The organism is Klebsiella sp. JB_Kp031 (genome assembly GCF_040064295.1).
GTDB classification, from domain to species: Bacteria; Pseudomonadota; Gammaproteobacteria; order Enterobacterales; family Enterobacteriaceae; genus Klebsiella; species Klebsiella quasipneumoniae.
In genome coordinates, this window is record NZ_JBEAJW010000002.1 from 395,569 (window position 1) to 449,176 (window position 53,608).

Annotated in this window: 51 protein-coding genes and 1 pseudogene (1 of these 52 cut by a window edge); 18 read left to right on the forward strand and 34 right to left on the reverse strand. The window is 60.4% G+C overall.

What is annotated here, in order from left to right; translation table 11 throughout:
- Window positions 1-497, reverse strand: the 5' end (the start) of a protein-coding gene (locus ABLV64_RS03930; protein ID WP_032455948.1) for a CorA family divalent cation transporter. Its footprint begins 532 nt before the window's first position; the window shows 497 of its 1,029 coding nt (coding positions 1-497); it begins with the start codon at window positions 495-497; its stop codon lies off the left edge, out of view.
- 308 nt (window positions 498-805) lie between these two features.
- Here ABLV64_RS03930 and ydfZ point away from each other — a divergent pair, with 308 nt between their 5' ends.
- Window positions 806-1,009 carry a putative selenium delivery protein YdfZ gene (gene ydfZ / locus ABLV64_RS03935; protein WP_004151566.1) on the forward strand — a complete coding sequence of 68 codons (204 nt, stop codon included), beginning with the start codon at window positions 806-808 and terminating at the stop codon, window positions 1,007-1,009.
- A gap of 70 nt (window positions 1,010-1,079) precedes the next feature.
- Here ydfZ and ABLV64_RS03940 read toward each other — a convergent pair whose 3' ends face one another.
- A complete protein-coding gene (locus ABLV64_RS03940; RefSeq protein WP_075201775.1) occupies window positions 1,080-1,559 on the reverse strand; it encodes a hypothetical protein in 480 nt (159 codons plus the stop codon).
- 239 nt (window positions 1,560-1,798) lie between these two features.
- On the opposite strand from ABLV64_RS03940, the gene ABLV64_RS03945 reads away from it, so the two are divergent.
- From ABLV64_RS03945 to ABLV64_RS03960, 4 genes are all read left to right on the forward strand, one after another.
- Window positions 1,799-2,152 (forward strand): DUF1304 domain-containing protein, encoded by a 354-nt coding sequence (locus ABLV64_RS03945; protein WP_017898710.1) that lies wholly within the window; start codon window positions 1,799-1,801, stop codon window positions 2,150-2,152.
- Between the two features lie 103 nt (window positions 2,153-2,255).
- The gene (gene yedE, locus ABLV64_RS03950) at window positions 2,256-3,467 is read left to right on the forward strand and encodes a selenium metabolism membrane protein YedE/FdhT (protein ID WP_004204094.1); all 1,212 of its coding nucleotides are present in this window, start codon (window positions 2,256-2,258) and stop codon (window positions 3,465-3,467) included.
- On the forward strand, window positions 3,464-3,697 hold the full coding sequence (yedF, locus tag ABLV64_RS03955; RefSeq protein ID WP_004204092.1) for a sulfurtransferase-like selenium metabolism protein YedF: 234 nt from the start codon (window positions 3,464-3,466) through the stop codon (window positions 3,695-3,697). Before yedE ends, yedF begins: the two co-directional genes overlap by 4 nt.
- Window positions 3,698-3,942: 245 nt before the next feature.
- Entirely contained in the window at window positions 3,943-4,335 is a 393-nt protein-coding gene (locus ABLV64_RS03960; protein WP_004204091.1) for a DUF1398 domain-containing protein, read from the forward strand.
- Between the two features lie 39 nt (window positions 4,336-4,374).
- On the opposite strand, the gene ABLV64_RS03965 is transcribed toward ABLV64_RS03960, so the two are convergent.
- Window positions 4,375-4,533 carry a YqaE/Pmp3 family membrane protein gene (locus ABLV64_RS03965; protein WP_002903230.1) on the reverse strand — a complete coding sequence of 53 codons (159 nt, stop codon included), beginning with the start codon at window positions 4,531-4,533 and terminating at the stop codon, window positions 4,375-4,377.
- Between the two features lie 282 nt (window positions 4,534-4,815).
- Here ABLV64_RS03965 and gap point away from each other — a divergent pair, with 282 nt between their 5' ends.
- Window positions 4,816-5,814: a type I glyceraldehyde-3-phosphate dehydrogenase gene (gene gap, locus ABLV64_RS03970; RefSeq protein ID WP_023318131.1), complete on the forward strand. Its 999-nt coding sequence runs from the start codon at window positions 4,816-4,818 to the stop codon at window positions 5,812-5,814.
- Window positions 5,815-5,862: 48 nt separating this feature from the next.
- On the opposite strand, the gene aldA is transcribed toward gap, so the two are convergent.
- Window positions 5,863-7,302: an aldehyde dehydrogenase gene (gene aldA, locus ABLV64_RS03975; protein WP_004204088.1), complete on the reverse strand. Its 1,440-nt coding sequence runs from the start codon at window positions 7,300-7,302 to the stop codon at window positions 5,863-5,865.
- Here aldA and ABLV64_RS03980 point away from each other — a divergent pair.
- Window positions 7,301-7,438, forward strand: a complete 138-nt coding sequence (locus ABLV64_RS03980) for a hypothetical protein (protein WP_053087912.1) — start codon at window positions 7,301-7,303, stop codon at window positions 7,436-7,438. The two genes, aldA and ABLV64_RS03980, sit on opposite strands and share 2 nt — an antisense overlap.
- A gap of 61 nt (window positions 7,439-7,499) precedes the next feature.
- Here ABLV64_RS03980 and ABLV64_RS03985 read toward each other — a convergent pair whose 3' ends face one another.
- On the reverse strand, window positions 7,500-8,300 hold the full coding sequence (locus ABLV64_RS03985) for a YdcF family protein (RefSeq protein WP_004204086.1): 801 nt from the start codon (window positions 8,298-8,300) through the stop codon (window positions 7,500-7,502).
- A gap of 381 nt (window positions 8,301-8,681) precedes the next feature.
- Here ABLV64_RS03985 and ABLV64_RS03990 point away from each other — a divergent pair, with 381 nt between their 5' ends.
- The gene (locus ABLV64_RS03990; RefSeq protein WP_004204084.1) at window positions 8,682-10,007 is read left to right on the forward strand and encodes an MFS transporter; all 1,326 of its coding nucleotides are present in this window, start codon (window positions 8,682-8,684) and stop codon (window positions 10,005-10,007) included.
- A 220-nt stretch (window positions 10,008-10,227) separates the two neighbouring features.
- Here the strand turns inward: ABLV64_RS03990 and ABLV64_RS03995 are convergent, their stop codons facing one another.
- The 6 genes from ABLV64_RS03995 to ABLV64_RS04020 are packed head-to-tail and all read right to left on the reverse strand — an operon-like array spanning window position 10,228 to window position 17,739.
- Window positions 10,228-11,658 (reverse strand): amino acid permease, encoded by a 1,431-nt coding sequence (locus ABLV64_RS03995; RefSeq protein WP_004204083.1) that lies wholly within the window; start codon window positions 11,656-11,658, stop codon window positions 10,228-10,230.
- A gap of 9 nt (window positions 11,659-11,667) precedes the next feature.
- Window positions 11,668-12,663 (reverse strand): succinylglutamate desuccinylase, encoded by a 996-nt coding sequence (astE, locus tag ABLV64_RS04000; protein WP_348842963.1) that lies wholly within the window; start codon window positions 12,661-12,663, stop codon window positions 11,668-11,670.
- Between the two features lie 10 nt (window positions 12,664-12,673).
- On the reverse strand, window positions 12,674-14,014 hold the full coding sequence (gene astB, locus ABLV64_RS04005; protein ID WP_004204080.1) for an N-succinylarginine dihydrolase: 1,341 nt from the start codon (window positions 14,012-14,014) through the stop codon (window positions 12,674-12,676).
- A 21-nt stretch (window positions 14,015-14,035) separates the two neighbouring features.
- The gene (gene astD / locus ABLV64_RS04010; RefSeq protein WP_048324033.1) at window positions 14,036-15,502 is read right to left on the reverse strand and encodes a succinylglutamate-semialdehyde dehydrogenase; all 1,467 of its coding nucleotides are present in this window, start codon (window positions 15,500-15,502) and stop codon (window positions 14,036-14,038) included.
- Complete coding sequence (gene astA / locus ABLV64_RS04015) at window positions 15,493-16,515, reverse strand: arginine N-succinyltransferase (protein WP_163619118.1); 1,023 nt, start codon at window positions 16,513-16,515, stop codon at window positions 15,493-15,495. Before astA ends, astD begins: the two co-directional genes overlap by 10 nt.
- Before the next feature lie 18 nt (window positions 16,516-16,533).
- Window positions 16,534-17,739, reverse strand: coding sequence for a bifunctional succinylornithine transaminase/acetylornithine transaminase (locus ABLV64_RS04020; protein ID WP_348842964.1), 1,206 nt, complete (start codon window positions 17,737-17,739; stop codon window positions 16,534-16,536).
- Window positions 17,740-17,908: 169 nt separating this feature from the next.
- On the opposite strand from ABLV64_RS04020, the pseudogene ABLV64_RS04025 reads away from it, so the two are divergent.
- Both ABLV64_RS04025 and ABLV64_RS04030 read left to right on the forward strand, forming a co-directional pair.
- Window positions 17,909-18,055 (forward strand): annotated as a pseudogene (locus ABLV64_RS04025) (hypothetical protein).
- A gap of 212 nt (window positions 18,056-18,267) precedes the next feature.
- On the forward strand, window positions 18,268-19,542 hold the full coding sequence (locus ABLV64_RS04030; RefSeq protein WP_004204074.1) for a Glu/Leu/Phe/Val dehydrogenase: 1,275 nt from the start codon (window positions 18,268-18,270) through the stop codon (window positions 19,540-19,542).
- A gap of 62 nt (window positions 19,543-19,604) precedes the next feature.
- On the opposite strand, the gene ABLV64_RS04035 is transcribed toward ABLV64_RS04030, so the two are convergent.
- Genes ABLV64_RS04035 through ABLV64_RS04065 form a run of 7 tightly spaced genes read right to left on the reverse strand, consistent with a single transcriptional unit; the run spans window position 19,605 to window position 27,087 of the window.
- Window positions 19,605-20,258, reverse strand: a complete 654-nt coding sequence (locus ABLV64_RS04035; RefSeq protein WP_348842965.1) for an HAD-IB family hydrolase — start codon at window positions 20,256-20,258, stop codon at window positions 19,605-19,607.
- Window positions 20,239-21,024 carry an AfsA-related hotdog domain-containing protein gene (locus ABLV64_RS04040; protein WP_004204071.1) on the reverse strand — a complete coding sequence of 262 codons (786 nt, stop codon included), beginning with the start codon at window positions 21,022-21,024 and terminating at the stop codon, window positions 20,239-20,241. Before ABLV64_RS04040 ends, ABLV64_RS04035 begins: the two co-directional genes overlap by 20 nt.
- Window positions 21,025-21,037: 13 nt before the next feature.
- Window positions 21,038-22,243 (reverse strand): acetyl-CoA C-acyltransferase, encoded by a 1,206-nt coding sequence (locus tag ABLV64_RS04045; protein WP_043522959.1) that lies wholly within the window; start codon window positions 22,241-22,243, stop codon window positions 21,038-21,040.
- 2 nt (window positions 22,244-22,245) lie between these two features.
- A complete protein-coding gene (locus ABLV64_RS04050; RefSeq protein WP_348842966.1) occupies window positions 22,246-23,730 on the reverse strand; it encodes an FAD-dependent monooxygenase in 1,485 nt (494 codons plus the stop codon).
- A 60-nt stretch (window positions 23,731-23,790) separates the two neighbouring features.
- A complete protein-coding gene (locus tag ABLV64_RS04055; protein WP_023289473.1) occupies window positions 23,791-24,855 on the reverse strand; it encodes an aldo/keto reductase in 1,065 nt (354 codons plus the stop codon).
- Window positions 24,852-26,039 carry an MFS transporter gene (locus ABLV64_RS04060; RefSeq protein ID WP_348842967.1) on the reverse strand — a complete coding sequence of 396 codons (1,188 nt, stop codon included), beginning with the start codon at window positions 26,037-26,039 and terminating at the stop codon, window positions 24,852-24,854. The genes ABLV64_RS04055 and ABLV64_RS04060 overlap by 4 nt, the downstream gene beginning before the upstream one ends.
- 49 nt (window positions 26,040-26,088) lie before the next feature.
- Window positions 26,089-27,087 carry an aldo/keto reductase gene (locus ABLV64_RS04065; RefSeq protein ID WP_048294689.1) on the reverse strand — a complete coding sequence of 333 codons (999 nt, stop codon included), beginning with the start codon at window positions 27,085-27,087 and terminating at the stop codon, window positions 26,089-26,091.
- A 100-nt stretch (window positions 27,088-27,187) separates the two neighbouring features.
- Between ABLV64_RS04065 and ABLV64_RS04070 the strand changes: the two genes are divergently transcribed.
- The 6 genes from ABLV64_RS04070 to ABLV64_RS04095 all read left to right on the forward strand — a co-directional run bounded on the left by ABLV64_RS04070 (window position 27,188) and on the right by ABLV64_RS04095 (window position 33,568).
- Window positions 27,188-28,102, forward strand: a complete 915-nt coding sequence (locus ABLV64_RS04070; RefSeq protein WP_017898723.1) for a LysR family transcriptional regulator — start codon at window positions 27,188-27,190, stop codon at window positions 28,100-28,102.
- A gap of 135 nt (window positions 28,103-28,237) precedes the next feature.
- A complete protein-coding gene (locus tag ABLV64_RS04075) occupies window positions 28,238-28,669 on the forward strand; it encodes a MarR family transcriptional regulator (RefSeq protein WP_004204063.1) in 432 nt (143 codons plus the stop codon).
- Window positions 28,669-30,321, forward strand: a complete 1,653-nt coding sequence (locus ABLV64_RS04080) for an MFS transporter (protein ID WP_017898724.1) — start codon at window positions 28,669-28,671, stop codon at window positions 30,319-30,321. Before ABLV64_RS04075 ends, ABLV64_RS04080 begins: the two co-directional genes overlap by 1 nt.
- A 28-nt stretch (window positions 30,322-30,349) precedes the next feature.
- Window positions 30,350-31,435, forward strand: coding sequence for an HlyD family secretion protein (locus ABLV64_RS04085; protein WP_004204059.1), 1,086 nt, complete (start codon window positions 30,350-30,352; stop codon window positions 31,433-31,435).
- Window positions 31,432-32,802 (forward strand): efflux transporter outer membrane subunit, encoded by a 1,371-nt coding sequence (locus ABLV64_RS04090; RefSeq protein WP_348842968.1) that lies wholly within the window; start codon window positions 31,432-31,434, stop codon window positions 32,800-32,802. The genes ABLV64_RS04085 and ABLV64_RS04090 overlap by 4 nt, the downstream gene beginning before the upstream one ends.
- A gap of 106 nt (window positions 32,803-32,908) precedes the next feature.
- Window positions 32,909-33,568, forward strand: coding sequence for an O-methyltransferase (locus ABLV64_RS04095; RefSeq protein ID WP_004204056.1), 660 nt, complete (start codon window positions 32,909-32,911; stop codon window positions 33,566-33,568).
- Between the two features lie 133 nt (window positions 33,569-33,701).
- Here ABLV64_RS04095 and ABLV64_RS04100 read toward each other — a convergent pair whose 3' ends face one another.
- Entirely contained in the window at window positions 33,702-34,577 is an 876-nt protein-coding gene (locus ABLV64_RS04100; protein ID WP_227524525.1) for a hypothetical protein, read from the reverse strand.
- A 148-nt stretch (window positions 34,578-34,725) separates the two neighbouring features.
- The gene (gene hrpA, locus ABLV64_RS04105; protein WP_017898727.1) at window positions 34,726-38,628 is read right to left on the reverse strand and encodes an ATP-dependent RNA helicase HrpA; all 3,903 of its coding nucleotides are present in this window, start codon (window positions 38,626-38,628) and stop codon (window positions 34,726-34,728) included.
- A 203-nt stretch (window positions 38,629-38,831) separates the two neighbouring features.
- Between hrpA and azoR the strand changes: the two genes are divergently transcribed.
- The gene (gene azoR, locus ABLV64_RS04110) at window positions 38,832-39,437 is read left to right on the forward strand and encodes an FMN-dependent NADH-azoreductase (RefSeq protein WP_002902889.1); all 606 of its coding nucleotides are present in this window, start codon (window positions 38,832-38,834) and stop codon (window positions 39,435-39,437) included.
- A 3-nt stretch (window positions 39,438-39,440) separates the two neighbouring features.
- On the opposite strand, the gene ABLV64_RS04115 is transcribed toward azoR, so the two are convergent.
- The 14 genes from ABLV64_RS04115 to paaA all read right to left on the reverse strand — a co-directional run bounded on the left by ABLV64_RS04115 (window position 39,441) and on the right by paaA (window position 51,077).
- Entirely contained in the window at window positions 39,441-39,887 is a 447-nt protein-coding gene (locus ABLV64_RS04115; RefSeq protein ID WP_086424422.1) for a GFA family protein, read from the reverse strand.
- 9 nt (window positions 39,888-39,896) lie between these two features.
- Entirely contained in the window at window positions 39,897-40,493 is a 597-nt protein-coding gene (gene paaY / locus ABLV64_RS04120) for a phenylacetic acid degradation protein PaaY (protein ID WP_004204049.1), read from the reverse strand.
- Between the two features lie 9 nt (window positions 40,494-40,502).
- On the reverse strand, window positions 40,503-41,429 hold the full coding sequence (gene paaX / locus ABLV64_RS04125) for a phenylacetic acid degradation operon negative regulatory protein PaaX (RefSeq protein ID WP_025999095.1): 927 nt from the start codon (window positions 41,427-41,429) through the stop codon (window positions 40,503-40,505).
- Window positions 41,430-41,558: 129 nt separating this feature from the next.
- Window positions 41,559-42,875, reverse strand: a complete 1,317-nt coding sequence (gene paaK / locus ABLV64_RS04130; protein WP_348842969.1) for a phenylacetate--CoA ligase PaaK — start codon at window positions 42,873-42,875, stop codon at window positions 41,559-41,561.
- A 26-nt stretch (window positions 42,876-42,901) separates the two neighbouring features.
- Window positions 42,902-44,107 (reverse strand): 3-oxoadipyl-CoA thiolase, encoded by a 1,206-nt coding sequence (pcaF, locus tag ABLV64_RS04135; protein ID WP_017898728.1) that lies wholly within the window; start codon window positions 44,105-44,107, stop codon window positions 42,902-42,904.
- Window positions 44,107-44,529, reverse strand: coding sequence for a hydroxyphenylacetyl-CoA thioesterase PaaI (paaI, locus tag ABLV64_RS04140; protein WP_117246976.1), 423 nt, complete (start codon window positions 44,527-44,529; stop codon window positions 44,107-44,109). Before paaI ends, pcaF begins: the two co-directional genes overlap by 1 nt.
- Window positions 44,519-45,943, reverse strand: coding sequence for a 3-hydroxyacyl-CoA dehydrogenase PaaH (gene paaH, locus ABLV64_RS04145; RefSeq protein WP_181961077.1), 1,425 nt, complete (start codon window positions 45,941-45,943; stop codon window positions 44,519-44,521). The genes paaI and paaH overlap by 11 nt, the downstream gene beginning before the upstream one ends.
- Window positions 45,944-46,732: a 2-(1,2-epoxy-1,2-dihydrophenyl)acetyl-CoA isomerase PaaG gene (gene paaG / locus ABLV64_RS04150; RefSeq protein ID WP_053810454.1), complete on the reverse strand. Its 789-nt coding sequence runs from the start codon at window positions 46,730-46,732 to the stop codon at window positions 45,944-45,946.
- A gap of 2 nt (window positions 46,733-46,734) precedes the next feature.
- A complete protein-coding gene (paaF, locus tag ABLV64_RS04155) occupies window positions 46,735-47,502 on the reverse strand; it encodes a 2,3-dehydroadipyl-CoA hydratase PaaF (RefSeq protein ID WP_004204039.1) in 768 nt (255 codons plus the stop codon).
- Window positions 47,499-48,569: a 1,2-phenylacetyl-CoA epoxidase subunit PaaE gene (gene paaE / locus ABLV64_RS04160; protein WP_004204038.1), complete on the reverse strand. Its 1,071-nt coding sequence runs from the start codon at window positions 48,567-48,569 to the stop codon at window positions 47,499-47,501. Before paaE ends, paaF begins: the two co-directional genes overlap by 4 nt.
- A gap of 7 nt (window positions 48,570-48,576) precedes the next feature.
- A complete protein-coding gene (gene paaD, locus ABLV64_RS04165) occupies window positions 48,577-49,074 on the reverse strand; it encodes a 1,2-phenylacetyl-CoA epoxidase subunit PaaD (protein ID WP_004204037.1) in 498 nt (165 codons plus the stop codon).
- Window positions 49,075-49,085: 11 nt separating this feature from the next.
- Window positions 49,086-49,841 carry a 1,2-phenylacetyl-CoA epoxidase subunit PaaC gene (paaC, locus tag ABLV64_RS04170; protein WP_004204036.1) on the reverse strand — a complete coding sequence of 252 codons (756 nt, stop codon included), beginning with the start codon at window positions 49,839-49,841 and terminating at the stop codon, window positions 49,086-49,088.
- A gap of 7 nt (window positions 49,842-49,848) precedes the next feature.
- Complete coding sequence (paaB, locus tag ABLV64_RS04175) at window positions 49,849-50,136, reverse strand: 1,2-phenylacetyl-CoA epoxidase subunit PaaB (RefSeq protein WP_002902768.1); 288 nt, start codon at window positions 50,134-50,136, stop codon at window positions 49,849-49,851.
- A gap of 11 nt (window positions 50,137-50,147) precedes the next feature.
- Window positions 50,148-51,077 (reverse strand): 1,2-phenylacetyl-CoA epoxidase subunit PaaA, encoded by a 930-nt coding sequence (paaA, locus tag ABLV64_RS04180; protein WP_004176377.1) that lies wholly within the window; start codon window positions 51,075-51,077, stop codon window positions 50,148-50,150.
- A 286-nt stretch (window positions 51,078-51,363) separates the two neighbouring features.
- On the opposite strand from paaA, the gene paaZ reads away from it, so the two are divergent.
- A complete protein-coding gene (paaZ, locus tag ABLV64_RS04185; RefSeq protein ID WP_276418659.1) occupies window positions 51,364-53,409 on the forward strand; it encodes a phenylacetic acid degradation bifunctional protein PaaZ in 2,046 nt (681 codons plus the stop codon).
- Window positions 53,410-53,608: the final 199 nt, after the last annotated feature.

Here is a 53,608-nt window from a genome sequence, read left to right on the forward strand (position 1 = left end):
TCCTCCAGCAAAAAGGCCAGCAGTTCAGCGGAGGTATGCACCTTAAGCGTATGCAGACGCGGCAGCATCCATTCGATAAACCGCAATGGTTTGAAACGCGCTGTCACCACCAGCTTCGGGCTACAGTAGAGCCACAGCGTGGCGGTTTCCGCGCTGGTGTCTTGCGGACGAAACAGCACGTCGTTAAGCACGGCGAACAGATTTTCCCCTTGCCGTTCAATACGGGTGGTATGCGAGCCGCTGCGGATCTCCTCAAAGAAAAAGTCCGCCACGGGAAAGTGACTGATTAGCCATTTTTCGGCGGTGGCGTGATTGAGATTAAGATGCAGCCAGATAAAGGCCTTATCGTCAGCCAGCGCCTGATAGCTGGCGCATACCTCAGCAGAGGCAATAGGCTGTGGGGGGTGATCTTCGTGAAACAGATAGCCATACACCAGGCCGGACACTTCCATATCAAAATCGGGCTTTAACATCTTCGCGGTGACGTCTTGACTCATGGCTCCCTCAGGACAGGCACTGGCACCGTTGATGCCCAGATAGCGCCATATTTCGCTATTTTTCGCGGACTGGCAAGGTTAATAATCCTGCCGCAAAACCGTCATCTGACGGACATATTTCGGGCAGCATGCCTGAGTCATACCCGGCGTGCTGACCAAGCGCATCGCGCGACGATCTGGCCTTCTGGCTGTGCTTTTATCGTCACTATTAAAATAATTTTGATATTCCTCAAAACTTTTTTAGGCGGGAAGCGGTATTAATTTGGCCGCTTAATCATTGCTTACCCTGGTTTATTGAGGAGGAGACCATGAAAACCTATGACCGTAATCGTAACGCTATTGCTACCGGCAGTATGGTCATGATCGCTGGTAACGGTACGACGGGCGTGATTAAAGCGATCCATGGCGAGGGGAAAACCGCCGAGCAGCTGCGTCGGGCGGACTGCGTGGAAATCGACGGCTGCGAGGGACGCTTCTGCCCGTTAGATCTGATCCGTCTCGGTTTCCATTAATCCCTGCCGTCAAGGCACCATGAGCAGGCCACCCAGCGTGGCCTCTTCTTTTTCAGGCTGATCCAGGCGCTTAGCGAAAGCTCCACTGAATACTCATCACGAAGATCGCCGGTATAATAATCCCGCCCTCGACGCCGAAGTAATCGGTAAAGTTGTATTGCAGACCATGATAGATATAGGGCGAAAAACCGACGCCGGTGATTTTTTTGGCGGTGCGGTAGGTGCCTGAGTCGCCGCAGTGGCTGAAAGCGTCAAAGAAAAATTCCCCGGTATAGGCATACACGCCTTTCAGCAGCCAGCCGGTGTCGTTTTTCAGCCAGTCGCGGCGCACGCCGAGGGTCAGACAGCGATCGTCGAAGCTGTTTTTCATGGTGCCGACCAGCGCGCTGTATTTTGAATCCGCTGAAAACTTGCGCTCCACCGAGAAAAAGTTGTTGTTGAAATGCTCGTTATATTGTCCGTGGTTACCGGTCATGTGATAAACATAGGAGCCGGTATTCATCGAATAAAGATTGAATTCCCCGGCCTGCGCCGACGGCATGGCAACCAACAATAGCCCGGATAACAAAATCCATAATTTATTTAACATTCAGTAACCTACGCCACACCTGTAAAAAAAGAACCCGGCATACTATCACCGCGAAGCTAAACCAAAGGGCAATCAGATACACCGACGCTTTTCGCGGCAGGCAAACATGATGCTATAAGCACTATAGCAGTCGCCCTCTCGCCTGGTGAGCGCCAGCGGCTATACTGCTGACACATTCATCTTATTGATTAAGGACTGCTGTGTTAGCCACTCTCCTCGTTGCGCTGGTCGCTATTATTCATCTCGCCATCCTGGTGCTGGAGATGTTTTTCTGGGAAGCTCCCGCCGGGCGCCGGGCCTTTAACCTCAGCGCCGATTTCGCCCGGGAAAGCCGGGTGCTGGCGGCCAACCAGGGGTTGTATAACGGTTTCCTGGCCGCCGGCCTGGCATGGGGGCTGTGGCTGGGGGCATCGGGCGTGCAGGTGGTGATCTTTTTCCTCGCCTGCGTGCTGGCCGCCGGGATATTCGGCGCGCTGACCGCCAGCCGCAAAATTCTCTATATTCAGGCGCTGCCCGCGCTGCTGGCGCTGCTTGCGGTGCTGGCGCAGGCGTAGGGTCTTGATCCAAAACAGAGAAAGCAGGCGCTAAGGCGGATACTATGTGCCCCCTTCGGTCGGTCATCGACCGTTAATACCTTCTGAGTTCAGAGGCATTTTTATGACATGGCAATCCTTCAAACAGGCCTGGCTTATCCGGTTCTGGTCTCCCGTCCCGGCGGTCATCGCCGCGGGCATTCTCTCAACCTACTATTTTGGCATCACCGGCACCTTCTGGGCGGTGACCGGCGAATTTACCCGCTGGGGTGGCCAGCTGCTGCAGCTGCTTGGGGTCCACAGCGAACAGTGGGGCTATTATCAGCTGATCCATCTCGACGGGACGCCGCTGACCCGCATCGACGGCAGGATGATCATCGGCATGTTCGGCGGCTGCCTGGCCGCGGCATTGTGGGCCAATAACGTCAAACTGCGCTTGCCACGCAGCCGGATCCGCATAGTGCAGGCCGTGGCCGGGGGCATCATCGCCGGGTTCGGCGCGCGGCTGGCGATGGGCTGCAATCTGGCGGCGTTTTTCACCGGCATTCCGCAGTTCTCCCTGCACGCCTGGCTGTTTGCCATCGCCACCGCCATCGGCTCCTGGTTTGGCGCTCGCTTCACCCTGCTGCCTCTATTTCGCATCCCGGTAAAAATGCAAAAGGTATCCGCCGCTTCGCCGTTAACCCAAAAACCGCTGCAGGCACGCCGCCGTTTCCGCCTGGGCATGGTGGTCTTTTTCGCCATGATCGGCTGGGGCCTGCTCACCGCCGCAGACCACCCTGCGCTCGGCCTGGCGATGCTGTTCGGCATCGGCTTCGGTCTGCTTATCGAGCGAGCGCAGATCTGCTTTACCTCCGCCTTTCGCGATATGTGGATCACCGGCCGGACGGTGATGGCGAAGGCGATAATCTTCGGCATGGCGGCGAGCGCCATCGGCATCTTCAGCTATGTGCAACTGGGGATGGCGCCGAAAATCATGTGGGCCGGTCCCAACGCGGCGATCGGCGGGCTACTGTTCGGCTTTGGCATCGTGCTGGCCGGCGGCTGTGAGACCGGCTGGATGTACCGGGCGGTGGAAGGCCAGGTTCACTACTGGTGGGTGGGGCTGGGCAACGTCATCGGCTCCACGCTGCTCGCCTGGTGCTGGGACGATATCGCCGCCCCGCTCGCCACCCACTGGCAAAAGGTCAACCTGCTGAACGCTTTTGGTCCCTTCGGCGGACTGCTGGCGACCTATCTGCTGCTGCTGATCGCCCTGCTGCTGGTGATCGCCTGGGAGAGACATTTTTTCCGCCGCCAGTCGGCAGCGGTCCGGACCGTGAAGGAGAGTGCATGAAAAACATCATCCCTGATTATCGCCTGGACATGGTCGGCGAGCCCTGCCCTTATCCGGCGGTCGCCACCCTGGAGGCGATGCCCTCCCTGCAAAAAGGCGAGATCCTCGAAGTGATCAGCGACTGTCCGCAGTCGATCAATAACATTCCGCTCGATGCCAGGAACCATGGCTATACGGTGCTGGATATTCAGCAGGATGGCCCGACCATTCGCTATCTGATCCAGAAGTAATCCCGTTTTCCCGCCGGCGACCTTCATCGCCGGCATGGATTTCCCCGTCTCGCCATGTCCTCACCATCAGATGGGCCGTGCAGGCAAACGATTGCAATAGATTGTAACACTTGAAACGGTGTTCCAGTCATCAAATAACCATTAATATAACGCGGCTATATTATTAAAATACGAATAAGTAACTTCGTGAATGGTTTCTGCCGCTACCGGCCAAAGCCGCACACAGCAATACAATAAGGATAGAAATGGAACTGCTGGCCAGGCTGGGTTATTTTTTTGAGCAAGTGCGTGCAGATGCCGATTTTGCCACCTTCGCCAATGAACTACGTCGGCACCAGGTCTCGTGTTACATCTACTTTGTCTCCACCGGCAATATGAATTTCGTGATGGCAAACGACAAGGTGATCACGATAAAAAGCGCCCGCAGCCTGCTGCGCGTGCGCAGCGCCCCCAACCAGCAGCTGACCTCGGCTGCGGTCATCCGCCATTTTGCCGGCGCCATCAACTTTGAACAATACTGTAAGGATCTCGCCAGCGCCGGGGTGTTTAAGTGGAGCGTCGACCTGGACGAGGAGACTCGCCACTACTGGTCGAAGGATAACAGGCTGCTGTATAAAGAGAGCCTGATTCCCCCCTGAGCGGGTCCCGGGGGGAAGTCTGGTTTGCGGGGCCAGCTCTTAATCGCGGGTCTGCACCCAAAAGGCGTGGATCAGGCCTGGAATATAGCCCAGCAGGGTCAAAATAATGTTGAGAATAAACGCCCAGCCGAAACCTTTCCCCAGCAGAACCCCCAGCGGCGGCAGAATGATAGTAAAAACGATTCTCCAGAATCCCATAAGTTCTCCCTTCATCTAATGTCAACATTTTACTAAGCTATTCAATAGTTAAGCATAGACGCTTTTCACCGCTTCGCCAGCAGGCTGCGCCCTCATCTCCGGTAACAAAAATTATTTCCTGCCGTCACGGATAAAAAAGTCCGCCAAAACATCCACTTTTTTGCCTCATGCTGTGGGCCTGACAGCGAACCGCACAGATTGTCAGTTGACCTGGCTGCCAGTCAGGACTAAGCCTGGAGAAGTTTTATCACATCGAGTCGTTTTACCAACCGGAGAATATCCATGAGTAAACTTGGGATTAATGGTTTTGGTCGTATCGGACGTCTGGTGTTACGCCGTTTATTAGAAGTCGACAGCAGCCTCGAGGTGGTGGCCATCAACGACCTCACCTCGCCAAAAGTGCTGGCCTACCTGTTAAAGCATGATTCAAACTACGGCCCCTTCCCGTGGAGCGTCGACTTCACGGAAGATGCGCTGATCGTCAACGGCAAGACCATCACCGTGTATGCCGAAAAAGAGGCGCAGCATATTCCGTGGCAGGCGGCGGGCGCGGAAGTGATTGTGGAGTGTACCGGGTTCTACACCTCGGCAGAGAAATCGCAGGCCCATCTTCAGGCCGGCGCACGCAAGGTACTGATTTCGGCCCCCGCCGGCGAGATGAAAACCATCGTCTATAACGTCAACGATGACACCCTGACGGCGGATGACACCATCATCTCCGTCGCCTCCTGCACCACCAACTGCCTGGCGCCAATGGCCAAAGTGCTGCAGGACGCCTTCGGCATCACCGTAGGCACCATGACCACCATCCACGCCTATACCGGCACCCAGTCGCTGGTGGACGGGCCGCGCGGTAAAGATCTGCGCGCCTCCAGGGCGGCGGCGGAAAACGTCATCCCGCACACCACCGGCGCGGCCAAAGCTATCGGCCTGGTGATCCCCGCCCTGAGCGGCAAGCTGAAAGGCCATGCCCAGCGCGTACCGACCAAAACCGGCTCAGTGACAGAGCTGGTGTCGGTGCTGGAGAAAAAGGTGACTGCGGATGAGGTTAATCAAGCGATGAAGCAGGCGGCTGAGGGCAATGAATCCTTTGGCTATACCGAAGAAGAGATTGTCTCTTCCGATATCATCGGCAGCCATTTCGGTTCAATCTACGATGCCACCCAGCTGGAGATTGTGGAGGCCGGCGGCGTACAGCTGGTGAAAACCGTCGCCTGGTACGACAACGAATACGGTTTTGTCACCCAGCTGATCCGCGTGCTGGAGAAATTTGCCCGCTAAGTGAACGGCGGACAGCCTGCGCTGCCCGCCGATTCTGCATTGAGCGTCTCAGGCCTGCAGATAGACCACCTGGGTCTGCAGGTACTCATTCAGGCCATGGCGGCCATCTGCGCCGCCGATCCCTGATTTACGCCAGCCGGCGTGGAATCCCTGCATCGCCTCAAAGTTCTCGCGGTTGATATAGGTTTCGCCGAACTTCAGCCCCTTAATCGCCTTCATCGCCACGTTGAGATCGCGGGTGTAGATTGAGGAGGTGAGGCCATAATCGCTGTCATTGGCCATCGCCAGCGCTTCATCGAGCGTCGAAAACGCCACCACCGGCAGCACCGGACCGAAGGTTTCCTCATGGATAATATCCATCTCCTGACGCACATCCAGCAGCAGGGTCGGCGGATAAAAATAGCCTTTCCCCTCCAGCGGCTGACCGCCCAGCGCTACCCGCGCCCCCTGCGCCACCGCCTTCGCCACTTTGCGCGCCACCTGATCCCGCGCGGCAGCGTTGATCAGCGGCCCCATCGCGATGTCATCCCGCGCCGCCGGGTCGCCAAACTGCACGGCCTTCATCGCCTCGCCGAGGCGGTTGACGAAGCGGTCGTAAATCCCCTGCTGAACATAGACCCGCTCGACGCAGTTGCACACCTGCCCGGTGTTGATCACCCGCGAGTCCACCACCGCCTTCACCGCCAGCTCCACATCCGCATCGTCCATGACGATGGCCGGCGCTTTGCCGCCAAGCTCAAGGCACACTTTGGTGATATTTTTCGCCGCGGCGGCCATGATTTTCTCCCCCGCCGCCACGCTGCCGGTCATGCTGACCATCGCCACCTTCGGATTGCCGGCCAGCTCCTGGCCGACGGTTTCCCCACGGCCGAGCACCAGGTTAAAGACCCCTTTCGGCAGCCCAACCTGGTGGACGATCTCGGCGAAAGCAATAGCGTTATTGGGCGTGAATTCGCTGGGCTTAATGACGATGGTATTTCCGGTGATCAGCGCCGGCGCCAGCTTGCGGGCGATAAGAAAAAACGGGAAGTTCCACGGCAGGATCCCGGTGGTCACCCCCAGCGCGCGTTTGAAGACAAGGATATTTTCCCCGGGACGGTCGCTCTGCACGATCTCCCCTTCATAACGCCGCGCCCATTCGGCCATGTAGTCGAGATAGTCGGCGGTGAACGCCACCTCCACCGCCGCCAGCTGCTGGATCTTGCCGCCTTCAGCGACGATCAGCCCGGCGATGTCATCGGCACGCTGACGGATGCCGGCGGCAATTTTGCGCAGCCAGCCCGCGCGCTCAATGGCCGGCAGCGCCTCCCAGGCCGGCTGGGCGCGCTCCGCCGCGTCAATCGCCAGCCGCGCCTCTTCCGCGGTCCCGTCCGGGATCCGCGACAGCAGCGCTTCGGTCGCCGGGTTAAGCACGTCGATCCAGCCGTCGCCGTGACCGGAAACGAACTGGCCATCAATATACATCTGGTGTTGAACGGGTGCTGTCATGGCTGCTCCTGTGGTGCATTTGTATTTAACAAGTGTTTTTTTTGTTAAATATCGGGCGGATAAGCCGTGGCTTCGCAGCACGTTGGCGCAGTTTTGTGAGCTGATTCATAAAACCGGGCCAAAAATACCCGGTTGAGGTTACATTTCAATAACACAAATTGCCCGTTTGCGATAAATCTGCCGCAAACGGGCATTTATCAGCCGAGGATGCGGGCCTGCAGCGCCCCGGCGAGCCGGTCATCCTCCCGCAGCTGTCGCCAGGCGTCGAGGATCTCCGGCGGGAAAGTCACGTGGCTGATAAAGTCTTTCCCCCGTGGACCGTACCCTTCAGGGGAATCCTGCAGACGCGGCAGTTCGCCGAGCAGCAGCGCCAGGTAGCGGGTCACCGGCCACAGCCCCGCCCCGCCGCCCACGAACCCCAGCTGGCCGTCGGTCTGTTGCAGCACCGGCGTGCAGCCGGGAAAGCTCAGCCACTGCGGCGGCGTCGTCGCCCCCTGCCAGACGCGGGCGAAGGTGGCCATCGTCCGCCGCTGCATGGTGGGGTCCTGAATGACGATCCCGCGACGATGGGGGATCCCCCGACTCTCCAGCATTGTGCGAGTAAAGCGCGCGTTTTCGCCGCAGTTGGTCGACCGATCCTCCACCACCAGCCGCGGGCGAGGAATGTGCCAGAAGTCATGCGCAATATCAGCCAGAATATGCGCTTCCGGACGCCCCTCCACCGCGAGCGAACGGTAGCGCGGATCTTCGCGCACCGCCTCATACAGAAAACCGGTAGAGTGCCCTACGCCGCCGCTGATCAGCAGCGGAACCTCCTGCTCCACCGCCAGTCGGCAGGCGGCGTCGATGGTAGGGATCACGGCGTTGCCAGCCAGCACCACCACATCCACCGCCGGCGGCGCGGTCAGCGTCGCCAGATCGTTTTGCGCCAGCCAGCCGCCGGTCAGGTTTGCCGCCGCCAGCGTCGTCGCCGACAGCGGGGGAAAGTGTTCTGCCATTCTGATCTCCTTAATCACCTCTCAGCCGCGCAGAGAGAATAGTCTGGCCATCATAAACGCCGCCTGCCGGGGCGCAAAGCGACGCTGATTTGTAACTATTTTGAAATAACAAGAAACATCTAAAAACACGCAGGTTGCACCTGAATAACTGACCATGAAAATAACAAAAAACAGCAAAAACAGGTGGAAAATAAAAATTTACCTCGCGGTTACACCAGATAAAAGCGCGTTTTCTTGCCCGCATTGCCGAGGGATAACTTGCCAATTGTAACCATCAACTCTAAGTTGCTTAACAATTGCACAACCTTTTTCACATCAGGTTGCACCCTGCACGCACAGAGTGACACCTGACCTTTTACCGTGGCGGGAGAACGTTTCGTAATGAGCAATCCAGCAAGCAACACTGCATCCATTCTGCAGAAAAACAAGAAGGTACTGATCGCGAGCCTGACCGGCAGCGCCATCGAATGGTTCGATTATTTTCTCTATGGCACCGCCGCCGCGCTGGTGTTTAACAAAATCTTCTTTCCGATGGTCGACCCGGTCATTGGTCTGATCCTCTCCTGGCTCTCCTTTTCGCTCACCTTTTTTATCCGCCCCATCGGCGGAGTCATTTTCGCCCATATCGGCGATCGCATCGGTCGCAAGAAGACGCTGGTGCTCACCCTGTCGCTGATGGGCAGCGCCACGGTGGCCATTGGCCTGCTGCCCACCTACGAGATGGTGGGCCTGTGGGCGCCGGCCCTGCTGATTACCCTGCGCATTATTCAGGGCATGGGTATCGGCGGCGAATGGGGCGGCGCGCTGCTGCTGGCCTACGAATACGCCCCGGAAAAGCGGAAAGGCTTTTTCGGCAGTATTCCCCAGGCCGGCGTGACCATCGGCATGCTGATGGCAACCTTCATCGTCTCGCTGATGACCCTGTTCGATGAGGCGCAGTTTCTCGCCTGGGGCTGGCGCATTCCGTTCCTGCTCAGCTCCGTCCTCGTTTTCCTCGGCCTGTGGATCCGCAAAGACATCGACGAAACGCCCGCCTTTAAGCAGGTGAAACAGTCTGGCCAGGTGGCGAAGGCTCCGCTGCGCGAGACGCTCAAACACCACTGGCGGGAAGTGCTGATCGCCGCGGGTCTGAAAGTGGTGGAGACCGCCCCCTTCTATATCTTCTCCACCTTTGTGGTCAGTTACGCCACCACCACCCTGAGCTATCAGAAGTCGCAGGCGCTGGAATCCGTCACCCTGGGCGCGTTGGTGGCCACCGTGATGATCCCGCTGATGGGGCTGCTGTCCGACAAGGTGGGCCGGCAAAAAATGTACACCCTGAGCGTGGTGCTGCTGGGGCTGTTTATCGTCCCGTGGTTCCTGCTGCTCGACACCGGCACCAGCTGGGGCATTATGCTGGCGACGATTGTTGCCTTCGGCATCCTGTGGGCGCCGGTGACCGCGGTGCTGGGCACCCTGTGCTCAGAGATATTCAGCGCCAATGTGCGCTATACCGGGATCACCCTCGGCTACCAGCTGGGCGCCGCGCTGGCCGGGGGCACCGCGCCGCTTATCGCCACCGGTCTGCTGGCGAAATACGATGGTGACTGGCGACCGGTGGCCGTCTACCTGGGCGTGACGGTGGCGATTTCGCTGCTGGCGATATTCTGCGCCAGCCGGATGAAATCTGTCCCTGGCGCGGCGCGCTCCCGGGCGGAAAGCGCCTGACCGCAGCCGGTCCGGGCTACCTCGGCGCCGACCATCTTGCCCGGGCGCTGCGCTTGCGCGGGCCTACAGGGGGGATCACGCCGCGGGGGAAACCGCTCATCCCAGGCTCAGTAAGACAGTAGGCCCGGTAAGGCGCCAGCCGCCACCGGGCAGACGAACGGGAACAACGGCTAAGACGCCCTGGCCACACCCCTTAGCCGGCCGCCAGGGCCGGCGGGTGTCAGGCGCTCTGATTGTCCAGCTGAAGCTGCCCTTCGCGCCGCTGCTTCAGCTTCCAGAAGGCCCACAGCGCGATAAACCACAGCGGAGAAGCCAGCAGCGCCAGCAGCGTGTCCGGGTCAAAGATCATGATGAAGATGGCGAAGGCGAAGAACAGCAGGCTCACCCAGCTCATCACCACGCCAAAGGGCATCTTAAAGATCGACCCGGCATGCAGGTCCGGACGCTGACGGCGATAAACCAGATAGGCCGCGAGGATCATCCCCCAGCTGAACACCACCATAATCGCCGCCAGGGTCGAGACGATGGTGAACAGGGTCATCACATTCGGCACCAGGAACAGCAGCAGCGTACCGATCAGCATGCAGAAGCAGGAGAACAGCAGGCTGCGCACCGGAATGCGGGTGCTGCGCGACAGAATGCGGAACTGCCAGTGCGCATGCTTCTCCACCGACAGGCCGTACAGCATGCGGGTGCTGGAGAAGACCCCGCTGTTGGCCGAGGACATCGCCGAGGTCAGCGCCACGAAATTAATCACCGCCGCCGCCGCGGGCAGCCCGGCTTTGGCAAACAGCGTTACGAAGGGGCTGGTCTCCGCCGACACCCCCGGCCAGGAGGCGACAGCGATGATCACCACCATCGACAGCAGATAGAAGATGATAATCCGCAGCGGCAGCGCATTGATCGCCTTGGGCAAAATGCGCTGCGGATCGCGGGTCTCCGCCGTCATCGTCCCCAGCAGTTCGATACCGGTAAAGGAGAAGATCGCTATCTGGAAGCCGGCGAAAAAGCCGGTGATACCGTGAGGCATAAAGGCCGTCGGGTCGGTGAGATGGCTCAGGGAAGCCGTCACGCCGTCCGGAGAGGTCCAGCCGGTGGCAATCATCCAGCCGCCGGTGACGATCAGGGCGATAATGGTGATCACCTTGATCAGGGCGAACCAGAACTCCGCCTCGCCAAACATCTTCACCGACAGCAGGTTGAGCAGGAACAGGATAGCCAGCATGCTGAGGGCCGGCATCCACGCCGACAGCTCGGGGAACCAGTACTGCATATAGCTCCCGCACACCACCACGTCGGCGATGCAGGTCACCACCCAGCTCAGCCAGTAGGTCCAGCCGAGATAAAAGCTGGCCTGCGGTCCGAGATACTCGCCGACAAAGTCGGCAAACGAGCGGTAGTCATGGCGAGTGAGCAGCAGCTCCCCCATCGCCCGCATCACCATATAGGTAAAGAACCCGACCAGCACATAGATAACCAGGATCGAGGTGCCGGCGACGGCGATGTTGCGCCCCGCCCCCATAAACAGCCCGGTGCCGATGGCGCCGCCGAGGGCAATCATCTGGATATGGCGGGCGCCAAGCCCGCGCTTAAGCTGTGACGCGCCTTCACCTCCGGCGGCAGATGGCGCCTGATGTTGATGTTCAGTCATGGTGTTTCCTCAGGCTGGTTGCGGGAGGTGAAGCGCCGCGGCGCGGAGCAGCAGCCCGGCGCGCTGGCCGGTAGCGACCCCGGCATTGGGAAAGAGGATATAGGGGGCCCGGGCCTGCACCACCCACCGTTTCTCTGCCTGGCGGGCGATCTCATACCCTGCCGGGAGCGCGGTGAAGTTCTCGACGTTGGCCGCCAGATTGAGCGTAAATTCCCCTTCGCGCTTGATGATGCTCTCCTCGACCAGGAAGTAATCCACCGGCGCTTTATCGCGCACCGGCAGCGGCGCGTCAGAAATCCAGGCCCGGATCGCCGCGTCGGCGGCGGCGAACAGGCTAAGATCGTTGGCGCCGAACGGCATCACTTTTCCCAGCTCAAGGGTGGCGCTTTGCGCGGCGAACTTTTCGCAGGTGAAGTGGGTGAAGGTCCCGCCCGCTTCGGTATGGCGCACGATGGCGTCCATCCCGCTGGCCTGCAGCAGCTGATAGAAGCCGGGCGAAAAATCCTCCTCGTGGGCCGGGAGCAGCGCAAACTGGCGATACAGCGACCCGCGAATGGCGGTATGCATATCGAGATGACTACGGCTGACCGGCCCCGCCGCATCGGCGGCGCGATAGAAGGCCTGCACCGCCTGCTCGAGAGCAAAAGCCCGCCGCGACTCATTGCCCGGGGTGACCGCCAGATGGCGGCCGCCGAACAGGCGATTGAGGTCGTTGTGCAGATAGCGACGCGCGGCGCGGATCGCCGGCAGGTTACCAAAAACGATCAGCAGCGCCTGGGTGAGCGGCTGCCGCCCCTGGCTCAGATCGTGAGTCAGCTGCAGCAGCAGCTCGGTCGGCGCGGTCTCATTGCCATGGACGCCAGCGGAGAGGATCGTCGCCTGACGCCACGGCGTGGCCGGCAGCAACTGCAGGATGCCCTCGCCCAGCCAGCGGGCCTTGATGTCCGCCGGAAAGGTCCACGCCTGCAGGCGGCAGTGCAGTAAATCGTTAACCAGATGCTCCATCTGCCGCTCCTTAACGCTGAAAATCATAGACAGCGCCCAGACGCAGGATCTGCGTCAGCTCATCCAGCGCCTGATAAACCTCGCGCAGCAGCTGCGGGTCTGCCAGATCGCGGGCGTGCAGCCGGTCACGGTAATGTTTTTCCACCCACGCCGTCAGCTGCTGGTAACGTTCGTCGTTCATCAGGCTGTGGGCGTTGACCGCCTTACGTTCAGACTCGTTGAGCACCACCCGCAGCCGCAGGCAGGCCGGGCCGCCGCCGTTGCGCATGCTTTCCCGCAGGTCAAAAACCGCCACTTCATCGATCGGCGACGCGCTGTCGGCCGCGAGATCGCTCAGGTAACGCCAGACGTTTTCCCGCTGGCGGCACTCCTCTGGCACCACAATCAGCATCTTGCCGTCGGGTTTGCTCAGCAGCTGGCTGTTGAACAGATAGGAGGCCACCGCGTCATCGAGCGACACCCGCTCGTCCGGCACTTCCACGCTGGTAAACGGAATATCGAGACTGTCGCTTTTTGCCCGCAGCGTCGCCAATACTGTCGACTGATCGACAAACGCCTGCTGATGGTGGAACAGCACATGGCGATTGCTGACCGCGATAACGTCGTTATGAAACACGCCGCGATCGATAGCCTGCGGCGCCTGCTGGGCAAACACCGTATAGCGCGGATCCAGCTGGTGCAGACGGGCCACCGCTTCGCTGGCCTCGAGGGTCTGCCGCGCCGGATACTTCACCGGGGCGATCCCGCCGCTGGCGCGTCGACCGTAGACAAACAGCTGCACGCCCTGACGATCGTACTCCCGGCAGAAGCGGTTATGGTTGGCCGCGCCTTCGTCGCCGAGGTCGCCATGCTGCGGCAGCGCCGCGTGGTGGGCGAAGTAGCGCGGATCGGCGAAGGTGGCGCGCAGGATCGCCGAGGTGGTGGGCGCCTCCTGCATGCGGTGCAGTTTATTGTTCAGGTTGGCGACGGTGAAATGAACTTTGCCATCGGCGCTATCCGCCGACGGCGAAACGGTCGCCGCGTTGGCAGTCCACATCGACGAGGCGGAGCTGAAGGCGGAGAGCAGCTGCGGCGCCGCCTGGGCCGCCTGGCGGATGACCTGCTCATCGCTGCCCTCGAATCCCAGGTCGCGCAGCAGACGCAGGTTCGGCCGCGGCTGCGGCGGCAGAATCCCCTGCACGAATCCGCGATCGGCAAGGGCTTTCATTTTATACAGCCCCTGCAGCGCCGCCTTTTTAGGGTTAGAGAGACCATCGCGGTTATTTTGCGAGGCTTCATTGCCGACGGAGAGTCCGGCATAGTGGTGCGTCGGGCCGACCAGGCCATCAAAGTTAGCTTCAAAACCAGACATATGTCCTCACAGGATCCGTTATCAGAATGGCAGGCCCGGCGATACGTTCGCCGGAAGCGTCAGCGTGTCGCTGACCAGAGAGGCCATCGGCCAGGCACAGTAATCGGCGGCGTACCACGCTGCCGCGCGGTGGTTGCCGGAGGCGCCCACCCCGCCAAACGGCGCTTTACTGGAAGCGCCGGTCAGCGGCTTGTTCCAGTTGACGATCCCGGCGCGCGCCTCGTCCGCCAGCTGGTCAAACTGTGCCGCATCGCTGGAGATCAGCCCCACGGCCAGGCCATAGCGGGTCTGGTTGGCGAGGCGAATCGCCTCCGGGAAGTCGTCGTAACGGATAACCGTCAGCAGCGGGCCAAAGTACTCTTCATCCGGCACCTCGATACCGGTGACGTCGACGATCCCCGGGGTCAGCACCGTGGAGTGCGGGTCGGGCTGGCGCAGGCGCAGCAGCACCTTGCCGCCAAGCGCCTCCAGTTTCTGCTGCGCCGCCAGCATGTTCTGCGCCGCCTCAAGGGAAATCACCCCACCCATAAACGGCGCCGGCTGGTCATCCCATTTCCCGGCGCGGATCTGCGCGCTGGCCTCCACCAGCCGCCGCAGCAGCGCATCCCCCTGCTCGCCGCGCTGAACAATCAGCCGGCGTGCGCAGGTGCAGCGCTGTCCGGCGGAGATAAACGCCGACTGGATAATCACATGTAGCGCCGCATCAACATCGGCCACATCAGCCACGATCAGCGCGTTGTTGCCGCCCATTTCGAGGGCCAGCATCTTCTCCGGCTGGCCGCCGAAGTAGCGATGGAAGTGGAAACCCGCCGCTGCGCTGCCGGTGAACAGCACGCCGTCGATATCGCGGTTTTCCAGCAGCGCCTGGCCGGTGGCTTTCCCGCCCTGCAGCAGGTTAATCACCCCGTCGGGGACGCCCGCCTGCTGCCACAGCTGGACCGTCAGTTCCGCAGTGGCCGGCGTCAGCTCGCTGGGTTTAAATACGATAGTATTCCCGGCGATCAGCGCCGGAATGATATGCCCGTTGGGCAGGTGGCCCGGGAAGTTGTAAGGGCCGAAGACCGCCATCACGCCGTGCGGCTTGTGGCGCAGCAGCGCTTTACCGTCCGGCAGCGTCGACTCATGAAAGCCCGTCCGCTGGTGATAGGCCTCGATGGAGATGGCGGCTTTGCCGATCATCGCCTGCACTTCGGTGCGGGTCTCCCACAGCGGCTTGCTGGTCTCCCGGGAAATCAGGGTCGCCAGCGCCTCTTTATGCGTCTCCAGCAGCGCGGCGAAACGCTGTACGACGTCAATACGCTCGGCCAGCGGGCGGTGCGACCAGGGATAAAACGCGGCGCGCGCCGCGGCGCAGGCCGCCTGGACGTCGTCGGCCCCCGCGCTGGCCGCCTGCCACAGCAGAGACTGATCCTCCGGGGCCAGTTTACTCATCGTTGCGCCGCTGCCCGGCTGCCACTGCCCGGCTATGAACTGTGCTTTTACCGCCATGATCTGTTTTCCTCTGGGTTCAGGGTTACCGTATAAACGCGGTCGGTCTCAGTGACCTGCATCGCATCCAGCGCGGCGGCGTCCAGTGAGACCTGCTCTTCGTGGGCCACCAGCAGCGCCCGAAAATTGTCGAACTGACCGTTGGCGACGAGCGTCGGCGCCGACAGCGTGCCCGCCAACTGCTGAGCCGGCAGGCACTGGCATTCGCGCACGGCGCGGATCTGATCGGTCTCCGCCTCCAGCACCGGACCGGCATCGAAAATATCCACCGAGCCGCGCCAGCTGAACCCCTCTTTCTCGAGGATCGCCCGCGCGGGGGCGGTGTTGGGGTGCACCTGACCGATGACCTGACGGGCATTCTCCGGCAGCAGCGAGATATAGATCGGGTACGCCGGCATCAGCTCGGCAATAAAGGTTTTCATGCCGGTGCCGGTCAGCCGGTCGGCATCGGCGAACGGGATCTCGAAGAAGTGATGGCCCAGCGCATCCCAGAACGGCGACTGCCCTTGCTCATCGCTGCAGCCGCGCAGTTCGGCAAACAGGTGCGGCGAAAACCACTCGCGGAAGGCGGCGATAAACAAAAACCGCGCTTTGGAGAGCAGCAGACCGTTGCGGTTGCGCTGATACTCAGGGTCGAGAAACAGCGTACACAGCTCGCTGTGGCCGGTGTGGTCATAGCTCAGATTGAGCAGCTCCTGGGGCTTGTAGACCCCCAGCGCTTTCGAGGCGCGGACCGTTTTCTGAATGCGAAAATTGTAAAACGGCTCGTCCAGGCCTACCGCCACCTCAATGGCGCTGACCCCCACCACCCGCGACAGCGCGGTGTCTTCCAGCACAAACAGAAAGCCTTGCTGGCCGCGCGGCAGCGCGCCGGCGAAAGTGTCAATGCTGCGGCGGATCCGGGCGGCCAGGCGCCCGGCATCATGGGGTAAGGAGGTCATGCCGACCCCCGCCCGCGCGGCAAGGCGGACGATGTCGTCAAGATCGTTATCCCGTACGGGACGAAATAGCATCACAGGCCGTCCTCCCGGTTAGCGGGTTAAGCGGGCAACGGCGCGATCGAGGCGCACGAAGGCTTCCGCAATTTCTGCCAGCGGGATATTGAGCGCCGGCGCGAAGCGCAGCACGTCCGGACCGGCAATCAGGGCGATCACACCCTCTTCCGCCGCCAGGTTGGTCAGGGTTTTGGCCTTCCCGCGCAGCGGTCCCGCCAGCTCGGCGCCGATCAGCAGACCGGCGCCGCGCACGGCGCTAAACGCATCGTAACGGGCAGAGAGGGCATTCAGCTGGTCGACGATCAGCGCATGGCGCTCGCCGACGCCCGCCAGCAGCGGCGCATCCAGATGGGCCAGCACGGCGTTGGCGACGGTCGCCGCCAGCGGGTTGCCGCCGAAGGTGGTGCCATGGGTGCCTGGCTGGAAGACCTGCGCCCAGGCCTCTTTCGCCAGCATCGCGCCGATCGGGAAGCCGCCCCCCAGCCCTTTGGCGCTGGTGAGGATGTCCGGGACGACGTTGTAATGTTGGTAGGCGTAGAGATGGCCGGTACGCCCGGCGCCGGTCTGCACCTCATCAAATATCAGGGTGGCATGATGGCGATCGCAAAGAGCGCGCAGCGCCTGGAGGTACGCCGGGTCCGCCGGGATCACCCCGCCTTCGCCGATAATCGGCTCGACAATCACCGCGCAAGTGCGCGAGGAGATCGCCGCAGTCACCGCCTCGATATCGTTATAGGGCAGATGGGTAATGCCCTGCGGCAGCGGCGCATAATCGCTGGAATATTTCGGCTGGCCGCCGACGGAGACGGTGAACAGCGTCCGGCCATGGAAGGCGTGGTTGAAGGCGATGATTTCGCTTTTTTCACCGCCGAACTTATCGTGGGCATATTTCCGCGCCAGCTTAAGGGCCGCCTCGTTCGCTTCGGCGCCGGAGTTGCAGAAGAACACCTTGTCGGCAAAGGTGGACTGCACGAGGGTTTTCGCCAGCTGCAGCACCGGTTCGTTGGTATAGCCATTGCCGATATGCCACAGTTTCGCCAGTTGCCCCTGCAGGGCCTCCGCCAGCGCCGGGTGAGCATGGCCCAGGGCGTTCACTGCGATGCCGCCCGCCATATCAATATACTCTTTCCCCTGCTGGTCCCAGACGCGGGAGCCCGCCGCCCTCACCGGAATAAACGGCGCGGGGGCAAAACAGGGAACCAGGTAAGCGTCAAAATCTTCGCGAGTCATGCTGCCTGACATAATTTATCTCCGGAACGTAAGGCGACGGAAAACGCTCCCGTCGCGTTGGACAATCGACATTAACCCTGACCCTCGGCTTATTTTGGGCACGAGCGCGCCCGCTGCGATGGTAAAAATATTCACCACAGAAAATATAAGCCCTATTCTTTATGCGGGTAATTGTTAATTCATGGTTAACGCCATGTTGTTGTGTGGGCTAATGCTGGCCTGTGAACAATAAGATTGTCAATACGGGGAAACGCAATTTATTCACTTTTTGAAGATCATCAAGATAATGAAAAACATAGAAAAAATATTTTCCTATTCACTTAAGTGAATAAAAAGTGAATTAAAATGCACAGCTTGCGGGTGGTTCTTGTGCGTAGTTATTCACTTAAAAAATAAAAAATCTAACAAAAATTTAAAAATCGGAATTGCCGTCAAATACCGCTTTATAAAATTGGTGATACCATTCATTGCACAGAGTTTACTGCTGTAGCTATTCCACGGTTTTACACGACATAAATAACACTGAGAAACAGGACTCTTATGGAAAAGTTATCTTACGCATCTGAAAGTAGTACATCTCCATGGACCACCTACCTGCGCCAGATCGACCGTGTTGCGCCTTATCTCGGCGATCTTGCCTACTGGGTGGAAACCCTGCGCCATCCGAAGCGTGCGCTGATCGTCGACATCCCTGTGCAGATGGACGACGGCACCATTCGCCACTTCGAGGGCTATCGCGTTCAGCACAATCTTTCGCGTGGTCCGGGTAAAGGTGGTGTTCGCTACCATCCGGATGTCGATCTTAACGAAGTGATGGCACTTTCTGCCTGGATGACCATTAAGTGCGCCGCGGTCAATATTCCTTACGGCGGAGCCAAAGGCGGCATCCGCGTCGACCCCTTCTCGCTGTCGGAAGGTGAACTGGAACGCCTGACTCGCCGCTACACCAGCGAAATCGGCATTATCATCGGGCCGCAGAAAGATATTCCGGCGCCGGACGTTGGCACCAACGGCAAAGTGATGGCGTGGATGATGGACACCTACTCCATGAACCATGGCACCACCATCACCGGCGTGGTCACCGGCAAACCGATCCACCTCGGCGGCTCCCTCGGTCGTGAAAAAGCCACCGGACGCGGCGTGTTCGTCACCGGCCGGGAAGTGGCCCGTCGCGCCGGCATCGAAATTGAAGGCGCTAAAGTGGCGCTGCAGGGCTTTGGTAACGTCGGTAGCGAAGCAGCGCGCCTGTTCGCCGGCGTCGGCGCCCGTATCGTGGTTATTCAGGATCACACCGCCACCCTGTACAACGAAGGCGGGATTGATATGGCCGCCCTCACCGCCTGGCAGGCGGAGAAAAAGCAGATCGCGGGTTTCCCGGGCGCCCAGGAGATTGATAAAGAGGCTTTCTGGACCACCCCAATGGACATCCTGATCCCGGCGGCGCTGGAAGGGCAAATCACCCGCGAGCGCGCTGAGAAGCTGACCTGCAAACTGGTGCTGGAAGGGGCCAACGGCCCAACCTATCCGGAAGCGGACGATGTGCTGGCCGAGCGCGGCGTGATCGTGGTGCCGGACGTTATCTGTAACGCCGGCGGGGTGACCGTCAGCTACTTTGAGTGGGTGCAGGACATGGCCAGCTTCTTCTGGAGCGAAGAGGAGATCAACGCCAAGATGGACCGCATCATGACCGACGCCATCATTCACGTCTGCGATAAAGCGGCCGAGAAAGAATGTACGCTGCGTACCGCCGCCTATATCGTGGCCTGCGAGCGCATCCTGATGGCGCGTAAAGACCGCGGCATCTACCCGGGCTGATCCCCGTCAGAAAGTGCACCAGGGGTGGCATTGCGCCGCCCCTTTTTTTTGCCGTCGCGCCGTCAGCCGACGGTGGACCACAGCACCGGCCATCCCCGACGCTGCGCCTCCGCCAGCAGACCCGGACAGGGATTCACCGCGCAGGGGTTGCCAACCACGGTGAGCAGCGGCAGATCCGAGATATGATCGCCAAAGGCGTAGCACGCCGCCAGCGGCTGGCCCTGTTCCTGCGCATAGCACTGAGCATGCGCCGCCTTGTGTTCGCCGATGGCGGTCCGCCAGAGCTCGCCGGTATAGCGGTCATCCACCACCACCGGCTCCGAGCACAGGGCATGTTCCACCCCCAGCGCCGCCATCGCCGGCCAGAGAATGTCGGTCATCGACCCGGAGACAAACACCACGTCATCCCCCCGCGCCTGATGCTGCCTGAGGCGCGCCACCACCTCGTGGTGAAAACCATATCCGCCTTCGCGATACAGACGCTCGGCGACCGCCCGCACCCGGAGGCGCGACTCGTGGCGAAACAGCGAGTAATAGTAGCGGTTGATCGCTTCCCGCGGTTGACCCGCTTCGCTAAGCGCCTGAAGCTGGCGGACAATCGCCGCGGCCGTCAAACCGCACTGCAGCGGATATTCCTCGGCATAGCGGTGCAGAAACAGGAACATACTTTTGCCGGTAATCAGCGTTTCATCCACATCAAAAAAGGCGATGCTCATCCCCGTCCCCCTGCTCAATACTGACCAGATAATGTTGATGGCACTGCGCCGCCTGCTCGCACTCTTTGCGAGTGATGTAGTTAAGGTCATAGACGCTGAAGCTAAAGCCAACTTCCGCTTTGCGGGTGCCGGTCTGGTCAAACCCCACCGAGCATTCGCAGGTAAAGCGGCCATGGGCTGAACTTTTGCGTGACACCACATTGAGGACGATGGTCACCGGCAGCGGAAAAACAAAGCAGGAAAAGGCCACCTGCAGCGAGCTCAGGGTAAAGTACTTCTCCGCCATTGCCACGCCGGCCTCCGCCAGCAGGAATTTTTCCGAGGTGGCGATGATGGTCTGCCGCGCCGCCTCGATCAGCACCATCCCCTGAATATGTTGCCCGGTCTGGTGGTCGCAGAGTAACTCCGAGGCATCCTGCAGGATCAGGCGCGCGCAATAGTTATCCTCATCGCGTTTTTCCGGCGAGGTGATGAGGATATTCGCTTTTTTACGTTTATGTACCAGCCGCTGATGATCTCGGTTGTTTTGATAATAGAGATCCTGCAGATTGACGATCTGGCGGATTTTATCCGGATAGTGCTGACGAATAATGCAGATGGTGCGGGAGATGTCGTCGAGCTGTACCCCCTGACCAATAACGATTTTATCGACGCCGGCCAGCTCGCCGCTCCAGACAAATCGCTCAAACTCATTAACCGTCAGCACATTCTCATGCCGCCGGGCAAAATCGGTAAATTTCTCACCCACCACAATTAATTTTTCCATGGCGCTTGTCTCCTCAGATCGTTTTAACCAGTAATGCAATCCCCATCCCGCCGCCGATGCACAGCGACGCCAGGCCGGTCGGTTGATTCTCCCGGCGCAGCGCGTGCACCAGACTGACCACGATCCGCGTCCCGGAACTGCCCAGCGGGTGACCGAGGGCGATCGCGCCGCCGTGGACGTTCAGGCGGGAAGCAATCTCCTCCTCCGTCATCTGATGCTCTCTGGCCAGTCCCCTGACCACCCCCAATACCTGCGCGGCAAAGGCTTCGTTAATCTCCAGCCGGGCCATATCGCTGAGCTGAAAACCACCGCGGCGCAGGGCGCACGCTATCGCCGGCAGTGGGCCGAGCCCCATCAAGGACGGATCGACGCCGCCTTCGCCAAAGGAGACGATCTCCGCCAGCGGCTGCAGGCCATAGCGGGCAACGGCGCGCGCCGAAGCGAGGATCACCGACGCGGCGCCATCGTTCAGCCCGGAGGCGTTGCCCGCCGTGACGCTGCCGTCAGCGCGAAAAGCCGGTTTCAGCGCCGCCAGCTGCCCGGCGCTAAGATCATGGCGGATCGGCTCATCCTCGCGGACCGTGCTGACGCCCCGCTTCGCGCTGACCGTCACCGGCACAATCTCATCGGCAAAATAGCCGGCACGGCTGGCGACGGAGGCTTTTTGATGGCTCTCCAGCGCATACCGGTCCTGCGCCGCGCGCGAGATCTGCTCCTGCGCGGCGATGGCCTCCGCCGTTTCCCCCATCGGGATCTGCAGCAGCGGATCGGTTAACCCGTCGCGCTGGATCACATCCTCACTGCTGAATGCGCCGAATTTCATCCCGCCCCTTATCTCTCCCTGCAGCAAAAACGGCGCCTGACTCATATTTTCCATTCCGCCGGCGACCACCAGGTCGGCATAACCGCTCTGGATATGGATCGCCCCTTCGGTCATGCTTTTCATGCCGCTACCGCAGATCATATTCAGGGTGTAAGCCGGCGTTTGCACCGGGATCCCTGCCCGCAGCGCAACCTGACGCGCCGGTCCCATTCCCTGCCCGGCGGCGAGGACGCAGCCGCAGATCACCTCATCGATCCACGCCGGGTCAATGCCGGCCTGCTGCAGGTTGTGCCTGACGGTGAGCGCTGCCAGCTCCACCGCGGAGACCGTTTTCAGGGCACCAAGAAAGCGCCCCACCGGCGTACGGCAGGCCGCGACGATATAGACTTTGTTCATGATTATTCCATTACGTAGAGCGAGGAAAGATACTGCCGCGTCCCGGCTTCGCTGCCGGTAAAGCCCACATAGCCATCGGGATTAACCACCGCGTAGTCATCGGGACCGATCTGTAGCGCCTCAAGAAACGCCTTGTCCGCCGGTTCGAGGGAGCAGAACATAAACCAGCCGGCCTGCTTCAGGCGGGACAAAGGAGGACAGGCGGCGCGGGCGGAAAAGATCACCACCTTACCGCTGGCGAAGGCGTCATAGCTGTTGCGAAACGTCGCCTGCGGCGAGGCAAAAACGTACCAGGGAACATGGTGCCCTGCCAGGCCGTCCGTCTCCTGCGCCTGCGTCGCGGTGAAACCGGCGTACTGCAGCGGCAGCTGGTGACGATAGTAGTGACGGTTGCAAAACTCCGGAAAGTAGACCCCATCGATATGATTTCTCGGCACCAGACCGGCGATCAGGCCAGTATCATGGTCGGTGGAGCGCAGCACACCGCTCACCGCGGCGAAGCGCTGGATGCGATAGGACGCCGGCAGTCGGTCAGTGGCCACGCCGTGCAGACAGAAAGCCAGCTTCCAGGCGAGGTTCACCGCATCCTGGACGCCGGTGTTCATCCCCTGCCCGCCAATGGGACTGAACAGGTGGAAGGCATCTCCCGCCAGCATAATATGGTGCTGCAGATTGTCATCGGCGATGCGGTTATAGAAATTGGCGCTGGAGGACCAGGTGAGCCTCTGCGCCGGCGGCACCTGAGGGCAGTAGCGCGCCAGCGCGGCGTTAATCTCCTGCAGGTCCGGCACCGGACGCGGCGACGGCAAGCGCCCGGCTTTTTTAATCACAATCCTGACCTGATTGTCCGGCATGGGCAGGAAAATCAGAAAGCCTTGCTCATCAATATGGTAGGAGGTCCCCGGGAGCGCCGCCGCGGGGTCGAACTGCACATCCGCCATCACAAAATGCAGCGGATAGTCATGACCGCTAAAGCCGATCCCGGCCAGCTCCCGGACGGTGCTGGCCGCGCCGTCGGCGCCGATAATATAGTCATAAGCGGCGGAACAGGCCCGACGGGCATCGTCGAGCAGGGAGACGTGATAACGCTCCCCCTCCCGCCGCCAGGAGACCAGCTGGTGCCCGCGTTTTACCTCCCGCCCGGCGGCGGCTAATGCCGTTTCGAGGATCTTCTCCGTCCGCGGCTGCGGGATACTGACATGGAAGGGATAGCAGGTGGCGAGTCGGCGGTTATCAATATGCAGAAATTTGCGGTTTTTATAGTAAGCGTAGACTGACTGCACCTGTTTTCCCTGGGCGATCAGTTCCCCGGCAAGGCCTAAGCCGTGGAAGGCTTTAATGGTCGCCGGACTGACGCTCAGCGCTTTGGACCAGGTGGTGCTGTGGGTATTTTTATCAATGATATCAAAATCAATTCCATACTTATTCAGATAGCAGCCAATGATTAACCCTACCGGGCCGGCGCCAACAATGAGTACTTTTTTCACGATCGAGCCTCTCTGTATGCCCCATGTGGGGCATACGCGTGTTGCCTGGGTGCAGGGTGATTAGGGATAGATATCATCGGCCAGACGACGATCGCCGGCGACATTGCAGATATGCCAGTAGGGGTATGGTTTCTCTTTCTCGCTCACGCTGTTGAGGATCGCCGTCTCCTCGTCGCTCAGCGTCCAGTTCAGCGCCGCCAGGTTATCTTCCAGTTGGGCCAGTTTGGTCGCGCCGATCACCAGCGAAGCGATCCCCGGACGGGTACGCAGCCAGTTGAGCGCCACCTGCGCGACGCTGGCGTTGCGCTGGCGGGCAATCTCCTGCATCACCTCCAGGGTCTGCCAGGCCTGCTCGCGGTTGGCGATCGGCGCGGATTCGAACGGCGTGGCGTTCGCCAGGCGACTACCTTCGGGAAACGCCTGATTGCGCGGGTATTTGCCGGTGAGAAAGCCCCCGGCCAGCGGGCTCCAGACGGTGATGCCGACGTTCTGATCGACGCTGAGCGGGATAATCTCATGCTCCAGTTCACGCGCGGCGATATTGTAATAGCCCTGATAGACGCAGAATTTCTCCAGCCCAAGGCGCTCCGAGATCCCCAGCGCCTTCGCCAGCTGCCAGGCCGCGTAGTTGGAGACCCCGATATAGCGAATTTTCCCGGCGCGGATTAGGGTATCCAGCGTGCGCAGGGTATCCTCCAGTGCGGTGCGCGGATCGAACCCGTGAAGGTGATAGATATCGATATAATCGGTCTTCAGCCGCTGCAGGCTGGCCTCGACGGCATTGATGATATGGTAGCGCGACGCCCCCAGCGCATTCGGGTTGGGGTCGGTTTGCCAGCGCCCTTTCGTGCCGATAATCACCTGCTGGCGTTTTCCCTTCAGCGCGTTGCCGAGCAGCTCTTCGCCCTGGCCGTTCTTATAACAGTCCGCGGTATCAAAAAAGTTAATCCCGGCGTCCAGCGCTTTGTACACCAGATCGTAGGCCGTCTGCTCAGGCACCACGCCGAATTCCGACCAGTTGCGCCCCGGCGCGCCGAGAAAGGCCCCTTTCTCACCAAACGTCATGGCGCCGAAACAGAGCTCCGAAACCGACAGCCCGGTGGAACCTAAATACCGATACTTCATGCTTGACTTCTTTTTAAAGGTGACAACGTCACACTAGCGATAACCAATCCGCTGGCGGTCAGGCAAGCACCGGCCAGAGGAATGTGAGATAGAGAGACGCCGGAGGCGAGCAGCAGCCCGCCAAACCAGGCGCCGCCGGCATTGCCGAGGTTAAAGGCGGCGATATTGCACGAGGAGACCATGCTTTTACCGCTCTCACTGCTGTCCAGCGCCTGCATCTGCAGCGGCGGAATGGTGGAGAACATCGCCGCCCCCAGCAAAAACACCGCCGCGCAGGCACCAGGCAGCGTCTGAATAGCCAACGGGAAAAGGCACAGGACGACGCTCAGCAAAGCGAGAGTCAGCAGCAGCGCCCGGCGGACGCCGCCGTCGGTCAGTCGGCCGCCAAGATGATTCCCGGCGACCATCCCAACGCCAAACAGCATCAGCACCGGCGGAATAAGGTGTTCGCTCATCCCGGTGACAGTTTTCAGCATCGGCGCGATGTAGGTGAAGGCGGCGAAGACGCCGGAGAACCCGAGGGCAGTGATCAGCAGGCTGCGCAGCACCGCGGGATGGCGGAGCACCTTTAGCTCATCACGGATCCGGCTCTGGGCCGACGGTTGCGCCTGACGGCCAGGCACCAGGGCAATGACTGCCAGGGCGGAGAGAACGCCGATCAGCGTGACCATATAGAAGGTATAGCGCCAGCCAAGGTACTGCCCCACCCAGGCGCCGAGCGGCACGCCCAGAATATTGGCCAGGGTGGCGCCGAGAAACACGGCGGAGACCGCCGAAGCTCGTTTATCTACCGGCGCCAGCTCCGCGGCATAGACTGAGCTTATTCCGAAAAACGAAGCGTGAGCGAAAGCGGTTATTACCCTGGCAATAATTAGCATGGTCATATTACCGGCGATCGCGCAGCCTAAATTTCCAATGGAAAATAAGATCATCAAAAATAACAGCGCCGGTTTTTTGCGATAACGGCTTAATAGCGGCGTAAGCAGCGGCGCGCCAATCACCACCCCACAGGCATAAGCGGTAATAGACCAGGCGGCAAGAGTAATGGATATATGAAAATCATGGGCCACATCGAGTAATAAACCCATAATCACAAATTCGGTGGTGCCAATACCAAATGAACCCACGGAAAGCGCATACACCGCCGCAGGCAATCCCGCCGGACGGGAAACAGCAATAGTCATAAGTTACCTTATCTCCCGCCAGAACGGCGGGAGGAACGTATTCAGGAGATTATTTATCGATTAAATTAAAGTCGCCCTGGTTATAGCGTAAGCCGGCGACGTTTTCGGCAGCGAAAATATGATCGATGGTGAGAATATCTTCAGGCGAGAGCATAATATCGGCCGCAGCGGCATTATCGCGCAGGTGATTGATTTTTCGTGCCCCGGGGATCGGCACGATATCTTCGCCTTTGCTCATCACCCAGGCGAGAGCCATCTGCGCCAGGGTGGCATCGTAGCGGCCGGCGACCTGCTGCAGACGGTCGAGCAACTGCTGGTTTTTGCGCATGGTTTCGGCCTGGAAGCGCGGCAGATTGCGACGAAAATCATCGGCAGCGAAGAGGCTGGGGTCGGTGATTTTGCCCGTCAGGAAGCCGCGCCCCAGCGGGCTGTAAGGGACAAAGCCCACCCCCAGCTCGCGGCAGGCCTTGAGGATGCCGCCTTCCGGCTCACGGGTCCACAGCGAGTATTCCGTCTGCACCGCGGTAATCGGATGCACCTTGCAGGCCCGGCGCAGCGTCTGGGCTGACACTTCCGACAGCCCGATGTGGCGAATTTTACCCTCTTTAACCAGGTCGGCCATGGTTCCCACCACCTCTTCCACCGGCACCGCGGGATCGACGCGGTGCTGATAGAGCAGATCGATGGTCTCGATATTCAGCCGCTTCAGCGACCCTTCCACCGCCTCGCGAATATGTTCCGGACGGCTGTCGACGCCGGCCATCCGCTCCAGCCCCTGGCCGGTCGGCAGAATACGAAAGCCAAATTTGGTGGCAATCTGCACCTTATCGCGAATGCCTTTAATCGCTTTCCCGACAAGGACTTCATTGTCAAAAGGCCCATACACTTCGGCGGAATCGAGGAAGGTCACGCCCATGTCCACTGCGGCATGGATGGTATTTATCGCCTGCGACTCCTCAGCGCCGCCATAGGCAAAACTCATTCCCATACACCCGAGACCCAATGCGGAAACCTGGAACTTCTCTTTTCCGAGATAACGTGTTTTCACCTTATTTTCCTTACGTGCTGAATGTTATTAAATATATACTTCCCTTTTACATTGATAACAATTAATCTATTCCGAACGCGGTGTTAGCTGGAAATTAACAATGAAAACGTTGCCTGATTTGCAACAAATTGAAATATTAATACTCATAGTGAAACATGGTAGTTTTCGACAAGCTGCCAGAGCATTAAATCTTTCACCGCCGGCCCTCACCAGCGCTATTAATCATCTGGAAGAAAAATTAGGCGTGCGCCTGCTCAATCGCTCGACGCGCAGTTTGTCTTTAACCGCCGTGGGTGAGGAATTTCTTAATAATATGACGCCGGTGGTGAATGATTATCGCCGGGTAGTCGACAGTCTGAATTATCACCGTCTGACCCCGGAAGGGGTGGTGAAAGTCAATTTACCGCGTATTGTTCTCGACCTTTTCTTTCAGCGCTATTTTATTGCTTTTAAAACCGCCTATCCTGACGTGACGCTGGAGCTGTTTACCACCGATCGGAAAGTGAATATTATCGAGTCCGGTTTTGACGCTGGCATTCGTTATTCCCGGGATGTGCCCAAAGATATGATTGCCATCCCCTTTGGCGAGAAACTGTCGCTGATCCCGGTAGCCAGCCCGGACTATCTCCGTCAGGCCGGAGCGCCCGACACCCCGCAGTCGCTGATCAATTTTCGCTGCATCAACCGATGTTTTCCCAGCGGCGAAAAGTACCGGTGGGAGTTTATCAGCCCCGACGGCGAGCCAGGCGAAGTCGCAGTCAAAGGCGATCTGGTCGTCGATTCCGATACGGCGATGATCCAGGCGGCGGAGAGCGGACTGGGGATCGCCTTTGTCTATCAGTCGCTGGTCTCCGCGCAACTGAACGCCGGCAGCCTGATCCGCTTATTGCCCAGCTACCGCTACCCGGCGGATCATTTCTGCGTCTACTATCCGAGTCGCAAACATATTCCCGCGCCCCTGCGCGCTTTTATCACCTGGGTGATGGCGCAGAATAAGAGCATCCTCCATGAGTAAATGGCCTGAGGGGGTATCCTCCTGTTCGCTACAATAAACGCACACACCGTTAACCCTTATTTATCCTTTCCCTTGAATTTCGTCGGTCGTCAGGCATAAACTCGTTAGAGCTCTAACGATTTTGGCAGACGACCTATGGACCATCGACAGCTAAACTTCTCCCATCTTTTATATCTGACCGCCCATCACTGGCGGCTGGCGGTTAATCGTCGGCTGAAAAACCTCGGCCTCAGCCAGGCCAGCTGGGTAGCGGTCGCCGCTATCGCCCGCCATCACCAGCCGCTGTCGCAAAGCGAACTGGCGCAGGAGCTGGGAGTGGAGAGCGCGACCATTGTGCCGCTGATCAACCGCCTGGTGACCCTCGGCCTGGTGGAGCGCGTCACCACCGACCGCGATAAACGCAAGCGGCTGCTGGTGGTCACCGACCAGGGGCAGGCCCTCTTCGAGCAGGTCAAAACGGTGGCGGACGATCTGCGTGAAGAGATCCTGACGGCGATTACTCCGCAGGAGCGGGAACAAACTCAGCGGGTGCTGGAAAAGCTGTTGCGCGAAGTGGAGAAGAAATAATGCCCCGTCGTCAGAGTAACCCTTACGCCCCCCATGACTGGGCGCCGCATGAAAAACCGGCCCTGCTCGGCTCGCCATCGACGCCGCTGCACAGCCCGGCGAAGCGCCTGGCCTACGGGGTGGTCGGGCTGCTGGTGTGCCTCACCGGCGCGCTGGGCAACGCGGTAGTCACCGCCAATCTGCAGCTGCTGCAGGGCACCTTCGCCGCCTGGTCGACGGAGATCGCCTGGCTGCCGGCGGTGTATGTCATGACCAACGTCTCCATCAACCTGCTGCTGGTGAAATTTCGTCAGCAGTTCGGGCTGCGCGCCTTTACCGAAGGCTTTCTGGTGCTCTATGTGCTGGTCACCTTCTTCCACCTGTTCGTCAACGATCTCAGCTCGGCGATGATGGTCCGCGCCGCCCACGGCATGGTGGCCGCGGCGCTCAGCTCGCTGGGGATCTACTATCAGGTGCAGGCCTGGCCCGCACGCCACCGCCTTAAAGGGCTGACCATCGGTATCACTGGCTCGTCGCTGGCCATTCCGCTGGCGCGCCTCTTTTCCACCGAGCTGCTGCAGACCGACGAATGGCGCGGGCTCTACTTCTTTGAACTGGGGCTGGCGCTGGTGTCGCTGGCCTGCGTCATCGCGCTGAAGCTGCCGCCGAGCGATCGTAAAAAGGTGTTCGAGAAGAAGGATTTTATCACCTTCTTCCTGCTGGCCCCCGGCATGGCGCTGGTGTGCGCGGTGCTGTCGCTGGGGCGGCTCGAGTGGTGGTTCGAAGCGCCGTGGATCGGCTGGTCGCTGGCGGCGGCGGTGGTGCTGATCGTCGCTGCCATCGCCTTCGAGCATAACCGCAGCAATCCCCTGCTCAATACCAAATGGCTCTCCAGCGGCAGTATCCTGCGCCTCGGTCTGATTATGCTGCTGATCCGCATCGTGCTGGCGGAGCAGAATACCGGGGTGATCGGCTGGCTGCAGTACGTTGGCCTGCAAAACGAACAGATGACCAACCTTGCGTGGTCAATTTTCGCCGGCATTCTGTGCGGGATCATTGCCAGCTGCCTGACGCTTAACCCGCAGAAGCTCTACTGGCCGACCGCCACCGCCCTGGCGCTGATCATGGTGGCCTCGCTGCTCGACAGTCAGTCCAACGCCCTCACCCGCCCGGAACAACTGATGTTCAGCCAGTTTTTGCTTGGCTTCGGCAGCGCCTTCTTTCTGGCGCCGGCGATGCTCGCCGGTATTGGCGGGGTGTTCGCCGATCCGCGCAACCTGGTCAGCTTCTCGGTGCTGTTCGGCATGAGCCAGAACATCGGCGGCCTACTGGGATCGGCGATCCTCGGTACTTTCCAGACCTGGCGGGAGAAATTTCACTCCAGTCAGCTGGCGGATCAGATCACCACCCTCAACCCGCTGATCGTCGAGCGTCTGCAGCAGTACAGCCAGATGTACCAGAGCCAGATCGGCGACAGCACGCTGCTTAACGTCCAGGCCACGACGCTCCTGCAAAACGCCGCGACGCTGCAGGCCAATATTCTCGCCTGGAATGATACCTATCTGCTGACGGCGGCGATCTCCGCCGGGACGTTAGTGTGGGTTTTCTGGCGCTTAATTCGCTTACGACTAACCGCCCGTATCGCATTAAAACGCGCCACTGGCAGCAAATAATTATCATCATTTCATCTCTGGAGTCGTTATGAGTCAGCAGGATGCGGCCAAACAACAGGCCAATACCCGAAACAACATTCGCGTGGTCTCCATTTTTACCGCCGCGGCGATAGGCCTCGTCGGCGTACTGGTGATCCTCTATGCCTGGCAGCTACCGCCGTTCACCCGGCATAGCCAGTTTACCGACAACGCCTACGTGCGCGGGCAGACCACCTTTATCAGCCCACAGGTCAACGGCTACATCACTGCCGTCAACGTCAAGGATTTCGCCATCGTTCAGCCGGGCGAGGTACTGTTCCAGATAGACGATCGCATCTATAAGCAGCGGGTGCACCAGGCCCAGGCCACCCTGGCGATGAAGGAGGCGGCGCTGCGCAACAACCTGCAGCAGCGCAAAAGCGCCGAGGCGACGATCGCCAAAAACGAAGCCGCGCTGCAAAACGCCCGCGCGCAGAATCTGAAAATCCAGGCCGATTTAAAAAGGGTGCAGGAACTGACCGCCGATGGCTCGCTGTCGATCCGCGAGCGTGATTCCGCCCGCGCCAGCGCCGCCCAGGGGGCAGCGGATATTGAACAGGCGAAAGCGGCGCTGGAGATGTCGCGCCAGGATCTCGAATCGACCATCGTCAATCGCGATTCGCTGGAGGCCGACGTGGCCAGCGCCAAAGCCGCCCTCGAACTGGCGCAGATTGACCTGCAGAATACGCAGATCATCGCCCCCACCGGCGGCCAGCTGGGGCAGATTTCGGTGCGTCTTGGCGCTTACGTCAGCGCCGGAACCCATCTGACTTCGCTGGTCCCGCCGCAGCACTGGGTGATCGCCAACCTGAAAGAGACCCAGCTGGCCGATGTGCGTATCGGCCAGCCGGTTACCTTCACCGTTGACGCGCTCAACGGCGAGACCTTCCACGGCAAGGTGCAGAGTATCTCCCCGGCGACCGGGGTGGAGTTCAGCGCTATTTCGCCGGACAACGCTACCGGCAACTTCGTCAAGATCGCCCAGCGCATCCCGGTGCGCATCACGGTTAACGAGGGGCAGCGCAACAGCGAGCGCCTGCGCCCCGGCATGTCGGTGCAGGTGACCATTGATACCCGCGCGGAGAAGCAGCCATGATCCGCCTGGTCACCCTTGTCATCGTCCTGGCGCTGGTCGGCTGTCAGTCCGCCGATGTCCAGCGCGCGCAGCCGACCCTGACCATCCCTGCCGCCTGGCGGGCCGACGTTGGCCCTGCCAGCCCGGTGGAAGGCGTATGGTGGCGCAATTTTCATGACAGTGCGCTGAATCAGTATGTCGACCGGGCGCTGCGCTATAACAGCGATGTGCTGATCGCCCGCGAGCGGGTCAATGAGTATCAGGCGCGGGCGTATGCCGCCGACAGCAGCCTTTTTCCCTCGCTGGATGCCAGCCTGACCGGCACCCGCGCCCGCGCGCAGTCCGCCGCCACCGGCCTGCCGATCCACAGCACGCTGTACAAAGGCGGCCTGACCGCCAGCTATGATGTCGATATCTGGGGCGCGAACCGCAGCGCGGCCAGCGCCGCCGGGGCCAGCCTCGAGGCGCAGAAAGCCGCTGCCGCCGCGGCCAATTTGAGCGTCGCCGCCTCGGTGGCCGTGGGCTACGTGACGCTGCTGTCGCTGGATGAGCAGCTGCGGGTCACGCAGCAGACGCTCCAATCACGGGAAGACGCCTGGCGGCTGGCCAAACGTCAGTTTGAAACCGGGTATACCTCGCGCCTTGAGCTGATGCAGGCGGATTCGGAGCTGCGCTCAACGCGGGCGCAGATCCCGCCGCTGCAGCACCAGATTGCGCAGCAGGAAAACGCCCTCAGCGTGCTGCTGGGGGATAACCCCGGCGCGGTCAAACGCGGCGAATTCGCCGGGCTCACCCCGCTGCGTCTGCCCTCGCAGTTGCCGTCCACCCTACTCAACCGCCGCCCGGATATCGTACAGGCCCAGCGTCAGCTGGTAGCCGCCGATGCCACCCTGGCCTCGTCGCAGGCGCAGCTGCTGCCGTCTATCAACCTGACCGCCACCGGCAGCCTGCAGGACCGGACGCTGCCGGGTCTGCTCGACGATCCGCTGCGACTGTGGAGCATTGGCGGTAGCATCCTGGCGCCGCTGCTTAACCGCCAGGCGTTAAACGCCCAGGTGGATGTCTCTATGGCCCAGCGCAACCAGGCGCTGTACAGCTATGAGAAAACGGTGCGCGGCGCGTTCAAAGAGGTCAATGACAGCCTTGACGCCATTAGCCGCTACGGCGAACAGTTGACCGAGCTGCAGGGACAGGTGGCGGTAGCGGAGGAAACATTGCGCATTGCGCAGAATCGCTACCGTAACGGCTACTCTTCGTATCTGGATGTGCTTGATGCCCAGCGAACGCTGTTCTCCACCCAGCTTAGCGTGGTCCAGGTGAAGAATAACCTGCTGCTGGCGCAGATCGATCTGTACCGGGCGCTGGGAGGCGGCTGGATGAACGCGTGAAAAGCCTGCGCGCGTCGGTCCGCCACCGTCCAGAACGCGGAAGCCAGTATTCAGGCCGGGATAGCGTTGCGCCACCCGGCCACTACTACCACCAGGGAGTTAATCTATGCAACAACAGTGGTCTGCTGTCGATAATTACATGATTTCTTCGCTTATTCCTGATGATGACGTGCTGAGACAGGTTCTGGAAAACAACAAACGCGCCGGGCTACCTGAACATGATGTTGCGGCCAATCAGGGGCAATTTCTGGCGCTGTTGGTGCGCATGACCCAGGCGCGGCGGATCCTTGAAATTGGCACGCTCGGCGCCTATAGCGCCATCTGGATGGCGCGTGCGCTGCCCGCCGACGGAAAGCTGATTACCCTCGAGGCCGACCCGACGCATGCGGGGGTGGCGCGCCAGAATATCCGCCTCGCCGGGCTAAACGAGCGCATTGAGCTTATTGAAGGACCCGCGCTGAACACGCTGGAAAATTTCGAGGATGTGCAGCCATTCGACCTGATCTTTATTGATGCCGATAAACCTAATAATCCTCACTATCTGGAGTGGGCGCTGCACTATTCCCGCCCCGGGACGCTGATCGTGGGCGATAATGTGGTACGCGATGGCGAGGTGATTAATGGGCAAAGCGATGACGCGCGTGTGCAGGGCGTGCGTCGGTTTATCGAGATGATCGGCGATAACCCGCGGCTCACCGCCACCGCGCTGCAGACGGTGGGCATTAAGGGATGGGATGGCTTTACGCTGGCGCTGGTGAATGGCTGAGATCCGGGCGGCCTGATGCCCTCACCCCGGCCCTCTCCCCCAGAGAGAGGGAGAAACCCCGCTCTCCTGCCCGGCAGCACCAGCCTGCATGAACCTATGCTGCCGGGCCCGCGGGGCTTTCTGCCGCGGAGGATCATCGAGGATAATAGGTATACTGGTAGTGCAGAGACTGATCTTTCATTGCCCCTGCAGCAGGCTGCTCGCCATACTCCGCGGTACAGTTCCCCTCGGGATCCCACCCTAAACAACGGGCCTGGCGTGCTCCACTATACGTTGAGGTCGTTTCCCGGGATATCCAGCGCCCTTTTTCATCCCAACGCAGCGTCGAGGTGGAGTCCGAGTCAGCCATGCGGCTAAGGCGCCCATCCGTATAGCGGTAATCGACAGCAAGCATGACCATCATACCGCCGTTGACCGTTTTACGGACCAGGCGGTGCCGGTCGTCATACTGATAGGTGGTCGTATGCAGGACTTTGGGCGGTTGCTGCGTCGCGGACACGTTTTCGGCGCGCACAATCCGCCCGAGAGAATCGGTATAAAACTGTTCGCGCATCACCATCTTGCTGATATTTCCCGTCGCGCTCCGGGTCTGCCGGATATATTCCCGCATCCATCCTTTATCATTTCGCCAGCGAACATTATCTCTGACGATCGTTGAGCCATGTGCGGTGTTAAGGGTTTTTGCCCGCTCATAGCTTGCCAGCCGGCGGCATCGCGCGAAACGAAGGGCGCCATATTCGTTATTCTGGCTGCCGACGATTTGCACGCTCTGCACTTCGCCGTTCAGCGGCGGAAGGGAGGTCAAAATAAAAAAGTTCGCATCGTTGATCGCCCCCTGTGTTTCATCGCAGGAGGAAGCGTCAACGAAGGGTTTACACGCGGCCATCACAAGGATAGCCAGCGCCAGCATGAGGAATTTGTCCATATCAAGAAGGGTAAAAATAGACTCCGTGTTCTGGTTTTCCTGCGAAACAAGGCTAAAAATACGCGAAGACAGCCGATGACCCAAGCCGGCAGGTCGATTTTCAGATTCCGTTCATTTTTCATTCGGCGGGGAAGCATCAGGGCGGGGAGATAACCGGGTACGGCTTCGCGACCGCCCCCGGGTTTCCCCTGCCCGGCAAGCACTGCGCCGCCGGGCAGGGAAAAGGGTGGGATTACGGCGTCACCTGCTCCATCGCCTGCAGGACACGTTTGTCCGAGATGGGGTACGGGGTCCCCAGCTGCTGGGCGAAGAAGCTCACCCGCAGCTCCTCGATCATCCAGCGGATCTCCCGGACATCGTCGTCCTCACGGCGGTTCGGCGGTAGCTTATTCAGCCACTGCTGCCACGCCTGCTGCACGCTCTCAATTTTCAGCATCTGCGCGCGGTCGCGGTGCGGATCGATAGCCATCTTCTCCAGGCGCTTTTCAATCGCCTGTAGGTAGCGCAGCGTATCGCCAAGACGACGGAAGCCGTTGCCGGTGACAAAGCCGCGGTAAACCAGCCCCGCCATCTGCGCTTTGATGTCCGACAGCCCCAGCGCCATGGTCATATCCACCCGGCCTTTCAGCCGTTTGTTGATATTGAACACCGCAGTGAGGATCTGCTCGACCTGTTTGGCGATCTCCACCACCGTCTCGTTGAGCTCGGCGCGAACTTTATCGTGCAGCTGGTTGAAGCCCTCTTCCGTCCATACCGGACCGCCCGCCTCGTCGATAAGCTTATCCACGCCGCAGGAGATGCAGTCGTCAATCAGATCCAGCACTTTGCCGTACGGGTTAAAATAGAGCCCGAGCTTGGCTTTGTTCGGCAGTTTCTCGTGCAGATACTTAATCGGCGACGGAATGTTAAGCAGCAGCAGGCGACGCAGACCGCGCCACATGGCCTGCTGCTGTTCCTGTGGATTATCAAACAGCTTGATGGCCACGCTGTCGCGCTCGTCCACCAGCGCCGGCCAGGCTTTCACCTTATAGTTGCCGCGCTTCTGTTCATAGCTTTCCGCCAGGGTGCCAAAGCTCCAGATATGCAGCCCGCTCTGCTCGATGCCATCATCAGCGACCGCCGACAGCGTCTCCTGAACTTTGCCCTTCAGCGCCTCTTTCAGCGCCTGCAGCGAGCGCCCTTCCTGCAGCTTCTTGTTTTTATCATCCACCACCCGGAAAGTGATTTTCAGGTGATCGGGCACCTGATCCCACTGCCAGGCTTCGCGGTCGATGGTCACGCCGGTCATCTTACGCAGCTCGCGCTCCAGGGAATCGAGCAGCGGCAGCTCAAGCGGTGTCGCCCGGCCAAGAAACGCTTCCGCATAGTTGGGAGCCGGGACAAAATTGCGCCGCACCGGCTTCGGCAGCGATTTTATCAGCGCGATAATCAGCTCGCGACGCAGGCCGGGGATCTGCCATTCAAACCCAGCCTCCTCCACCTGGTTCAGCAGCGGCAGCGGAATATGCACCGTCACGCCGTCGGCGTCGGCGCCAGGCTCAAACTGATAGCTAAGCCGCAGCTTAAGGTTGCCCTGATGCCAGAAGTTCGGATAGTCCAGCTTGCTAACCTGCTCCGCCCCTTCCTTAATCAGCATGCTCTTCTCAAAGTTGAGCAGATCCGGCGTCTCTTTGCTGGCTTGCTTCCACCAGCTGTCGAAGTGGCGGGCGGAGATGACGTCGTGGCTGATGCGCTGGTCGTAGAATTCGAACAGGGTCTCGTCGTCCACCAGAATGTCGCGGCGGCGCGACTTATGCTCCAGCTCTTCGATTTCCGCCCGCAGCTTCAGGTTCTCCCGGAAGAAGGCGTGGCGCGTTTGCCAGTCGCCCTCCACCAGCGCGTGGCGGATAAACAGCTCGCGGCACAGCGCCGGATCGATCTGGCTGTAGTTGACCTTACGCGCGCCCACGATCGGCAGGCCGTAGACGGTGACCTTTTCCGTCGCCATCACCGCGCCCTGCGCCCGCTCCCAGTGCGGCTCGCTATATGAGCGTTTGATCAGGTGCTGCGCTACCGGCTCCACCCACTCCGGCTCAATGCGGGCGGCAATGCGGCCCCACAGCCGGCTGGTCTCCACCAGTTCCGCCACCATCGTCCACTTCGGCGGCTTTTTAAACAGACCGGACCCCGGGAAAATGGAAAAGCGGGCGTTGCGCGCCCCGGTAAACTCCTGTTTATCGGCATCCTTCATGCCGATGTGCGACAGCAGACCGGTCAGCAGCGCGGTATGGATCTCGCGATATTCCGCTGGCTCGCTGTTGATCGGCAGGCCAAGCTCCTTCACCACCTGGCGCAGCTGGGTATAGATATCCTGCCACTCGCGCACGCGCAGATAGTTCAGAAAATCGACCCGGCACTGACGGCGGAACTGATTCGACGACAGGGCTTTCTGCTGTTCGCCGAGATAGTTCCACAGGTTCACAAAGGCAAGGAAGTCAGACTCTTTATCGTGAAAGCGGCGGTGTTTTTCGTCAGAGGCCTGCTGTTTGTCCATCGGCCGCTCGCGCGGATCCTGAATCGACAGCGCGGAGGTGATGATCATCGCTTCTCGCACGCAGCCGTGCTTCTGCGCCTCCAGCACCATCCGCGCCAGACGCGGGTCTACCGGCAACTGGCTAAGCTGACGGCCCATCGGGGTCAGCTTGTAGGCGGTGGCCTGCTCATCGGTGGTGATGGCGCCCAGCTCTTCCAGCAGGCGCACGCCGTCCTGAATGTTGCGCTTATCCGGCGCTTCAACGAACGGGAAGGCGGCGATATCGCCTAAGCCCAGGGCGGTCATCTGCAGGATGACCGACGCCAGGTTGGTGCGCAGAATTTCCGGATCGGTAAATTCCGGGCGCGACAGGAAATCGTCTTCTGAATAAAGACGAATACAGATCCCTTCCGAGACGCGACCGCAGCGGCCTTTACGCTGGTTGGCGGAGGCCTGGGAAACTGGCTCGATCGGCAGGCGCTGCACCTTGGTGCGGTAGCTGTAGCGGCTGATACGGGCGGTACCGGGATCGATAACGTACTTAATGCCCGGTACGGTCAGCGAGGTTTCCGCCACGTTGGTCGCCAGCACGATGCGTCGTCCACTGTGCGGCTGGAAGACGCGGTTCTGCTCGCTGTTGGACAAGCGAGCGTACAGCGGCAGCACTTCGGTATGGCGCAGATCCAGCTTATTCAGCGCATCGGCGGTATCGCGAATCTCCCGCTCGCCGCTCATAAAGATCAGAATATCGCCGGGTCCTTCGCGCCCGAGCTCATCGACGGCATCAAAGATCGCCTGCAGCTGATCGCGCTCGGTATCGTCCGCCTCTTCCACTATCGGCCGATAGCGCACTTCCACCGGGTAAGTCCGCCCGGAGACTTCGATAATCGGCGCATTATTGAAATGCTTTGAGAAACGTTCCGGGTCGATGGTCGCCGAGGTGATGATGATTTTCAGGTCAGGACGGCGCGGCAGCAGCTCTTTCAGATAGCCGAGCAGGAAGTCAATGTTCAGGCTGCGCTCGTGCGCTTCATCGATAATGATGGTGTCGTACTGCATCAGCAGGCGATCCTGCTGGATCTCCGCCAGCAGAATACCGTCGGTCATCAGCTTGACCATGGTGTTGTCGCTGACGTGATCGCTAAAGCGGACCTTATAGCCGATACAGCCGCCCGGCTCCGTTTGCAGCTCCTCGGCGATACGGTTGGCCACGGTTCGCGCGGCCAGACGGCGCGGCTGGGTATGGCCGATTAGCCCTTTCAGCCCGCGGCCCAGCTCCATGCAGATTTTTGGCAGCTGGGTGGTTTTACCCGAACCGGTCTCCCCGGCGACAATCACCACCTGGTGATCGCGTACCGCCTCGAGAATTTCTTGTTTTTTCTGGCTAACCGGCAGATTTTCCGGATAGGTGATGGCCGGACGCGCTGCTTCGCGCAGCAGGACTTTACCGGCTGCCTGGCTTATCTCCTGCGCCATCTCCTGAAGGATGGCCTGTTGCGATTCAGGATTTTTAACCTTCTTCACGCCGTGCAGACGGCGGGCAAAGCGCGTTTTGTCGCGCAGCATCAGGCCGTCGAGCTGTTGATAAAGCTGGGGGAAGGTGATTTTTTGTTGTTCTGTCATAGCGTTATCGGGCAGAGCTCTGCCGGGAAAATCTCTTTTGAAGTATTGCCTTAGAGTACCACATCTGCGCCACTCATGCCTTGTTCAAAAAATCTGAACATAGGATTCGATATATTGCGCTATCTCTGTGGCGCGATTGTGAATACAGTGTCATCAAGCACCAGGGCACTGACCCGTCAATCACATTAAAAAAGGAAACACCCATGAGCAAAGTATTAGTTCTGAAATCCAGTATTCTGGCAGGGTACTCACAATCTGGTCAGCTTTCCGACTATTTTGTTGAACAATGGCAGGAAAAACACCCGGGCGACGAGATCACCGTGCGTGACCTGGCCGCTAATCCGATCCCGGTTCTGGATGGTGAACTGGTTGGCGCCCTGCGTCCGAGCGACGCGCCGCTGACTCCGCGTCAGCAGGAAGCGCTGGCCCTTTCCGACGAGCTGATCGCTGAACTGAAAGGCAACGATGTGATTGTTATCGCTGCGCCGATGTACAACTTCAACATCCCGACGCAGTTGAAAAACTATTTCGACCTGGTGGCTCGCGCCGGCGTGACCTTCCGCTACACCGAAAAAGGGCCGGAAGGTCTGGTGACCGGTAAACGCGCGGTCGTTGTGACCAGCCGCGGCGGTATCCATAAAGATACCCCGACCGACCTGGTCACCCCGTACCTGTCCACCTTCCTCGGCTTCATCGGCATCACCGACGTGAACTTCGTGTTCGCCGAAGGTATCGCTTACGGCCCGGAAGTCGCGGCCAAAGCGCAGTCTGACGCGAAAGCGGCCATCGACAGCGTGGTTGCAGCCTAATAGTTAACTCCTCTCGCTTCCTGCGGGAGGAGATTTTTTTTGTTTTTTCTCGTAGCGCAAATACCCCACCACGCCTCCGCCGCCATCTTTTGGATGATTCACGCCGTCGTTGACTTCCACGCAAGGAAAATCGAAAGGTGAAACGCCGTCAATGCAGGCCACATTCACCCCATACTGCTGTGGGTTTGATCGCCGTTGATGAAAGGTGTAGATCCCGCATACCGAGCAGAAAAAGTGCACGGCTTCCCCTGTATTAAAGCGATACTCTGTGAGCTTATCCCTGCCGCGTACCACATCGATTCCTGAACGCGGCGAAGAGACCGCGACCGCCCCACGCATTCGACAATATGAACAGTTACAGCGCCGAACGGTGTTGAAGCCGTCGCTGAGCTCAACGGTAAAGGCCACCGCACCGCAGTGACAGTGAGCGGATAATTTCTCTGCCATTATATTTACTCCTCAGGTGGAGGATTTTGGCCGCAGGTTTTCATCAAACTCCAGCCGCTTACGCCCGTCCTCCACTTCCCTTAATGGCTCAACCTGGTGGAGCGTCTGCTTACAGCGTTCCACCAGCACCTGGTATTCACGGGTACCGTGCTTTTTCCACGCCAGCTCCTGTTCGCTCAGGACGCGAATCGCTTTTGCCGGGCTCCCGATAATCAGATGGTTGGCGGGCATCTCGGCGTTGGCTTTGACGAAGGCCGAGGCGCCGACAATGCTGTTTTCGCCGATAGTCGCCCCGTCGATAATCACCGCGCTCATGCCCACCAGCGCGTTGCGGCCAATTACGCAGCCGTGCAGAATAGCGCCGTGGCCGATATGGCCCTCCTCTTCCACCACCGTATCCTGGCCTGGGAAGCCGTGCATCACGCAGTTGTCCTGTATATTGGCCCCGTCTTTGACCACGATGCGGCCAAAATCGCCGCGCAGGCTGGCGTTGGGCCCAACATAGACCCCTTTGCCGAGGATCACGTCGCCAATCAACACCGCGGTCGGGTGGACGTAACTCTCCTCCGGCACCACAGGGGTCAGTCCATCAATCTGATAAATCGGCATGCAACCTCCTTATGCGCCCGGCAAACCGCCAAAGCGCTGATAATAGAGCGGGCCCGGCGCGGGAAGCTCGCCGACCGAGCTTTCACCTTTCTCGCTGACGAACGCCAGCGCTCCGGGACTCACCCGTTGGTAAATATTGATACATAGCTGGCGGGCGGTTTGCCCCGCCCAGTGCGCCGGCAGCAGCTCTTCCGGCAGCAGCGGATCTTTGAGCACCACCCGGCGATAGAAATGAATCAGCAGGAGCTGGATCTGAAAGCTGCGCTCCGGCGTTAACTCCGCGGGGTCGCAGTCACGGAGCAGCGGCAGTATCGGCCGGAATAGCGAGATGAACGATTCATACATCTCGTTTTGTTCGGTGAGATGCCAGCACTCCTCTACCCGGCTGCGCAGCGCCGCCCGGGAGAGCGCCAGCGGCGAGTGGGCTTCAAAACAGATGACGTTTTCGGCGACGCCTGCTTCGTGGAGCAGCGACTGGACATCCGCCAGCTTTTGCGACGGCGAGGCTAACAGGCTCGGCGCCAGCGCGCCAAATCCCTGCCACAGCAGCTGCTTTTTGACGTCGGCCAGCACATTTTTTTCCAGGCCTTCCGAGAGCAACAGCAGCCAGGTACCATCCCATTCCGGGGCGTTCGCGCGATAAATTTTATGTTCCGCACGACGGGTCAGGCGCAGCCCTTTGTCGCTCAGACGATAGAAGCTGCGGCGGCCGATACGGACGACATCAAGCCACTCTTCTTTATTGAGGCGAAACAGCGCGGTGCGGACGAAGCGCTCGCCGAAGCCTAATCCTTCCAGCAGCGCCGCGACGCTGCCCAGCCACACTTCCCCACCGCGTTGTAATAAGGCGTCGCCATACAGCGAGGCGATCAATGACGTGCCGCTGATCGGCGTCGCCGTCACGGCTTGTTGAATAAAGGCGTCGAGTTTACTCATCTGATTCATGCTGTTGTTATATTTTTCCTTTATGAATCATAGCACAGGAATTTCCCCGGCTGAGGGCGTAAAGGCCTCAGCCGGGCTAACCGCGTAGCCCCGGTCAGCGCAGCGCCACCGGGGAGAGGTTTAACCGCTGACCACCGCTTTACGCAGATCAAATACCCGACAGGCTTTGCCTTCAGAGCGCGGAATGCTGCCGCAGTTGACGATAGTGATATCGGTGGAGATCCCGACCATCGACTTGATGCGGTGGCGCAACTGGTGACAAATCTGGCAGCGCTGCTCGTGACTCAGCGCCAGCCCGCTCTCTTTCAGCTCCACGCGCACCGCCAGCGAATCAAGATGGCCGCGGCGATTGACCTCCAGCTGGTAGTGCGGCGCCAGATGTTCAAACTTAAGGATCTCCTCTTCCAGCTGCGACGGGAAGACGTTAACCCCGCGGATGATCAGCATATCGTCGCTGCGTCCGCTGATGCGGTCCATACGGCGCATGGTGCGGGCGGTGCCCGGCAGCAGGCGCGTCAGATCGCGGGTACGATAGCGGATCACCGGCAGCGCCTCTTTGGTCAACGTGGTGAACAGCAGTTCGCCGTGTTCGCCATCGGCCAGCGGCGTGCCGTCGTCCGGGTTAACGATTTCCGGGAAGAAGTGGTCTTCCCAGATGGTCGGGCCGTCAACAGTCTCCAGACACTCCATCGCCACCCCCGGGCCCATCACCTCCGACAGACCGTATATGTCCAGGGCGGTGATCCCCAGCCGGCGCTCGATCTCCGCGCGCATCGCCAGGGTCCACGGCTCGGCGCCAAAGACGCCGACGCGTATTGAACAGCCGCGGGCATCGCCGTCCATCTGGCGCTCCAGCTCTTCAATCAGATTCAGACAGTAGGACGGCGTCACCATGATCATATCCGGCTTGAAATCACGGATCAGCTGCGCCTGTTTTTCGGTCTGTCCGCCGGACATCGGGATCACCGTCGCGCCTAAGCGTTCCGCGCCGTAGTGCGCGCCAAGGCCGCCGGTGAACAGGCCATAGCCGTAGGCGACGTGAATTTTATCTTTCGCCGTGCCGCCGGCGGCGCGCAGCGAACGGGCGACGATATTGGCCCAGTTATCAATATCGTTCTGCGTGTAGCCCACCACCGTCGGTTTGCCGGTGGTCCCGGAAGAGGCGTGAATGCGCACCACCTGCTCCATCGGCACCGCGAAGGTATCGAAGGGATAGTTGTCGCGCAGATCCTGTTTGGTGGTGCACGGGAATTTGGTCAGGTCGCTCAGTTCGCGAAAGTCGTCAGGGTGCACGCCGGCGGCGTCGAATTTGCGACGATACATCGGCACATTGTTATACGCATGATTCAGGGTCCACTTCAGTCGTTGGGTTTGCAGGGCCTGCAGCTCATCACGCGAGGCGGTTTCAATCGGATCTAATTTTGTAGTAGTTATCATTGTAGGGTACTCGCAGGTAAATTAGCTCACACTCGCTCGAGGATCATGGCGATGCCCTGACCCACGCCAATACACATCGTACACAACGCATAGCGCCCGCCGCGGCGCTGCAGCTCAAGGCTGGCGCTCAGCGCCAGACGCGCGCCGCTCATGCCCAGCGGATGGCCTAACGCGATGGCGCCGCCGTTGGGATTCACATGCGCCGCATCGTCCGGCACGCCAAGCTGTCTGAGCACGCCCAGGGCCTGGGCGGCGAAGGCCTCATTCAGCTCAATCAGATCCATATCGTGGATATTGAGTCCCGCCCGCTCCAGCACTTTACGCACCGCCGGTACCGGCCCCAGCCCCATCAGCCGCGGTTCGACCCCTGCCGTCGCCATCGCCACGATACGCGCGCGCGGCGTGAGCCCCTGGATAGCGGCCTGCTGTTCGCTGGCGACGATCAGCGCCGCGGCGCCATCGTTGACGCCGGAAGCATTGCCCGCGGTAATGACGCCGCCCTGGCGGAACGGCGCTTTCAGTTGCGCCAGCTGCTCAAGCGTGGTTTCCGGGCGCGGATGCTCGTCCTCGCGCACGTCGCTGACCGCCCCTTTCCGTCCGACAATCTGCACCGGCACGATCTCCTGCGCCAGAATGCCATCGCGCTGGGCCTGCGCCGTGCGCTGCTGGCTGCGCCAGGCGAAAGCATCCTGATCGGCGCGGCTAATATTTAACAATTCAGCTACATTCTCGGCCGTTTCCGGCATGCTGTCAGTTCCGAAGTGTTGCGCCATGAGCGGGTTCACAAAACGCCAGCCAATGGTGGTGTCAAACAGCTCCGCCTGACGCTGATACGGCGCGCTGGCCTTCCCCATCACAAACGGCGCGCGCGACATCGACTCTACGCCGCCGGCAATCAGCAGATCGGCATCGCCGGCTTTGATCGCTCTGGCGGCAAAGCCGATCGCATCCAGACCAGACCCACATAAACGGTTAATCGTGGTGCCCGGTACGGTATGCGGGAAACCTGCCAACAGCGTCGCCATATGCGCCACATTGCGGTTATCTTCGCCCGCCTGATTCGCGCAGCCGTAAATCACGTCATCGATCGCGGTCGGGTCAAGCCTGGGGTTGCGGCTCAGCAGCGCCCGCAGCGGGATCGCCGCCAGGTCGTCGGCGCGCACGCTGGCCAGCGCGCCGCCGTAGCGGCCAATCGGCGTGCGGATCCCGTCACAAATAAAGGCCTCGCGCATTAGACTTCTCCTGTGATTGTGCCGCCGATGCGGTGCGATTTGCCGCGAAACAGGGCCACAATTTTTTGCTGTTGATTAACAATTTCAATGTCGTAGACCCCGGTCAGCTTGCCCTGCTGTTTGACTCGGGCGGTGGCGACCAGCCGGTCCCCGGCAAACGCCGGGCGAAGGAAATCAATGCTGGCCGCCGAAGCCACCGCCGCCAGCCCCTGGCTGTTACAGGCGTAGGCGAAAGCGGTATCGGCAAGGGTAAATAGCTGACCGCCGTGACAGGTTTGATGGCCGTTAAGCATGTCCGGCGAGACGGCCATGGTCATCTGCGCAAAACCATCGTCCATTTCGATAAGTTCGATCCCCATCTTTCTGGCGCAGGTATCTTTTTCGTACATCGCGCGCGCGTTGCGCCACGGATCATTGCTCATGGTGCTTCTCCATTAGCGCCTTCTGGCGCAACAGGGAACCGGGGCGATAGCGCTCCTCGCCATAATGGTGATGCAGGTTCTCCAGCAGGCGCAGCACGCGGCGCCAGCCGAGGCTTTCCCCCCACGCCAGCGGGCCCTGCGGGTAGTTGACGCCAAGACGCATGGCGGTATCGATATCCTGCGCGCTGGCCACCCCTTTCTGCAGTGCGTCCAGCGCTTCGTTAACCAGCATCGCCACCGTGCGCCACACCAGCAGGCCGGGATAATCGGCGATGCGCAGCACTTTCTTGCCCTGCTGCTGGAAATAGTGCACCGCTTTGTCCGTCGCCGCCGGCGCGTTGGTCGCCGCGGCGGCCAGCACCACCGTATCGCTGGCGCACAGGTCATACACCACCACCGGACGACGATGCTTAACGCTCAGCGCCAGGGCGGTTTCGCCTTCGGTCTCCAGCAACAAAAGCTCGTCCAGCTCGGTGACACTGTCACTTACCGTCATCACGGATTGCGCGCCAGTGGCGACCGGCGTCAGCGTCACCTCCGGCTGCGTCTCCGCAGGCCAGCGATAGACGCCGTGACCGCTCTTTTTCCCCAATCGCCCGGCCAGCGCCAGCTCCTGCTGCAGGAGCGATGGCAGGTAACGCCGGTCCTGCCAGAAGGCGTTAAATACCGAGCAGGTCACGGCGAAGTTGACGTCCTGGCCAATCAGGTCCGTCAGCGCCAGGGGCCCCATCGGGAAGCCGCCGCCGTCACGCAAAGCGGCATCGATAACCTCCGGGGCGGCCACCTGCTCCTCCAGCGCCCGCCAGGCTTCAGCATAGAACGGACGCGCCACGCGGTTAACGATAAAGCCGGGCGTCGAGCGGCAGCGAACCGGCCGTTTCCCCCAGCCGCTCACGCACTGGCACAGCTGCTCCACCACTTCCGCAGACGTCGCCAGGCCGCTGACAACCTCCACCAGCTGCATCACCGGCGCCGGATTAAAAAAGTGCAGCCCGGCCACCCGCTCCGGGTTTTTGACCCCGGCGGCGATGGCGGTAATCGAAATCGACGAAGTGTTGCTGGTCAGCAATGTTGACGGCGAGCAGATCGCCGCCAGCTGCGCGAACAGCGCCGCTTTCACCTCCAGGCGTTCAGAGGCCGCTTCGATCACTAAATCTGCGTCGGCCAGCGCGGCTAAATCGTGGGCCGGATGCAGCCGCGCCAGCAGCGCGTCGGCCTGCTCTGAGGCCAGTTTGCCGCGCTCGACCCGAGAGGCAAGACGCCTCGCAATGCCATCGATCGCCCGGACGATGGCCTGATGATCGATGTCGTAAATCAGTACCGGGTGCCCGGCGGCAGCAGCCACTTCGGCAATACCAGCCCCCATGGTGCCGCTGCCGATCACCGCCACGTTGGCTAAGGATGTCGTCATCATCTATTTCCCGCTGAACTGTGGTGGCCGTTTGGCCAGAAACGCGCTGACCCCTTCGCGGTAATCATCGCTGCGCCCGGCGAGGCGCTGATAATCGCGCTCCAGATCCAGCTGCGCGTCGAGACTGTTGGTTTCCGCCGCCAGCAGCGCCTTTTTAATCAGCCCAAGACCAAACGTCGGCTGGGCCGCCAGATGGCGCGCCAGCTGCAGACTGGTATCCGCCAGTTCGGCATCGTCCACCAGTTGCCAGATAATCCCCCACTGCGCGGCCTGTTCCGCGCTGAGGCTGTCGCCCAGCAGCGCCAGCCCCATCGCGCGCGCGCGGCCGGCCACCCGCGGCAGGAACCAGCTGCCGCCGCAGTCCGGTACCAGCCCGAGCTTGCTGAACGCCATCACAAACTTGGCCGAACGCGCGGCCAGCACGATATCGCAGCCCAGCGCCAGGGTGGCGCCTGCGCCAGCGGCTACGCCGTTGACCGCGCAAATCACCGGTTTCGGCAGCGCCGCCAGACGGCGCACTAACGGGTTGTAAAAGCCTTCCACCGACAGGCCAAGATCCGGCGGCGGCCCACTGGGGTCGACGTTGCGGTCATTCAGATCCTGGCCGGCGCAAAAGCCGCGGCCGGCGCCGGTGATCAGCAGGCAACGCACGCCGTCGTCGCGCTCGGCCTGCTTCAGACATTCCGCCAGCTGCTGATGCATCCGATCGTTAAAACTGTTGAGGCGGTCCGGGCGATTGAGAGTGATGGTCATGACGCCCTGTTCCACTGCGCTGAGAATGAAAGCTTCCACGATTAGCGTCCTTTAAAGTCCGGGTTACGTTTTTGTAAGAAGGCGTCGATGCCTTCGCGGCGGTCTTCGGTGGCGCTCAGCAGGCTAAACAGCTGGCGCTCCTGCTGGAGACCGGCCTGCAGGCTCACTTCCTGCGACAGGCGCAGCGACTGTTTCGCCGCCCGCAGCGCCAGCGGCGCATGGCGGGCGATGGTGGTCGCCAGTTGCAGGGCATATTCATCGGTTAACGCCGCCGGATGGACATCGCTCACCAGCCCGGCCTGCTGCGCCTGACGGGCGTCAATACTCTCGCCGCTCAGCACCATCCGGCTGGCCAGCGCCTTGCCAACGCTGCGGATCAGCCGCTGGGTGCCGCCAGCGCCCGGCATTATGCCGAGGGTAATTTCCGGCAGGCCAAAGCGGGCGTTGTCCCCGGCGACAATCAGATCGCATAGCAGGGCCAGCTCGCAGCCGGCGCCGAGAGCGTAGCCGTTGACCGAGGCGATCAGCGGTTTGGGGAAGGCATCGATACGCGCCCACAGCCGCGGGCGGATATCGTCCAGGGTCGCCGGGAGATCTTTCTCCGCCATCTCATTCAGGTCGGCCCCGGCGGCAAAGAAGCGCGGGTTACCGCTGATGACGCAGGTGCTGACGCGGTTATCAGCGGCCGCGGCCTCCAGCGCCTCGGCAATCTGGGTTAATAAGGCATTGTTCAGTGCATTGCGGGCCTGCGGACGGTTGAGCGTCAGCTGCAGCACCCGGCCATGGCGGTGGATCAGCAGCTCGCTCATGCCATCCCCCGCGCGTCAAAGTCGACAACTACGTCGCCGCTGGTAGGCAGCGCCTGGCAGCTCAGTACATAACCCGCCGCCAGCTCATCCGCTTCGAGGCTATAGTTGGCGGCCATCGCCACTTCGCCGCGCAGCACTTTGCATTTACAGGTGGCGCACACCCCGCCCTTGCAGGCAAACGGCAGGTCTGCCCCCTGACGCAATGCGGCATCCAGGATGCTGTCGTCTTCGGCGCTGAGGGCGATCAGCCGATCGCGCCCGTCCTGGCGGATGGTGACCGTGCGTCCCTCCGCCTGCACCCCGGCGGCGCGCTTAACGCTGCCGCCCGGCGTATTGAAGCGTTCGAGATGAATCGATTTCTCCGCTACGCCAAGTTCACGTAACGTTGCTTCCGCCTCGTCCATCATCGTCGCCGGACCGCAGATAAAGGCCTCGTCGAAACGGCTGAAATCCAGCAGATGGTCAGCGAGCTGGCGCAGCTTGTCGCCGTCGATGCGCCCCTGCAGCAGATCGCTGTCCATCGACTCCTGGCTGAACAGATGTATCACCTGCAGGCGCTGCGGATAGCGGTCTTTTAAATCGGCTAGCGCCTGGCGGAACATCATGCTGTGGCTGTTGCGGTTACCGTAGATCAGCGTGAAGCGACTGTACGGCTCGGTGGCCAGGGTGGCGCTAACGATCGCCATCATCGGCGTGATCCCGGAGCCGGCGGCAATCGCCAGATAGTCGCCCTGCCGTTCGGCCTGCGGCTGATAGCCGAAATGCCCCTGCGGCACCATCACCTCCAGCTCCATCCCCTGCTGGATATCGTGCTGGGCGTAGCGCGAGAAGCGTCCGCCGTCGATGGCTTTGATCGCGACGCTGATCTCTCCCGGCGTGCGGCTGCGGCAGATGGAGTAACAGCGGCGCAGCTCTTCACCGCCCAGACGGGCTTTTAGCGTCAGATGCTGGCCCGGGCGAAAACAGTATTCCGCCTGCAGGGCTTGCGGGATCGCAAAAGTGATGGTCACCGCATCGCGGGTTTCCGGCTCGACTCTCGCCACCTTAAGCGAATGGAACGTCGTCATGGCAACCTCAAATACATTTAAAGTAATCAAAAGGTTCCCGGCAGCTGTCGCAGCGATAGAGCGCTTTGCAGGCCGTGGAACCGAATTCGCTAAGCAGCGAGGTATGGGTGCTGCCGCAGCGCGGACAGCTCACCTCAGCGGGCATATCCGCATGGCAGGCGTGCCCCTGGGGCGGGCTGATGCCGTACTGGCGCAGGCGCTCGCGGGCATCCTGACTCATCCAGTCGGTGGTCCACGGCGGGTCCAGCTGCAGGACGATATGTACCGGCAGATAACCATGCTCGCTCATCACTGCGCGGATCTCCCCCAGCAGATGCTCCGTCGCCGGACAGCCCGAATAAGTCGGGGTAAAGCCAATCACCCAGCCGTCGCCGTGGCGCGCGACGCTGCGCACCATGCCGAGATCGGTGATGGTCAGCACCGGTACTTCCGGGTCCGGGATCGCGCTTAACAATCCCCAGATAGCACGCACCTCGGCGGGAGCGATGTCATCTAAACGTTGCATCTTCTCCTCCCTTACCACTGCAGGCCGGGATGCGAACGCTGCAGATATTGCATCTCCGCCAGTAGCGGGCCGAGATGTTCACTGTGCAGCCCCTGTTTGCCGCCGCTGCGGAAGGCCGCTTCCTGCGGGATCGATAAGCCTGAGTCAAGCAGCGCGGTATGCACGGTGCTTTGCCATTCGGCCTGAAGCTCGCGCGGATCAACCGCAATGCCCTGCCCGACCAGGCTGAGCTCCAGGTCATCGGCAAGGAACAGTTCGCCGGTGAAGCGCCACAGATTGTCGACCGCCTGCTGCATTTTGCGCTGGGATACCTCGGTACCGTTGCCAAGACGCTCCAGCCAGCCACGGCTGAAGCGCTGGTGGTAGCGCACCTCTTTCAGTCCTTTAGCGGCAATGGCCGCCAGCTGCGCATCGCGGCTGTTCACCAGCCGGCTGTACAGGGCGACGTGCCAGACGTCGATAAAGAACTGGCGGGCGATGGTGTCAGCAAAATTGCCGTTGGGCTGCTCCACCAGCAGCAGGTTGCTGAACTGGCGCTCATCGCGGCCGAAGGCCAGGGTATCTTCGTCGCCGCAGCCGTTAAGCTCGGCGGCATAGCTTAAAAAGTTGCGCGCCTGGCCAAGCAGGTCGAGGCCGATGTTGGCCAATGCCAGATCGATCTCCAGCTCCGGGGCATGGCCGCACCAGGCGCCTAAACGCTGGGCCAGCACCAGGCCGTTGTCGCCAAGACGCAGGGCGTAGGTGGCGACGGGATTCGGGTTATTCATCGCCGCCTCACATATGTTCCATGCCGTCCGGCACGGTATAGAAAGTCGGATGGCGGTAGACTTTGCTTTCCGCCGGGTCGAAGAATTCGCCGCGATCTTCCGGCTGCGAAGCAACGATTTCGCTGGCCTTCACCACCCAAATTGAACAACCTTCGCTGCGGCGGGTGTAGGCGTCGCGGGCGTTTTCCAGCGCCATTTGATCGTCGGCGGCATGCAGGCTGCCGACGTGACGATGGGAAAGCCCCTGTTTGCTGCGAACGAACACTTCATATAACGGCCAGTAAACTTTGCTCATGTTGTCTCTCCTTATGCCGCGCTGCGGGCCTGCTGTTTTTGCGCATGGGCCAGCGCGGCTTCGCGCACCCATTCGCCCTCTTCCCAGGCCTTACGCTTGGCGGCCAGGCGTTCGTGATTGCAAATGCCACGGCCGCTAATCACCTCGTTAAATTCCTGCCAGTCGATTTCGCCGAAGCGGTAGTGGCCGCTGGCTTCATCAAACTGCAAATCCGGGTCCGGGACGGTCATGCCGAGGATCTCCACCTGCGGCACGGTGTTGTCGACGAAGCGTTGACGCAGCTCGTCGTTGGAGTGCAGTTTGATTTTCCACGCCATGCTGCGGGCGCTGTTTGGCGAGTTGTCGTCGTTGGGGCCAAACATCATCAGCGCTGGCCACCAGAAACGATTGATGGCGTCCTGCAGCATTTGCCGCTGCGCGTCATTGCCCTGCGCCAGCGCCATGCAGGCTTCGAATCCCTGGCGCTGGTGAAAGCTTTCTTCTTTGCAGATTTTGACCATCGCCCGGGCATAGGGCCCGTAGGAGGTCCGGCACAGCGCCACCTGGTTGACGATAGCCGCACCATCGACCAGCCAGCCGATCACGCCGATATCCGCCCAGCTCAGCGTCGGGTAGTTAAAAATGGAGGAGTATTTCATCTGCCCGTCGAGCATCTTCTGATACAGGTCTTCCCGGGCGCAGCCAAGGGTTTCCGCGGCGCTATAGAGATAGAGCCCGTGTCCAGCCTCATCCTGTACCTTAGCCAACAGGATCGCTTTGCGGCGCAGCGTCGGCGCGCGGGTGATCCAGTTGCCTTCCGGCAGCATGCCGACGATCTCCGAGTGCGCGTGCTGGCCTATCTGCCGAATCAAGGTCTTACGGTAGGCATCCGGCATCCAGTCCTGCGGTTCGATGGCCGTTTCCTGCGCGATGCGCTGGTCAAAGCGTTGTTCTTCTGTCACGTCATCACCTTTATGATTCCGATATTCACAACAAAAACATTAATGTGAATCACTTTGTTTATTGAAGGTTACATATTGGTTAAATAAAACCACAAATTTTGTTTGCTCTTTTTGTGATAATCTCCGCAAAACCTTTTGTAAACCACAATAAATACAGTAAGTTAAGCATAAGGTGTAACGCAATCGCGATCACAATGTTAATAATTTATTAAATGCGGGCTTGCATTTTATGATTCATAAAAGAACTATTTATAGATATCACACGTAACACATTTGGAGATTTGCGATGCAGCAGTTAGCCAGCTACTTATCCGGCGCCTGGCAGACCGGCCGGGGCCGCGCCCGTACTATTCATCACGCCATCACCGGCACGGCGCTGTGGGAGGTGACCAGTGAAGGTCTGGATATGGCGCAGGCGCGCCGCTTCGCGATTGAGCGCGGCGGTAAGGCGCTGCAAGCCATGACCTTTATTGAACGCAGCGCGATGTTAAAAGCGGTGGCGAAACACTTGCTGGAGCAGAAAGACCAGTTCTACGCCATCTCGGCGCAAACCGGCGCCACCCGCGCCGACAGCTGGGTGGATATCGAAGGCGGCATCGGCACCCTTTTCACCTATGCCGGGCTCGGTAGTCGAGAATTACCGGACGATATCCTGTGGCCGGAAGACGAGCTGATCCCGCTCTCAAAACAGGGCGGTTTTGCCGCCCGTCACGTGCTGACCTCGAAGTCGGGCGTCGCCGTACATATCAACGCCTTCAACTTCCCCTGCTGGGGAATGCTGGAAAAACTGGCCCCCACGTGGCTGGCCGGCATGCCGGCGATCGTTAAACCGGCCACCGCTACCGCCCAGCTCACCCAGGCAATGGTGAAAGCGATTGTCGACAGCGGCCTGGTGCCGGAGGGCGCCATCAGCCTGATTTGCGGCGGCGCGGGCGATCTGCTCGACCACCTCGATAGCCAGGACGTGGTGACCTTTACCGGCTCTGCCGCCACCGGCCAGCGGCTGAGGTCGCACCCCAACCTGGTGGCCAAATCGATTCCCTTTACCATGGAAGCGGATTCGCTCAACTGCTGTGTGTTAGGCGAAGACGTCACGCCGGAGCAACCGGAGTTCGCGCTGTTTATCCGGGAAGTGGTCCGCGAGATGACGGCGAAAGCCGGACAAAAATGTACCGCTATCCGCCGCATCATCGTCCCGCTGGCGCAGATCAATGCGGTTAGCGATGCGCTGATCGCCCGCCTGCATAAAGTGACCGTCGGCGACCCGGCGCAGGAAGGGATTAAGATGGGGGCGCTGGTTAATCACGAGCAGCGTCGGGACGTACAGGAGAGCGTCAATAAACTGATTGCCGCCGGCTGCGATGCGCTGCTTGGCGGACAGGCGGACCTCAGCGCGGCCGGAGCCTTTTTCCCGCCGACGCTGCTCTACTGCGCGCAGCCGGATGAAACCCCGGCGGTTCACGCCATTGAAGCCTTTGGCCCGGTGGCGACCCTGATGCCCTACCAGGACCGCCAGCATGCGCTCACGCTGGCACGCGCCGGCGGCGGCAGCCTGGCGGGGACGCTGGTTACCGCCAGCGGCGAACTGGCGCGCGAGTTTATCCTCGGCGCCGCCCGCGCGCATGGTCGTATTCAGATACTGAACGAGGCGTCCTCGGTCGAGTCAACCGGCCACGGTTCGCCGCTGCCGCAGCTGGTGCACGGCGGCCCCGGCCGCGCCGGCGGCGGAGAGGAGCTCGGCGGACTGCGTTCGGTGAAACACTATATGCAGCGCACCGCCGTCCAGGGCAGCCCAACGATGCTGGCGACCATCGGCCAGCAGTGGGTACGCGGCGCCCAGGTGAGCGAAGATCGCATTCACCCGTTTCGCAAATATTTCGAAGAGATCCAGCCCGGCGACAGCTTATTAACCCCTCGCCGGACCCTGACCGAAGCGGATATCGTTAACTTCGCCTGTCTGAGCGGCGACCATTTCTACGCCCACATGGACAAAATCGCCGCCGCCGAGTCGATTTTCGGCGAGCGGGTGGTCCACGGCTATTTCCTGATCTCCGCGGCGGCCGGTCTGTTCGTCGATGCCGGCGTCGGGCCAGTTATCGCCAACTACGGGATGGAAAACCTGCGCTTTATTGAACCGGTCAAGCCGGGAGACACCATCCAGGTGCGTCTGACCTGTAAGCGGAAAACGGTCAAGCGGCAGCGCAGCGCTGAGGAGAAAGCCACCGGCGTGGTGGAATGGGCGGTGGAGATTTTCAACCAGCACCAGCAGGCGGTGGCGCTGTATTCCATTCTCACCCTGGTGGCGCGCCAGCAGGGGGATTTCCCGGCGTAATGGCGGAAAATAGACCGCTGGCGCGCTGTTGGCCGATCCTTTAGCTATTGCTTGCAACGGTTTCGCCCCGGGAAGTCCTTTATGTTATCTGTGGCTTCAGCGTACATTGCGCTCCCGGTTAATTTTTCTTCATTCTGTTTTCCGTGGCGCAGGGAGCGCACAGGGGGCGGCCAGTCGCCGCCGCCCCCTGTACCCCCGG

Bases quoted from the DNA above. Each gene is read 5' to 3' on its own strand.
- ydfZ (WP_004151566.1), top strand. From the start codon at position 806: ATGAAAACCTATGACCGTAATCGTAACGCTATTGCTACCGGCAGTATG.
- yedE (WP_004204094.1), top strand. From the start codon at position 2,256: ATGACATGGCAATCCTTCAAACAGGCCTGGCTTATCCGGTTCTGGTCT.
- yedF (WP_004204092.1), top strand. From the start codon at position 3,464: ATGAAAAACATCATCCCTGATTATCGCCTGGACATGGTCGGCGAGCCC.
- ABLV64_RS03960 (WP_004204091.1), top strand. From the start codon at position 3,943: ATGGAACTGCTGGCCAGGCTGGGTTATTTTTTTGAGCAAGTGCGTGCA.
- ABLV64_RS03965 (WP_002903230.1), bottom strand. From the start codon at position 4,533: ATGGGATTCTGGAGAATCGTTTTTACTATCATTCTGCCGCCGCTGGGG.
- gap (WP_023318131.1), top strand. From the start codon at position 4,816: ATGAGTAAACTTGGGATTAATGGTTTTGGTCGTATCGGACGTCTGGTG.
- ABLV64_RS03980 (WP_053087912.1), top strand. From the start codon at position 7,301: ATGGCTGCTCCTGTGGTGCATTTGTATTTAACAAGTGTTTTTTTTGTT.
- aldA (WP_004204088.1), bottom strand. From the start codon at position 7,302: ATGACAGCACCCGTTCAACACCAGATGTATATTGATGGCCAGTTCGTT.
- ABLV64_RS03985 (WP_004204086.1), bottom strand. From the start codon at position 8,300: ATGGCAGAACACTTTCCCCCGCTGTCGGCGACGACGCTGGCGGCGGCA.
- ABLV64_RS03990 (WP_004204084.1), top strand. From the start codon at position 8,682: ATGAGCAATCCAGCAAGCAACACTGCATCCATTCTGCAGAAAAACAAG.
- ABLV64_RS03995 (WP_004204083.1), bottom strand. From the start codon at position 11,658: ATGACTGAACATCAACATCAGGCGCCATCTGCCGCCGGAGGTGAAGGC.
- astE (WP_348842963.1), bottom strand. From the start codon at position 12,663: ATGGAGCATCTGGTTAACGATTTACTGCACTGCCGCCTGCAGGCGTGG.
- astB (WP_004204080.1), bottom strand. From the start codon at position 14,014: ATGTCTGGTTTTGAAGCTAACTTTGATGGCCTGGTCGGCCCGACGCAC.
- astD (WP_048324033.1), bottom strand. From the start codon at position 15,502: ATGGCGGTAAAAGCACAGTTCATAGCCGGGCAGTGGCAGCCGGGCAGC.
- astA (WP_163619118.1), bottom strand. From the start codon at position 16,515: ATGCTATTTCGTCCCGTACGGGATAACGATCTTGACGACATCGTCCGC.
- ABLV64_RS04020 (WP_348842964.1), bottom strand. From the start codon at position 17,739: ATGTCAGGCAGCATGACTCGCGAAGATTTTGACGCTTACCTGGTTCCC.
- ABLV64_RS04030 (WP_004204074.1), top strand. From the start codon at position 18,268: ATGGAAAAGTTATCTTACGCATCTGAAAGTAGTACATCTCCATGGACC.
- ABLV64_RS04035 (WP_348842965.1), bottom strand. From the start codon at position 20,258: ATGAGCATCGCCTTTTTTGATGTGGATGAAACGCTGATTACCGGCAAA.
- ABLV64_RS04040 (WP_004204071.1), bottom strand. From the start codon at position 21,024: ATGGAAAAATTAATTGTGGTGGGTGAGAAATTTACCGATTTTGCCCGG.
- ABLV64_RS04045 (WP_043522959.1), bottom strand. From the start codon at position 22,243: ATGAACAAAGTCTATATCGTCGCGGCCTGCCGTACGCCGGTGGGGCGC.
- ABLV64_RS04055 (WP_023289473.1), bottom strand. From the start codon at position 24,855: ATGAAGTATCGGTATTTAGGTTCCACCGGGCTGTCGGTTTCGGAGCTC.
- ABLV64_RS04060 (WP_348842967.1), bottom strand. From the start codon at position 26,039: ATGACTATTGCTGTTTCCCGTCCGGCGGGATTGCCTGCGGCGGTGTAT.
- ABLV64_RS04070 (WP_017898723.1), top strand. From the start codon at position 27,188: ATGAAAACGTTGCCTGATTTGCAACAAATTGAAATATTAATACTCATA.
- ABLV64_RS04075 (WP_004204063.1), top strand. From the start codon at position 28,238: ATGGACCATCGACAGCTAAACTTCTCCCATCTTTTATATCTGACCGCC.
- ABLV64_RS04080 (WP_017898724.1), top strand. From the start codon at position 28,669: ATGCCCCGTCGTCAGAGTAACCCTTACGCCCCCCATGACTGGGCGCCG.
- ABLV64_RS04085 (WP_004204059.1), top strand. From the start codon at position 30,350: ATGAGTCAGCAGGATGCGGCCAAACAACAGGCCAATACCCGAAACAAC.
- ABLV64_RS04090 (WP_348842968.1), top strand. From the start codon at position 31,432: ATGATCCGCCTGGTCACCCTTGTCATCGTCCTGGCGCTGGTCGGCTGT.
- ABLV64_RS04095 (WP_004204056.1), top strand. From the start codon at position 32,909: ATGCAACAACAGTGGTCTGCTGTCGATAATTACATGATTTCTTCGCTT.
- hrpA (WP_017898727.1), bottom strand. From the start codon at position 38,628: ATGACAGAACAACAAAAAATCACCTTCCCCCAGCTTTATCAACAGCTC.
- azoR (WP_002902889.1), top strand. From the start codon at position 38,832: ATGAGCAAAGTATTAGTTCTGAAATCCAGTATTCTGGCAGGGTACTCA.
- paaY (WP_004204049.1), bottom strand. From the start codon at position 40,493: ATGCCGATTTATCAGATTGATGGACTGACCCCTGTGGTGCCGGAGGAG.
- paaX (WP_025999095.1), bottom strand. From the start codon at position 41,429: ATGAGTAAACTCGACGCCTTTATTCAACAAGCCGTGACGGCGACGCCG.
- paaK (WP_348842969.1), bottom strand. From the start codon at position 42,875: ATGATAACTACTACAAAATTAGATCCGATTGAAACCGCCTCGCGTGAT.
- pcaF (WP_017898728.1), bottom strand. From the start codon at position 44,107: ATGCGCGAGGCCTTTATTTGTGACGGGATCCGCACGCCGATTGGCCGC.
- paaI (WP_117246976.1), bottom strand. From the start codon at position 44,529: ATGAGCAATGATCCGTGGCGCAACGCGCGCGCGATGTACGAAAAAGAT.
- paaH (WP_181961077.1), bottom strand. From the start codon at position 45,943: ATGATGACGACATCCTTAGCCAACGTGGCGGTGATCGGCAGCGGCACC.
- paaF (WP_004204039.1), bottom strand. From the start codon at position 47,502: ATGAGCGAGCTGCTGATCCACCGCCATGGCCGGGTGCTGCAGCTGACG.
- paaE (WP_004204038.1), bottom strand. From the start codon at position 48,569: ATGACGACGTTCCATTCGCTTAAGGTGGCGAGAGTCGAGCCGGAAACC.
- paaD (WP_004204037.1), bottom strand. From the start codon at position 49,074: ATGCAACGTTTAGATGACATCGCTCCCGCCGAGGTGCGTGCTATCTGG.
- paaC (WP_004204036.1), bottom strand. From the start codon at position 49,841: ATGAATAACCCGAATCCCGTCGCCACCTACGCCCTGCGTCTTGGCGAC.
- paaB (WP_002902768.1), bottom strand. From the start codon at position 50,136: ATGAGCAAAGTTTACTGGCCGTTATATGAAGTGTTCGTTCGCAGCAAA.
- paaZ (WP_276418659.1), top strand. From the start codon at position 51,364: ATGCAGCAGTTAGCCAGCTACTTATCCGGCGCCTGGCAGACCGGCCGG.